Below are 57,516 nucleotides of genomic sequence, written 5' to 3'. Positions count from 1 at the left end.
GCGGCGCTGATCCTGTTCCTCGGCGGCATCGCGATCCGCTCGATGCCGACGGACATCTTTCCGGAGATCCAGATCCCGGTCGTCACGGTCATCTGGAGCTACACCGGTCTCTCGACGCCGGAGATGGAGCAGCGTGTCAGCACCTACAGCCAGTACTCGATCAGCGCCAATGTCAGCGGCATCAAGAATATCGAGGCTCAAACCCTCAACGGCCTCTCGATTCAGAAGATCTACTTCCAGCCGGACGTCAATCTCGATCTTGCGATCTCGCAGATCGTCTCGGCTACGAACGCCATCCGCGCGCTGATGCCGCCGGGCATCCAGCCGCCGATCATCGTGCAGTTCAATGCCTCGAGCGTGCCGGTGCTCCAGCTCAGCCTCGAGTCGAACAGCCTGAACGAGCAGCAGCTCTACGATTTCGGCATCTACCGGGTCCGGCAGCAACTGGCCCCCGTTCCGGGCGTGACCCTGCCCACGCCTGCCGGCGGCAAGTACCGCCAGATCATGGTCGATATCGATCCGAACAAGCTGCTGTCGCGCGGATTGACGCCGCTCGACATCGTCAACGCCGTGAACACCCAGAATCTGACGCTGCCGACCGGAACGACCAAGATCGGCGACACGCAGTACACCGTTCGGACCAACGCGACGCCGGCCACCATCCAGGATCTCAACATGATCCCGGTGAAGTTCGCGAACGGAGCCACGATTTTCCTGAAAGACGTCGCCCAGGTCCGTGACGGCGCCCAGGTCCAGCAAAACATCGTGCGGGAGGACGGCCATCGCGCCGTCCTGCTCAGCGTCATCAAGAACGGCAATGCCTCGACGCTCGCCGTCGTTAATGGCGTGAAGGCGGCCCTGAAGTCGATCCGCGCGTCGGCGCCCGCGGGAATGAAGATCAACGAGCTGTTCGACCAGTCGATCTTCGTCACTCATTCGGTCGACGGCGTGCTGCGCGAGGGGGCGATCGCGGCCGGCCTGACGGCACTCATGATCCTGGTGTTCCTGGGATCGTGGCGATCGACGCTGGTTGTCCTGATCTCGATCCCGCTGGCGATGCTGTCCTCGCTGATCGTCCTGTATTTCCTCGGCGAGACCCTCAACACGATGACGCTCGGCGGCCTGGCTCTTGCGGTCGGCATCCTCGTCGACGATTCGACCGTGACGATCGAGAATACGCACCGGCTCTGGACCGAGGAGGGCATGCCGCTGCCGGACGCGACCCTGCACGGGGCGGCCGAGATCGCGGTGCCGACGCTGGTCTCGACGCTTGCGATCAGTTGCGTGTTCACCTCGGTCGTGTTTCTGGAGGGCCCGGCCAAATATTTGTTCACGCCGCTTGGCCTTGCCGTGGTGTTTGCGATGCTAGCGTCCTACGGCCTGTCGCGGACGCTGACGCCGATCACCATCGGTCTGCTGCTGAAGAGCGAGCGGCGTCATGGTGAAGGGGCGCGCCCCTCGAACATTTTCGCGCGCGTCTCCGCCGCCTTCGAACGCGGGTTCGAGCGCCTGCGCGATGGTTATTCCGATCTGCTGCTGAAATTGCTGCGGCATCGGGTGATCATCCCGGTCGTCGCCGTGCTGGTACTAATGCTCGGAGCCACCATGTTCGTCTATGTCGGCCGGGACTTCTATCCCCTGATCGACGGAGGCCAGATTCAGCTCCACGTTCGCGCGCCCGCCGGCACCCGCATCGAGCGTACGGAAGCGATTTTCCAGGCCGTCGAGGACAAGATCCGCGAAGTCATCCCGGAGCGCGACCGGGCGCTGATCGTCGACAATATCGGTCTCCCGGCGCGCGCCTACAATCTCGCATTCACGGACGGCTCGACGATCGGTGTGAACGACGGCGTCATCCTGGTGTCGCTGAAGGACGGGCATAAACCGACTGCGGACTACGTCAAGAAGCTGCGACAAGTGCTGCCGACGGCATTCCCGGAAGATACCTTCTATTTCCAGGCCGCGGATATCGTCACGCAGATCCTGAACTTCGGTCTCCCCGCGCAGATCGACGTGCGCACGGTCGGTTACGGCAACAACAATCTGGCCGTCGCCAAGCAGCTGCAGAAGAGCCTTGCCGCGATCCCCGGCGTCGTCGACGCGCACCTGCAGCAGGAGGTCGATGCTCCTGCATTCTACGCCGACATCGACCGCACCCGCGCCGCGCAACTCGGTCTCAATGCTTCTACGGTCGCGACCAACATCAATGTCAGCCTCTCATCGTCGGCGCAGGTCTCGCCGAATTTCTGGACGGATCCCGCATCGGGTATCCCGTATTACCTGGCGGTGCAGACGCCCGAATATCGTGCCAACTCGCTGAACGCCCTCGGCAACACGCCAGTCTCGGCGTCGCTCGCCGCGAGCGGCCAGACGGTGCCCGGCCTGCTCAGCAATGTCGCGACCTTCAAGCGGGGCACCGTTCCGACCAATTCGAACCAGGCCAATGTGCAGCCGGTGTACGACGTCTATGCGAGCGTGCAGGGCCGCGATCTCGGCAGTGTTGCGGCCGATATCGAGAAGGTGACGTCCAGCCTGCAGAAGCAGCTCCAGCCGGGCAATTCAATTCAGGTTCTCGGCCAGATCCAGAGCATGCATCAATCCTTCCGCGATCTCGGAGCCGGCCTTCTGTTCGCGGCCATCCTCGTCTACCTGCTGATGGTCGTGAACTACCAGAACTTCGGCGATCCCTTCGTCGTCATCCTGGCGCTGCCGGCGACATTCTGCGGCATCCTGACGATGCTGTTCGTCACCGGCACGACTTTGAATGTGCCCTCGCTGATGGGGGCGATCATGGCGATCGGCGTTGCCTCGGCCAATTCCATCCTGCTCGTGACCTTCGCCCGCGACGAGCAATTGAGGGGCCATTCTGCGTTCCAGGCAGCGCTGAGCGCGGGCCGGACGAGAATTCGGCCGGTGCTGATGACCGCAGCGGCCATGATCGTGGGCATGATCCCGATGGCGATCGGCGGGCCCGGCGAAGAGCAGAACGCAGCGCTCGCGCGGGCGGTCATCGGCGGCCTGCTGTTCGCAACACCGACCACCCTGCTGATCGTGCCATACCTGTTCGCCATGCTGCGCAAGGGCAACGACGGCAAGCCTCACCACGGCGTATTCGAGGAGCAACCGGAATGAGCGATGTTCGCGCAAGAAGCGATGACCAGGAGGCAAGCGACCGCCCCGGGGTGGAGAGCCTCCGGATCGTGGAGCTGCCGGGCAGGGGTGGACCACCCCGACGCCGTTACGGTGGTGCGCTGCTCGGAGGAGGCGTGCTCGTGGTGCTCGTGGGTGCTCTCGGCATTGGTGGGTGGCGGCACTACGAGGCCGCCCGCGACGTTGCGAGGGTGGCAGAGCAGGCGCGGACCAACATTCCCGACGTTCGCGTCGCAACCGTCAAGCCTAGCGGCGAGATCATGAAGGTCAGCCTGCCGGCGACGACGACCGCATTCGAGGCCGCCAACATCTTCGCGCGGACCAGCGGCTATATCGAGAAGCGCTACGTCGATATCGGCGATCGGGTCAAGAAGGGCGATCTCCTCGCGGAAATCACTGCGCCGGAGCTGGATCAGCAGATCGCGCAGGCGCAGGCGACGCTCGTCCAGGATCAGGCCGCGCTTCAGCAGGCGCAGGCGAGCCGGGAGCTGGCCGACGTCACCAATTCGCGCGACAGCAATCTCGTCAAGCAGGGCTGGCTGACGGCGCAACAGGGCGATAATGATCGTCTCACCCTGCGGGCGCAGCAGGGGGCGGTGGGTGTCGCCCAGTCGAACATAGCTGCGCAGGAAGCACAGATCCGCGTCCTTCAGCAGGAGAAGGCCTACCAGCGTGTGGTGGCGCCGTTCGACGGCGTGGTGACGCAGCGTAACGTGGACAACGGCAGTCTGGTGCAGGCCGGCTCGACCTTCATGTTCACGATGATGCACTCCGATGTGATCCGAACCCAGGTGTTCGTGCCGCAGGATGAAGCCTTCGGCGTCGGCCCGGGCGTCGAAGCGGACATTCGCGTCCCGGAGATTCCGGGGCGGACTTTCGCGGGCAAGGTCACGCGGATCGCGTCGGCCCTGCAGCCGGGGAGCCGGACGCTGCTGACCGAGATCGACGTGCCCAATCCCGACGGCCTGCTAAGTCCGGGCATCTATTGCACGGTCGAATTATCGATCCCGCGCAAGACGGCATCGATGACGGTTCCTTCCGACGCGCTCGTGTTCGATCAGAAAGGCCTCCATGTCGTGGTCGTGCGGAATGGCACGGTTCATTTTCAACAGGTCTCGATCGCCAGGGATTTCGGGACCACGGTGGAAGTGCGCGAGGGCGTGCAGCCCGGTGACCAGGTCGTGCTCAATCCTGCAGTCAACCTGGCAGAGGGCAGCAAGGTCACCGTTCGCAAGACCGAGACGAGCTAGGAATACCGAGATGATGCGGATCGCACTGTTGACGATGTTGGCTCTGCTGCTCGGCAGTCCTCCGGGCGAAGCGCAGGTCCTGGCGACCGGCAGCACGGCGATGGGCCTGCCGACGGTCCCGGGCGCGATCGTGATCTCGCCGCTCAACAGCCCCGGGCCGTTTTCCGCATCGACCGTGTCAGGTGCCCCGGATACGACCTTGGCACCCGTTCCGCTCGCATCGGATCCGACGACGCCGGGGACGGTGGTGGTCTGTGCTCCACTGTCGTCATCGCCAACGCCGGTGCCGGCGACGCCGAGCGTAACGTCGACCGGCTTTGCACCACCGGGCATCGCTGCTCCGTTGCTGCCGGTGATGGGACAGAACAGCAGCGGCATCGGAACGGTCGCCGCAGCGGCGCCGGCGGGCACAGGTGCGACGGTGGCGTGCAGCTCGACGCCGGGAGGACAGGTGACGAGCGCCGCGTCCCTGCCGCTTTCAATTCCGCAAGTCGCGGCAAGCCCTGCGCCCGGCACGATCGAGGCCGGCATCAGCGGCGCCGGCGGTACGGGTATCGATCCCAATGCCGCCGTCGTGCCCAGCCCGAACAGCTCGGCTTGCATGGAGGGGGTCTCGATGAATCTGGCGTCACCTGCAACGGTGTTGCCGGCGAACGCGACGGGTGCAGCGCCAACGCCGGGCGTATCGCCGGTCCTGCCGCCGGGATGCTGAGATGGGTCGCGGATCGCCCCCTAGTGGCAGGTGCAAGGCGCAGAACCGTCGCCGTCGTGTGACGAGATGCGCGGCATTTCAGCCAGAGCGCGGGCAAAGGCGAGCGCGGGGAGGTCGATCTCCTGGTCGAACAGGGCGCTGACGGGGCCGACGAGATCGAGTGCCAACTGCTGGCGGTTGGATTTCGCCATGATCGCTGCCCACGCCGCCGCAACATTCAGCTCGTAGAAGCGGCATTGCTGGTCTCGGGCCACGGATAATCCCTCGGCGAGCAGCACTTCGGCCCGCGAGAGATCGGACGGGTCATCGGCCAGGAGAATCTCAGCCTTGATCCTCAGCAGATCGGCAAGGCACCACAATTGCGAGCCTTGCCGCGCCATCGACAGGGCCTCCTCCACCTCGGCCAGGGCCTTCGCGGCCTCGCCGCTTGCGAGCAGGCCTTCGGCGAGCGATCCGAGGAATTCCGGATTACGCATCAGCCATCCGTTCTCGGTGCGGGCTTTCAGCCCGCTGCGCAGCAGCGCAATTCCGTCGCCATGCTTGCCTTGCTGAATCAGCAATTGTCCCTTCAGGCAGGACGTCCAGCTGGTCCAAAATGCAATCCCCTCGCGGGTGACGAGCTCGAGAAGCGAGGATATTGCCTGATCGGCGGCGACGAGATCACGTGTCATCAACGCAATCGGACAGACGGCATTCCGAAGTGCGTAGGCGACCGCAAGCTTGTCCTTCTCGCGCTGGGCCTCCTGCAGACACTCGGCGGCGAGAGACCTGCTCTGGCCGATCTTTCCCTGCAACAGCAGTACGCGGGCCAGCATCGCCTTGGCGAGGACGCTCTGGTTGAGCAGAAACCACATCTGGCTTGCGCCGTCGTCCAGTCCATGAGCCGCATGGTCCAGCGAGAGCGTCAGATCACGCCGTGCATCCTCCTGCGCGCCGAAGAAATGCGTGGCTGCGCCGATCAAGCGACGGCCGACGATTTCGTTAGCCGGATTTTCGGTGCGCAGTGCGATTTCGAGGTAGCGTTCGCCAACCTCCCTGGCCTCGGCGTACTGGCCCGAATTGAGGTTGTAGCTCCACAACGTCCAGATCGCCTTGAGCTGAAGCTCGAGATCGGACAATTCCTCGGCCAGCGCGAGACCGATGCTCAGCGCCCCCTTCATGCGGTCCGCCGACCCGGTGGTGTTCAGGAGTGCAAATCCCATCGCAACATAGAGCTGTGCCTTGAGCTTTGGAACGCAGGTGAACTCGGCGCTGAAATGTGCAAGCGCACGCTCGATCCGCGTCGAGCATTCCACGAAGGACAATAGCTGCATCCAGACCGGAACGAAGCCCGCCGTCAGCTCGATCCCAAGCGCCGTATCGCCATTGGGCGAGAACGCCCAATCGAGCGCTGCATGTACGTTTCCGATCTCCTGCCCGAACCGGGAGATGTCGTCGGGGGCAGGAGAGCTGTCGCCGAGCGGCGCGATGACATGCCTGAGAAAACCGGCCTGCCGCCTGGCGACCTCATTGACGAGACCTGCGTTTTCCAGCTTCTCCAGCGCATACGCGCGGGTGCTCTCCAGGAGACGCCATCGTCCCTCGAAAGAGGGGTCCAGCGACACTAGCGATTTTCCAGCCAGATTGAACAGGGTTTCGATCACGTCCGAGCGAGACAGGGTATCCTCCATCATCGCGATCGCCGCATCGAGTGTGAAGCCGGCCGGAAACATCGCGAGCCGGCAAAGCAGGCTCTGCTCTGCCGGCGCCAAGAGATCGTAACTCCAGTCCAGTGTCGCCCGCAGTGTCTGATGTCGCGGCAACTGATCGCGGCGGCCGCCGTTCAGGAGCTCGAAGCGCTTGTCCAGGCGGAGCAGCACGGTGTCGACCCCGAGATTGGCGGCCCGGGCCGCGGCGAATTCCAGTGCGAGCGGAATTCCGTCGAGACGACGACAGATGGCGGCGATCTTCTGAAGCTCGGCGGCGCCCGCAACGAAGCCCGCGCGCAATGCTCGCGTTCGCGCGACGAATAGCTCCACCGCGCTTTCCCGCAGCAGCAACTCCGCGTCATGCGCATCCGCACGCGGAACCGTCAGCGGCGGGATGGCCGCAATGTATTCGCCCTCGATGCGCAGACCTTCGCGGCTGGTCGCAAGAACGGCGGCATTCGGGCAGTAGCGCAGCACGGCACTGGCGATTTGCGCCGCGGCTTCGATGACATGTTCGCAATTGTCCAGAACAAGAAGCAGGCGGCGCGTCCCTATGGCCTGTGCAATGCTTGCGGGCGTCACTTGCCTTTCATTCGAGGCGAGCTTGAGCGCGCGGGCGGTTGCGGATGCTGCGCCTGCCGCATCCTGCAGGGGCGCGAGCTCGACCAGGGCCACGGAATCGTTGAAGGAGGACGCGACGCGGCGTGCCAGCTCGATTGCCAGCTTGGTCTTTCCGATGCCGCCGGCGCCGACGAGCGTCGTGGCCCGATATGCGGACAGCACATCGGTCAATTCGCTCAGGCAATCCTCGCGACCGATGAGAGAGGCGCGGACGCTCGGCAGGTTGTTGGAAAAAGGCATATCGACGGGCACCGGTGCCGCTACCGGGTGATCCAGGTGACCGCTTCGCCAGTCTCCGCTGAGCGTGTATCCGCGGCCCGAGATCGTCTTGAGCAGATTCCGATCCTCGCCCAGCGCCTTGCGGACGGCCGAGATATGAACCTGCAGCGTATTGTCTTCGACGGTCAGGCCGGCCCAGACGCTTCGGATCAAATCGTGCTTGGTGACCAGAAGGCCCGCTGAGCCCACGAGCGTCTCGAGAATTTCGAACGCGCGGCTGCCGATCGGCACCGTCACGCCATCGTACCTCAGCTCTCTCCGTTGGCAATCGATCTGCCAATGTTCGAACGAGAAGATGCGACCGATCGGTGGTGACATTGAGGGCCGTGCTTCAACTCTGCTACCGCGATCCAGAGAAACAGCAACCAGCCCTTGCGATCACAGACCCTTGGCAAGAATTTTGAAGGCGCAAATGGTCTTGAAGCGTCCTACCGGGGGTGGCCGTCGGCGAGTCAAGAAAGTCCGCTCATTCGCCCGCGCTTTACACATCGTCGATGATGGCATTCGACCAGCTCGTACTCGATACACGAATTCGTGACGCCGGGGGCGCCAGAGCACAATGCTCCGGAAGGGCGAACAGCAATCGCAAGAACGGCGGCTTGACCGTGAGCCGCCGTTCTTGGTTCCGCCGAGAGGATCGAGAATCCGGAACGTTGATACGATCAACTTCCAGTCGTCGTCGGCACCGGACCTGCTCCAGTTTGCGAGCTCAATAGCCCGACACGGGCTCGCAGGGCGGCCGGCGCCACGGAGCGGTTGCATACGCGCCGACGTCGGGAGCGCGGGCGCAGGCGCGCTTGGAGGTGACTGGAACGCGCTGGGCCGACGCGTAGGCATCGACGGTGGTTCGCTTGGCGCTACCTTCGCGAGCCATCGCGGGAGAGGCAATCATGGCTGCGACCACCAATCCGGCCGACAAGAGCTTCACTGTCGTCATTGAACATCTCCTTGAGAAAGCGAAGCCGGGAACGTCCCGGCCTCCATGCGAGAGATGCACATGCGCGTGCGGAATCCGCAGTGCCTATCGAACGAACATTTTCGCCTTTGCACGAAGTCGTCGCGGCCGCGTCGGCTCGCAACATTGAGGGCGATGTAATTGACCTTGCTTCAGAGCTCCGCGGGGGGCGCGCCGCATGATGCGGCGAGCTCCCCGATTGCGGAGGTGGCTTTCATCACCGCTGCTCGTGACGGATGTCGAGGTGGCCAGCGGCGAATACGGGCGCGGCACCACCCGGCCGCTCGAGGCCCATTCGCCCTGCGGGCGTCAGCGCGCCGCCGTTCAGCACGTCGCGATCAGGATACATCGATGCGAAGGTTGCCGGCTCCTGATCGGCGAAGGACCAGGCTGCGGACGCGGACGAAATCGTTGCCGTTGAGATTAGTGCCGCGGCAATCAGGATCTTGAATGTATTCATGACGATTCTCCATTTCTTGCTCTGTGCGGAGAGTCGCCCGGCGATGATCGCTGCTCGGCTGGTGGCGTTTCCGGAAAGTGTTTTTGATAAAGACTATGTAGGTCGGCCCGACGAAAAATCCCGGCGGATCTGCATCACTGTTGCGGGAAGAATCTGTCAGTATTGTCAGAGATCTCGCGCGATCGTGCGTGGTCAAACGGCGTCCGGCTCCCGTTGGTGGGGAGCAGGTTGTTTGAACATGTGGAGTGTGAGCAATGAGATTGTTTTCCGTCGTTTGCGTTGTCGCCTGTGTCGCGCTCTCGGGCGCTGCGTCTGCCCGCGGCGGCATGGGTGGGCATATGTCGATGGAGCGCGGCGGCACGCTCGGTACCAGCGCTGCCGCGCCCGGAACGAACTCACTGGGCACGGCGCTGCCGGGATCCGAAGAGGGTGGTCACGCGATGAAGGGGCCATCGCTCGGTACGGACCCGACCATCGACAAGGATGATGCACGGCTCGAGAAGATGCTCGAAGGATCAATCTGCCGCGGTTGTTGAAAGGCGCGCATTCAAGACAGGGGCGGGGGGCTGCGCTGTTCGGCCACCTGTGTCTTTCGATAGGGATGGTGGTAGGCTGGGTAGGAAATGATGAGACCGCTTGGGGCTGTCCCGATGATGGCTGAGCCGGGCAATCGTCCCGTCTACACCTGCGCGGAATGGGAAATCGATCTTGCCAGGCGCGAATTGCGACTGAGCGGAGAGCTCGTCCCCTTGGGAGGGCGTGCCTTTGAAATCCTTGCGGAGCTGGCCCAGGCGCAAGGCCAGCTCGTCACCAAGAACGATCTGACGGAGCGGGTCTGGCGGGACGTCTTCGTCGAGGAGAGCGCGCTTCGCGTGCACATCGCCGCGATCCGAAAAGCCCTGGCTGGCGATCGCGACATGGTGTCAACGACCGTTGGCCGCGGCTATCGCCTGCTCGGCGCGTGGCGGGTTCGCGATAATACGGAGCTCCCACTCCAATCAGCCGCAGGCACATGGCCGCTGTCAGTCAACATTCCCAACGCGTCATTCGATCTGATCGGCCGGAGCACGGCAATCGCCCAATTATGGCGGCTGCTCGCGGCCTATCGTGTGGTGAGCCTGATCGGGCCTGGCGGCATCGGAAAGACGGCGCTGGCGCTCGAAGCCGCCAGGACGCCGCCGCCCAGCTTTGCGGCGGACAGGCTGCTGGTCGAACTGGCCTCACTGTCCGATCCCCGGCTCGTCTGCTCGGCCATCGCCAGCGTGCTTGGCACCAAGCTCGAGGGCGAGGAGATTTCGCCTGAAGCCATCGCGCGTGCGATCGGCTCTCGATCCTTGCTGCTCATTCTCGACAATTGCGAGCATGTCATCGACGCCGTCGCTCAGCTGGCCGAGCTGTTGGTCAGCCGCTGCGCAGGCACGGTCATCGTTGCGACGAGCCGGGAGGCGCTGCGCATCGAGGGAGAGCAGGTTTACCGCGTGCCTCCTTTGGGGGTGCCGCCCGAGACGGGGCACGAGGCGGCCGGCGCATCCGCATACGGCGCGGTAGAACTGTTCACCAGCAGGGCGAAGGCGCTGGGGTCGAGCTTTGCGCTCGATGAGGAAAACATCGGTGCCGTCGCGGCCATCTGCCGGCGCCTCGACGGCATTCCGCTTGCGATCGAGTTCGCTGCGGCGCGGGCGGTCATGCTCAGCCCGCCGAAGATCGCGGCGCTGCTCGATGACAGGTTCAAGTTCCTGACGACCGGCCGGCGCACGGCGCTGCCAAGACAGCAAACGCTGCGTGCAACGCTCGACTGGAGCTATGATCTGTTGCCGGAGGACGAGGCGTGGCTGCTCCGTCAGCTCGGCATCTTCGCCGGTGAATTCCAGCTCGATGCTGTGATCGCTGTTGCCGGCGACGGCGCCCGCGACGTGACCAGCCAGCTTGCGAGGCTGGTGGCAAAGTCGCTGGTTGTCGTGGATATTCGCGACGATAGGCCCAACTACCGCCTGCTCGATACGACGCGCGCCTATGCCGTGGAGAAGTTGCATGCTGGCGGAGAATATGCCGATGCGGCACGCCGCGAGGCGAAGTACTATTCGGGATTCTTCGCCGCTGCCGAGGCCGACAGCGAAGTGATGCTGCAGGCGGAGTGGCTCGCCATCTATGGCCGCCACATCGACAACGTGCGGACCAGCCTCGATTGGGCCATCTCGTCCGGTGGAGACTCGCAGGTGGGCGTGGCGTTGACGGCGGCGGCGGTCCCGCTCTGGGTGCAATTGTCGCTCCTCGCCGAATGCCGCGAGCGGACCGAGCTTGCGTTGGCGCACCTCGATCAGGCCGCGGCGAATGCGTCGCGGCTTCGGATGGAGTTGTCGGCCGCGCGCGGCTGGTCGCTGATGTACGGCGTCGGAAGGGCGAGGGAGGCCGGTCCTGCCTGGGCAGCAACGCTCGAGCTTGCCGAGCAGCTCGGCGACAGGGACTATCAGTTGCGCGCGCTTTGGGGCCTCTGCATCGATCAGTTCAACAACGGCGAATTCCGCAAGGCGCTCGAATTCGCGAACCGTTTTGCAGAAGTCGTGGCCGATTCCGGCAGTCCCGTCGATCGCATGATGGCCGACCGGCTTCTTGCGACCACCCTGCATTATCGCGGCGAACAGCGGCTGGCATATCATCATATCGAGCGAACCCTGTCGCGCCTTTCGGACCTTGCGGCAAAGCCGCAGGTCATCCGTTTCCGCTTCGACCTGCGGGTCTCGGCGCGCTACTTCCAGGCGCGGATCCTGTGGCTGCTTGGTCTTGCGGACCAGGCCTTGAGCGTCGTCGACCAAAACGCCGAGGAGGGCCGCGCCAGCGGCCACGCACTCACCTATTGCAGCGTTCTCGGCCAGGGTGCCTGCCCGATCAGCTTTCTCGCCGGCGACCTCGACGCGGCCGAACGCTATTGCGCGATGCTGCTCGAACACACCGAGCGTCATCCGATCCGCCTGTGGAACCTATGGGCGCGCGCCTTCAGGGGCCTGCTGATTGTGCGGCGGGGTGACCTCGCGACCGGATTGCCGCTGCTACGCAGGGCGCTTGAACTTGCGGGCGAGGCCCGCTTCCTGCCTCGCTTTCTGCTGCTCCTTGGCGAACTCGCCGCATCTCTCGGAGAAGCCGGTGAGGTGTCGCAAGGACTTGCGGTTGCCGACGAGGCGCTCGCGCGCTGCGAGGCGAGGGAAGAGGGATGGTATGTCGCCGAGCTCTGGCGTATCAGGGGCGAGTTGCTGCTGCATCCAGGCGAGCACCGCTCGCCACACGATGCCGCGCAGGCCTTCGACAGGGCGTTCGAGGTGGCGCGGAGCCAGGGTGCATTGTCCTGGGAGCTGCGAACCGCGATCAGTGTGGCACGATTGCGCAAGGATGGGGGGCATCCCGCCGACGCCCGCAACGTACTCGCTGCTGCGTGCGGCAAGTTCACTGAAGGTTTCGAGACCGTGGATTTCCTCAACGCGCGTGCCATGATGGCCAAGCTGACGCCGTAGCGATGCCCCGGGGGCGGCATCCGATCAGACTGATCGGATGCTGCTGCGGCCTCGGTGAGCACCGCATTCCCGCGCTCTGGAACGTTCCACAATTCACGCACGCAGCTTGCACCGGCGGTCCGCAGGCGTCGTTCGAGAGTGCACGCCTCTTTCGCGATGGCACGGCCGAATGGTCACTTGGCCGCAAGGGAGCATGGGTACGGAGGCCTCAGCTCGGCGAGCAGGCTGCGTGCCGTGGCGAGACTGCGCGTCTGGAACCCCTCGGTAAATTGTCGATAGACGGGAGCAAGCACATCGTGCGCTTCCCGGCTGCGGCCGACTCGTTGCCATAGCCTGGCCAGCGCGATTGCCGCGCGAAGCTCATAGCCGAGCGCCCCCTGATCGCGGGCGACGTCGAGTGCCTGCAAGAGGGTGAGCTCCGCTTGCGGAAGATCCGGATGGGTCTTCCGCATCAGCGCCTCGGCCCTGGCGCGCAACATGTCGGGCATGTCCATCATGAATTTGCAGTGCCGGGCCTCGGCGAGCGCCTGATCGATGGTGTCGAGGGCTTCCTCGCCCTGGCCTGCCGCCGCAAGGGCTTCGGCGAGCGCCATGCGAAGCCCGGCGACGGCACCGAAAGACCGGCTCTGCAGCTTCTCGATCGCGCCTCTCAGCGTGGCGAGGCCGACACCGGTCTCGTTCCTGGCCAGCAACGTGATCCCCTTCATGGCCTCGCCGACGATCTGGAGGATGGCGAGGTCGTGCCTTCGCGCCTCCACGATGAATCTGTCGATATGCTCTTCGCATTCGCCCGTGTCGCCGTTCCAGAAGAAGACGCCGAATGCCCATGGCAGCGCTCTGCAGAACATGACCGGATGGTTTGCTGCGATGACGTCCGAAATGGCTCTCCGCACCATTTGCGCCGCGCGGTCGGGATATCCCTGAAGCCAGAGCACGCGCGCAAGGGTGATTTGAGCGCGTTTGGGATATTCGAGCGTGAGGACGCTCGAGACGTCTGCATCGAGGCCGGGATGCTGGAATGCCGCCTCCACATACGAGCGGGAGCGAGCGAACTTGCCGAGATATTGGCAGGAGATGCTCAGCAGCACGCGCATGCGCGCCACCGCGATGGAATCGCCGCCGGCAAGGGCGATGGCTTCGCCGCGCCTGGCCGTGTCCAAGGCCTCGTCATACTTGCCGACGAATATCTGCAGCAGATGCAACTGGTCGATCAGGCGGATCTGGCCGGGGATGTCGCCGATCGCCTCTGTCAGCTCGAGTGCCCGTTTCAGGTGATTTGCCCCGACGTCATCGAGCTGTCCCGTGAGCATGCGGGCAGCGCCCAGCGCAGCGTGAAGAACGAGGCTTTGGCGGACGCTTCCATCGCCGTCGCCGAGTGCCGCGATGGCGCGGGTGACCCAGAGCTCGCATTCCGCCAGCAGCGACAGCTTGAAGAACAGCGGTATCGACGCCGCAACGAGCGCGACGCCGGTTCCGCGGTCTCCCTGATCCGAGAAGCACCAGATCAGTGCGGCGCGGATGTTGCCGAATTCCTCGATAACCGCGCCAAGATCCGGGCGTCTCGCTTCGCTGCCGAACGTCTCGAGCAGGCCGACGAAATAGCGGGCGTGACGTCGCGAGATCGCGGCGACGTCGCCGCTGGCCGCGAGCTTCTCCTGCGCATAGGCCCGGGTCGAATCGGCAAGGCGATAGCGGTGCGGTTGCGATCCGGTGTTCAGGGCAAGCATCGACTTGGCGACGAGGTTGTCGATGATCGCCAGGATCAGGTCGTCATCCTCCGTATCGGCGGCAATCGATCGCGCGGCGTCCAGGGTCATGCTGCCGACGAACACGGACAGTCGGCCGAGGATCACGCGTTCCGGTTCGGACAGAAGATCGTAGCTCCACTCGATGGTTGCGCGCAGCGTCCGGTGTCGGGGCAGTGCGGTGCGTCGTCCTTCCCAGAGCAGGTTGAGATGCTGGTCGAGGAGCCGGACCATCGCCCGTGCGCCATATGTGCCGGCATGGCCGGCGGTGAGCTCGATGGCCAGCGGAATGCCGTCGAGCCGACGGCAGAGATCGCCGACATCGGAGGCGTTCGCATCCGTCAGCGCGAACGCACCGCCTCCTGCGGTGGCGCGCTCGACGAAGAGCCGCACGGCAGGATAGGCGAGGGCGTCCGCCGCAGTCAGAGCCGTCTTCTCCGGCGGGCAGGGCAGCGGCGGGAGACGGTATGTGAACTCGCCTTCGACACGCAGCAATTCCCGGCTGGTCGCCAGGATGTGCAGCTCCGGCGCTGCCTGGTAGAGCAGCTCGGCCAGCGCAGCCGCTGCGTCGATGACGGGCTCGCAGCAGTCCAGAATGAGCAGCATGCGTCTGTCGCGCTGGAATGTCGCGAGGCTGCCGGTCGGATCATTCGATCGCGCCTGTAGCCCGAGCGAGGACGCGACGAACGCTGGCACCGCAGCGGCGTCGCCGGACTCGCCGAGACCGACGAAGTGGACATGACCGGCGAAGTCGGCGAACAGGGCATGGCCTGCGGAAAGCGCAACCGTGGTCTTGCCGATGCCGCCCGGGCCGACGATCGTGACGAAGCGTTTGGCTGTCAGTCGTTCCGAGATGCCCTGGATGGCTTGCTCGCGCCCCACCATCTGCCGGGGATGCGCAGGCAGATTATGAGGGTAGGCCGGATCCGCCGATACTGCTTGCACTTGATCCGGGCGGAAAACCGCAGCGACGAAGCAGTAGCCCTGGCCGGAGACAGTGCTCAAATATCGGGCGCCGTCGTTACCGTCTCCGAGTGCCTTGCGGAGTGCGGCGATATGGACACGCAGCTTGTTTTCGTCGACCTCGGTGCCCGGCCATGCCTTGGCGATCAAATCCGTCTTGCTGACGACATTGCCCGCCTGCCGGACCAGCGTGAGCAGGAGCTCGAATGCAGGAGCCGATATTTGTAGCGTGACTCCATCTCTCTCGACCCGCTTCTGCGAGGGATCGAGCCGAAACGGTCCGAACACGAAGATCTCACGGGCGGCTCCGTCTCGGGCGGAGCCGCCAGCAGCGATGATCACGTTGTTGCTTTGCGAGCGGGTGGCCATTTGGGGGATATCAACCCGGCGCACGACTCGTCACGCTTTATGACGTTCTACGATTTGGAAGCACACCAAACGAGCCAACGTAGTGCTCCGTGAAAGCTAACATCCGGTCGTTTTGGGGTAAAGGATCGCGGCCTATCACTTTCGTCTGGGCGAGAGCGTCTCATCCGATCAAGGCGGGCCTAAGAATGTCTTCCAGCCCGATCCGGCGCAGCAGTTCCGCGCGGACGCTTTCGACAACCGCGCTGACCATTGCGGCCCCGTCATCATCCGGACCAAAATGGACCCGCAGCGGACGCTGGCCGAACGGCATGTCGACGATACCGGCTATGGCGGTTGCGATGTTCTGGACAGTCCGATCCTGCGCCGGAAGCTGCGCGAGTGCCGAGAGCGCAATCTCACTCACGTCGGCCGTCGGACCATCTGCGTATTCCTCGGCCCTGACGGTGTCGCGCGGCCGGCCCGAGCGAATGTAATGGCCGGGTCCAAGCGCGCTCGGGACGACGATGGTGGTCTCGACACCCCAACGTGCGAGTTCGCCGGCATAGCCGAGTGCCAGCGCATCCAGCGCAGCCTTCGACGAGGCATAGGCTGCTAGAAAGGGAAGCGAAGCTCCTCGCGCGCTGCTCGACGTGATCCAGACCAGCAGGCCCTGACCCTGCTTCCGCAACTGTGGCAATGCGGCCCGGTTGAGCCGCTGCGCGCTCAGCACGTTGGTGTCGTAGAGCTCGGCGAGCTGATCCGGGGTGAAAGCCTCTGCCGGTCCATAGACCACTTGCCGGGCATTGTGCACGATGACGTCGAGGCGGTTGTTCTCCGCGACGATGGCATCGATCGCCGAGCTCACGGAGGCTTCGGATGCGATATCGAACGCGATGGTTCTGACGTCCACGTCATGCCCGCCAGCCTCTTCGCCCAATTCGTCGTGGCCTTCGGTCTCTTGCATCGACACGTAGACGGTGTGGCCGGCTTGAGCCAGTTTCCTGCAGGTGGCGCGCCCGATGCTGTTTGCGGCTCCTGTGACGATGATCACTTTGTTCATTCGATTCCCGATCGCATTCCAGCTTCCGCAAGGCCGCCCGGCGCCGCCACGACACCTTCATCGGCCGGCGGTCGACTGAAATAGGGGCTTGGAACAAGAGGGGTCTTTCGGGCCAGGCGAGCGATTTCCAGATCGCACGAAAATTTCCAGACAGCCCGAAAATCGACGCGACGGGGATCGCTGCGGCCGGACAGGCTTGAGCGTGCTTTCGCGAAATTGACGGGGGAGTTCAGAAGACCGGGCGTGCGCGCGCCGGTTACAAGGATCTCGGGCCGCTTGATGAGATGGGCGGTGGGGTCGGTCGATGAGGGCGGCCCGCGTGCTGCACGGAGAAGAGATGAACAACTCGGGCAACATGTCGCGTTCGGGACTCGGCTCGCTGGTGGTGATTGCGGCCGTCCTCGGAGGCGCCGCTGCAGCGTTCGCATATACTGCAGGCTGGCTGTCGCCCGGTCGCCTGACGCCGGAGCGGATGATCGCGGCGCTGGCGCCACCGGGCGGCGCGCCGCTCGGGCATCGGCGCAATCATGCCAAGGGGATCTGCTTCACCGGGGTCTTCGAAGCAAACGGAAATGGCCGGGCGCTCTCGCGGGCCAAGGTGTTTGAGCGGGGCAATTATCCTGCGCTGGGCCGCTTCAATCTCGGCACGGCGGATCCGAACGCCGTCGATGCAACCGTACGCGTCCGCGGTTTGGGCTTGCAGATCACGGCGGGCGGCGAGGAGTGGCGGATGGCGATGATCAACCCGCCGTTCTTTGCAGTTTCCACGCCGCAGTCGTTTCACGACCTGCTGATTGCGTCCGGTAAAAAGGATCCGGACGCGATGAAGACTTTCATTCAGGCAAATCCGGAATTCGCCGCCTTCGCGACCTGGGCCAAGACGGCGCCCTGGACCGCGAGCTACGCAGAGGAGCCTTACCACGGGCTCAACAGCTTCATCTTCACGGACGCAGAGGGCGGTGAACACGCGGTGCGATGGTCGCTGTTGCCGGCGGCGCCTGTCGTCCCGATATCGCAAACCGAGCTGGAAAAGCGCGGTCCGGATTTTCTCGAGCAGGAGATCGTGGAGCGGGTACGCGCATCCGGCCCGCAACGCTGGACCATGGTCACGACGGTTGCCGATCCCGGCGACCCGACCGCGGATCCGAGCAAGGCCTGGCCGGAGGGCCGCCGCACAGTTCAGGTCGGAACCCTCGTCGTGCAGCAGATCGAACAGGAGCGGGACGGGCCGTGTCGCGACATCAATTTCGATCCGACCGTGCTGCCGCGTGGGATCCGGCTGTCGGACGATCCGTTCCCCGCTGCGCGCTCGTCGGTCTATCGCAAGTCCTACGACCTTCGCGCCGCCGAGGCCAGTGACTATCCGAGAACCGGGACCGCCAAGCCATGAACAACGAGGCCCATCGTTTCGCGCCGATCCAGCGGCTTCTGCATTGGCTGATGGCGGCGTGCATCATTGCCATGCTCTTCATCGGTGTCGGCATGGTATCGACCGTGACGCCCGAATATCCGTCGCTCATCCTGATCCACGAGACGCTCGGCGTCACTCTTCTGCTGCTCGTCGCGATCAGGCTGGCGCTGCGGCTGCACTACGGCGCGCCGCGATTGCCGGCTGACCTTCCGCACGCGATCAGGCTGGCAGCGCGATTGTCGCATCTTGCCCTCTATGGCTTCATGATCATCATGCCGCTATTGGGGCTCGGCATGCTCTGGGCCGCGGCCTATCCGGTCGTCCTGCTTGGCGGGATTCAGATTCCGGCGTTGCTGCCGCAGAGCGACCGCGCGCACACGCTGCTGTGGAACAGCCATGTCTATCTCGGCTTCACGTTCTTTGCCCTCGTGCTGCTGCACGTAGCGGCAGCGCTGTTTCACGCGTTGATCCGCCGTGACGGGGTTTTCAGATCAATCGCACCCCTGCCACTGCGGAACACCACCGCGCCGGCCGAATGAGCGCCTCGCACGCCGGCGAAACGCGCGGCTAGAGTTTTCAACCCCCAAGCAAGGATAACGACAATGACCAAGGCAGATATCCAAACCCCGACGGATCTCGGGACCAATGCGAACCGGGACATTCCCGCTGCCCTGAGGGCGCTGCTGGCAGACGTGTTTGCGCTCTATCTGAAGACCAAGAACTTCCATTGGCACGTGTCGGGCCGGCACTTCCGCGATTATCATCTCCTGCTCGACGAACAGGCCGAGCAGATCTTCGCCATGACCGACGACATTGCCGAGCGGGCGCGCAAGATCGGGGGAACGACGTTGCGGTCGATCGGGCATATCGCGCGCGAGCAGCGCATTCTCGACAACGACGCGGACTATGTCGATCCGCAGGACATGCTGGCCGAACTGCGCAGCGACAATCAACAGCTGACGCGGGAGATGCGCCGCGTCCACGAGCTCTGCGACGAATATGGTGACGTCGCCACCGCAAGCGTGCTGGAAAACTGGATCGACGAGACCGAGCGGCGGATCTGGTTCCTCTACGAGACCGGGCGGAGCGGTCCAAATGCGTAGGCAGCGGATGCGCAATGAAGCCGGCAGGCGCCGCCGGGCCTTACGGCAGTCGGCCCGGTCGGCGAGGGCCTGAGCCGTGATGATGGGCTCTACATTCACGCGGCATCGCGAGATCGCCTGGCGAGGCGGCCGGGCGACATCGACCTCGCGGTTGGTCGCCGAGGAAAGCGCCATCGCGCTCACCTACAACGGCTCGACCCATGCCGTGATGATGGGGACGCCGGCCGATCTCGAGGATTTCGGGGTCGGCTTCAGCATCACCGAGGCCATCATCGGCAGCGCGAGCGAGATCCGGAGCATCGAGCTGATCTCGAACGAGCTCGGCATGGAGGTGCGCATGTGGCTCGATGGCGATCGCGCGGCGGTACTCGCCGCGCGGCGCCGCGCGATCCGCGGACCGGTCGGGTGCGGGCTGTGCGGCATTGAAAGCCTCGAACAGGCGCGCCGCACGCCCTCGCGGGTCGAGGGGAGCGTCGTTGCCTTTCATGCGCGGGACCTGCTGAGCGCCATGCAGGCGTTGTCTCCGCTTCAGACCTTGAACCAGCAGACGAGGTCCGTTCACGCGGCCGCGTTCTGGCGTCCCCGCACCGGCATAACACTGGTCAGGGAGGACGTCGGCCGACACAACGCGCTCGACAAGCTCGCCGGTGCCATCGTCCGCGACGGCAGCTCGGCCCGCGACGGCGCCGTGCTGCTGACCAGCCGCGTTTCGGTGGAAATGGTGCAGAAGGCAGCCATGATCGGCGCGCCGGTCGTCGTCGCGGTTTCCGCGCCGACCGCGCTCGCCATCCAGACCGCGAACGAGGCGGGTATCACGCTGCTCGCCGTCGCCCGCGACGACGGATACGGCGTCTTCACGCATCCGCGTCGCGTGCTGCTGCCCGAACAGGCCGCGCCGCATGCCGGCTGCTGATCTCGGGGCTGCGACAATGGCGATGCAAGCCGTATCACCGGATCAATTGGCCGGCGCGCGCATCGAGGTCCAGGCTCCGGAACGATCGTTGCTGGTTGCTTCCCTGCTGAGCCTGTCAGGCGGCTTCCTCGACGCATATACGTGGCTCTCGCTCGGCGTGTTCGCGAGCTCGCAGACCGGCAACGTCGTCTTTCTCGGGATCGATGCGCAGTCCGGGCAGTGGCAGCGCATGCATCACCATCTGCTTCCGCTTGCAGCCTTCATCCTGGGCTCGCTGGTGGCGGTTCGCAGCCGGGCGATTCTGGGCTGCCTCGTCGGGGAGATCCTGTGTCTGGCTGCGGCGATGCTGCTGCTTCATCATGTTCCCGACGAGATCACGATTCTCGTCCTCTCGTTCGGCGTCGCGCTGCAATCGGCGAGCTTCAGGCAGGTCGGCCATTGGAAATATCTCTCGGTCACCGTCACCGGAAACATGCTTCGCGCGATCGACCAGGTCGTTGCCGGCTCTGATCGCGATGCGGCGCGCGGCGCCGGAACGATGCTCGTGCTGTGCCTGATGTTCCTGCTCGGAGCCGCCCTCGGCGGCTGCGTGACGAGGTGGCTGGGAACGTGGAGCCTCGCTCTGCCGATTGCCTGCTCTGCGTGCGTTCTCTGGCTCTGCCGCCGGCCAGGCCATCCGCGCTGAAGCCAAGGCGTCCATGCCATTCGGCAAAAGAACGTTCGTTCGCGGAAGCGTGCGGGCCATGCGGTCCGTACACTTTCGTTCATTGCCGCAAACATGCGTCCGGCATCGACTGCCATGGGGGGCGAGGGATGAACGACGTCCGCAACGAGACCGATAGCCTGGATAATGCGAAGGCCATTGGCGCGGCAACCGCTGCAGTGCCCGAGATCGACGACGGTCCGCAGCCGGCCGCACGTGTGCTGGCAGAACGCCGCTGAACGGGAGCTTGTCCGATGGATCCGACGGCTCTCCTCCTGTCGCGGCTGCAATTCGCCTTCACCATCTCGTTCCATATCATCTTTCCCGCGTTCACGATCGGGCTGGCCGCCTGGCTCACGGTGCTCGAAGCGATGCACCAGCACACCGGCAAGCCGGTCTACCGCATCCTGTTCGAGTTCTGGCTGAAGATCTTCGGCGTGGCCTTCGGCATGGGCGTGGTCTCGGGCGTGGTGATGGCGTTTCAGTTCGGAACGAACTGGAGCGTGTTGTCGCGGATGTCGGGCCCGATCCAGGGGCCGCTGCTCTCCTACGAGACATTCACCGCCTTCATGCTGGAGGCGGGCTTTTTCGGTATCCTCATCTTCGGTCGTCCCCGGGTGCCGCCGTGGTTCTACCTGTTCTCGACCGCGATGGTCGCGCTGGGAACGACGCTTTCGGCGTTCTGGATCATGGTCAACAACAGCTGGATGCAGGTGCCGACCGGCTACGTCCTGCAAAACGGCCAGTTCGTCCCCAGCGACTGGGTCCAGATCATCTTCAACCGGGTGGTCTGGGTCCGCTTTCCGCACATGCTGCTGGCGTCCTACCTCACCGGCGCGTTCTGCGTGGCCGCAACCGGCGCGTGGTATCTGCTGCGGCGGGCCTATCGCGCGGAAGCTCACGTCATGCTGCGGATGGGCCTCGCGCTTGCGGCGGTGCTGCTGCCGGTCCAGCTCCTGATCGGGCATCTCGTCGGTGACTACGTCCACGATTATCAGCCGGCCAAGTTTGCGGCGATCGAGGCGCGCTGGCACGACGAGCAGCCGGCCTCGGAGGTGCTGATCGCGATCCCCGATCCGAGCACCGAGTCGAACAGATATGCCCTGTCGATTCCGGTGCTCGGCAGCGTCATCGGCAGCATGAGCCTGACGTCGAAGGAGGTCGGGCTGACCAGCTTCGCGCCGCAGGACCGGCCGCCGGTCGTAATCCCGTTCTTTGCGTTCCGCATCATGGTCGGCTGCGGCCTCGTGATGCTCGGGCTCGCCTGGCTCGGGACCTGGCTTGGCCTCAAGCATCGGCTCGATCGGAACCGGTTGCTGCTGTGGGGCATCTTCCTCAGCTTCCCGCTGCCATGGATCGCGATCCTGACCGGCTGGTACACCGCGGAGGTCGGCCGCCAGCCCTGGACGATCTATGGCGTATTGCGAACCGCCGATGCCGTGACGCCATCCCTGACGGCGGCGGCAGCGACGGTTTCGCTGATCCTGTTCGTTGCGGTCTACGCGTTCATCTTCTCGTTCGGGACCTACTACATCTACCGGCTGCTGCGCGCCGGGCCGGCCGGGCTCGGCGGCAAGCCCCTGCACGTTCCCGTCCCCAACCGGCCGATGTCGCTCGCCGACGGGGGGCCGGCTTTGCACGGCAGTCTCGAAGCGGGAGAATAGACATGGTGATGTTCTGGGTTGCGCTGCTGGCCATCAGCATTCTGATCTATCTTCTGCTGGACGGGTTCGATCTCGGCGTCGGGATGCTGTTCGGCCTCGCTGACGGCGAGGCGAGGCGTGCGGAGATGCTGCGCACGATCGCTCCGGTCTGGGACGGCAACGAGACCTGGCTCGTCGTCACCGGCGTGATCATGTGGGGTGCGTTCCCCCTGGTCTATTCCATGCTGATGCCTGCTCTTTACATCCCGGTCGTGGTGATGCTGCTGGGATTGATCCTGCGCGGTGTCGCGTTCGAATTTCGCGGCAAGGCCTCGCGTTCGCGCCGGGTGTGGGACGTCAGCTTCACAATGGGATCATTTGCCGCCAGCTTCATGCAAGGCGCGATGGTCGGAGCGCTCGTCGAGGGACTGCAGTTCTCCAACGGTGAATATACCGGCGGAACATTCGGCTGGCTCACCGGCTTTTCGGTCCTGTGCGGGATCGGCCTGTGCTTCGGCTACGCGCTGCTCGGTGCATGCTGGCTCGTGCGAAAGTGCGAGGGCCCGGTCCGCGAAGCGACGCGGCGTCAGATCCCGTTGCTCGCGGTCGCTGTGCTGGCTTTCCTTGTGGTGGTCTTCGCGCATGCCCTCGTCGAGCATCTGCCAATCCTGCGCCGATGGACCGAGCGACCCTATCTGTTCGCGTTTCCCCTCATCGGCGCCGGCGCCGCCGCAATGCTCGCCACCAGTATCCTGCGCGGGGACGATTACTGGCCGTTCCACATGGTGGCGCTGATCTTTGCGTCGGCCTTCGGCACGCTTGCCTTGTCGTTCTGGCCCTACATGATCCCGTTCGTCGTGACGATAGACGAGGCGGCGGCGCCCCGCGCAAGCCTCGCCTTCATGTTCTGGGGTGCCGGCCTGTTCGTGTTTCCGCTGATGCTGCTTTATGTCGCCGTGGGTTATCGCGTCTTTCGCGGCAAGACGGACATGGCGGCGGATTACGACTGACGGCTGCAGGTGCGAACAGCGGAGCAAAGGAAAGGCGCCGGCTTCGGCGCCTTTCTCGTTCGGGACACTTGACGTCCTTGTTCAGGTCTTGGGCATGACGCCGGGGCCATTGACCGGCCATTGCGCGACCAGCTTCTCGTCGATGTTGAAATGCTGGGCCACCAGCTTGGGCGGCGTGTGCGTCAGCCAGTTGGAGAGCGAGACCTCTTCGTAGCGGGGTGCACGGAACACACCGATGAACTGCAGCTCGGTATCTCCGACGTTCTCGACATAGTGACCGAGGTTGCGTCGGACATAGCCGATGTCGCCGGCCGAGAAATCGGTGGTCAGCGCGTTGGGACCGGTGTCGAACACGGTCATCCGCGCCTTGCCCTTGATGTAATACTGCCACTCGTCGGCATTCGGGTGCCAGTGCATCTCCCGCACCGCGCCCGGCGGCATCGTCACCAGTGCCGCGGCGATGGTGGTGGCGACCTTGAAGTTGCTGCTGTCGGCGACGCGGATACTTCCGGCGGCACTCTCCTTGAGCGGGGCCGAGCTGCCGAGCGAATAAATGAAGGGATAGGGCGGGGCTTCTGCGTTCCTGGTGATCGCGGCGCGATCGGCGGCGAGATCGCCGGGCACCGTCCCCTGGAAGATCCAGAGATTGTGCAGCGGAATCTTCGAGAAGGTGTCGGCCGGGACGCCGAAATTCTTTGCCAGCACCTCGGGCGGAGTGTGGGCAAGCCAGTCCGTCACCAGCAGCGTGTTGAACTCGTTGGCGTGGCCGTCGTCGAAGCAGATCACGAACTCGCAGCCGTCGGGCCCGAGGCCTTGCAGCGAGTGCGGCGCCCCCGCCGGAAAATACCAGAGGTCGCCGGCCTTGAGGTCGCCGACATAGGGGCGCCCCTGCGTGTCGAGCACCGTGATGCGGCAGGAGCCGTAAGTCATGATCGCCCACTCGGCGGCCTGATGCCAGTGCAGCTCGCGGATGCCGCCGGCGGCCAGGCGCATGTTGACGCCGGAGATCTCCTTGGAGATGGCGAAATCCTCGACGGTGACTTGACGAGCCCAGCCGCCATTCTGGATGCGCTTCGGCGCGTTGTTGAACGAGGCCCAATCCATCGGCAGGCCGCCGACGTCGGTTGCGGGCGGGGTTTGTACCGAGGGAAACTGCTTGGCCAATGCCGGATTCTGCGGACCGGGATCGGTCAGGCTTCCGGGGCTCCTGGCGTTGATGGCGCCTTGCGGCGGCTCATCGGGATTGCCGAAGGTTGCAGCCTGCGCACTCGCGCCGACCATGGCGGCGCCTGCCGCAGACACGGCCAGTAGATCACGTCTCGAAAACATCTCTGGTTCCTCCTGAAATCGTTCAAAGCCCTCCGCTTCCTTGGGCTCCGGCCACGAAGCCTAGTTTCCGGTCTCCGGTTCAGCTTCCGGGAACAGCGCTCTTTTTGTCGGAATGCACTGGGACGGACCGGCCAGTTTCAGCGTACGCAATCGGAAAAATTGCCTTCGTTTTGAAAAGACAGCGATGCCCGCGCGATCCTTAACTCACCGGAATTGTCATATTGAGAGACATCGAAATGACCACGAAATCGGTTCGTCCCTATCGTGAACCCGCCGGCGGCTGGGGTGCGCTCAAGGCGCTCGGCGAGGCTCTGCTGCTGCAGGGAGTGCCGCTGAAGGGCGCGGCGACCCTGCGCCGGATGAACCAGCCGGAGGGCTTCGATTGTCCGGGTTGCGCCTGGCCCGATCCGAAGCACACATCGTCGTTCGAGTTCTGCGAGAATGGCGGCAAGGCGGTCGCCTGGGAGGCGACATCGAAGCGCTGCACGCCGGAATTCTTCGCCGAACATACCGTCACCGAGCTTGCGGGCTGGAGCGACTACGAGCTCGAAATGGTCGGCCGGCTCACCCACCCGATGGCCTACGATGCCGCATCCGACCGCTATCTCCCGGTGCAATGGAGCGATGCGTTCGAGACGATCGGGCGCGAGCTCCAGGCGCTGCCTGATCCGAACATGGCGGAGTTCTACACCTCGGGGCGGACCTCGAACGAGGCCGCCTTCCTCTATCAGCTGTTCGTGCGCGAATACGGCACCAACAATTTCCCCGACTGCTCGAACATGTGCCACGAGGCGACCAGCGTCGGTCTGCCGCACTCGCTCGGCGTCGGCAAGGGCACCGTGCTGCTGGAGGATTTCGACAAGGCCGATTGCATCTTCATCTTCGGCCAGAATCCGGGCACCAACAGCCCGCGGATGATGACGAGCCTGCGCAATGCGGCGCGCCGCGGCGCCTCCATCATCTCGTTCAATCCGTTCCGCGAGCGGGCGCTGGAGCGCTTCCAGGCGCCGCAGAGCCCGGTCGAGATGATCACGCTGTCGTCGACGACGATCAGCTCGAAGCTGTTCCAGGTGCGGGTCGGTGGCGACGTCGCCGTCCTCAAGGGGATCATGAAGATACTGGTCGAGGCGGACGAGTCCGCCCGCGCGGCTGAGCAGCCGGAGATTCTGGACTGGGATTTCATCCGCGGCCACACGCTCGGCGTCGAGGCTTTGATCGACGACCTTAAGCGCACGCAATGGCCCGATATCGAACGTCAGTCCGGCCTGACGCGCGAAGACATGGAATATGCGGCCGGCGCCTATATGAAAGCGGAGCGGGCCATCCTCGTCTACGGCATGGGCGTCACCCAGCACTGGCGCGGCGCGAGCAACGTCCAGCAGATCGCGAACCTTGCTCTGTTGCGCGGCAATGTCGGGCGCAAGGGCGCCGGCGTCTGCCCGGTTCGCGGTCATTCCAACGTGCAGGGCGATCGCACCGTGGGTATTACGGAGGTTCCCAAGGCGGACTTCCTCGACCGCCTCGAGCAACGCTTCGGCTTCAAGCCGCCGGCCGCGCCGGGACATAACGTGGTGACGGCGCTGGAAGCGATGATCCGCGGCGAAGTGAAGGCCTTCTTCGCGATGGGCGGCAATTTCGCCGCGGCCATTCCGGACTGGCAGGCGACCCGGGCGGCGCTCGGCAAGCTCGATCTCACCGTCCACGTCTCGACCAAGCTCAACCGCAGCCACCTGATCCACGGCCGCGCCGCCCTGATCCTGCCGTGTCTCGGCCGCACCGAGATCGACGTCCAGGAGACGGGACCGCAGTCGATCACGGTGGAAGATTCGATGTCGATGGTGCATGCGTCCGGCGGACGCAACAAGCCGGCGTCGGAGCACCTGCTCAGCGAGATCGCGATCATCGCCGGCGTCGCCAAGGCGACGCTGGGCGGGCGCACGGTGGTGGATTGGGACGCGTTCGTCGCCGATTACGACCGCATCCGCGATGCGATCGAGGCGGTGTTCCCGATCTTCCAGGGCTACAACTCCCGCATCCGCGTCCCCGGCGGATTCCATCTCACTTCGACGGCGCGCGAACGCATCTGGGCGACGCCGTCGGGCAGGGCGAATTTCCTGGTGTTTCCGGGCTGCGGCGAGGATCCGCCGCTGAGTGACGACGATGTCCTGTGGCTCACCACCATACGCAGCCATGACCAGTACAACACCACGCTCTACTCGATGTCCGATCGATATCGCGGCGTGTTCGGCCAGCGCGACGTGGTGTTCCTCGACGAATGCGAGTTGAAGAAGCGTGGGCTTGCCGACGGCGATCGCGTCGACCTGATCACCGCCTCGACCGACGGCGCCGAGCGGATCGTGCGCAACTTCCGCGTCGTGGCCTATTCCTTTCCGGCCGGCTGCTGTGCGGCGTACTATCCGGAGACCAATCCGCTGGTGCCGCTGTACGCCCGTGACCCCGTCAGCTTCACGCCCTCATACAAGGGCGTGCCGATCCGCCTGGTGCGCTCGGCTGGCACCGAGTAATTGAAGCATCGCCGGAAGACCGGATTGTTGCCAATCCGTCGCCACGGATGTCGGCAGGGTGAACCAGAAGCGGGCGCCCCCATGGGCGGCGCTGCGCTCCGCGCCGATCCGGCCTCCATGGGCTTCGACGATCGAGCGGCAAATGGAAAGTCCCATCTGCCGAAGCTCCTCTTTTGCGTTTTCGCGGCACCTTTGCCGAAAACGCACGAAACTCCGATCGGACGACTAGGCCATCTCAATGGCTGGTCTTGTCACGCCGAAGCGCCGCTCGAACTCGGCCACGTCGACAACACCGCGCCGATGGGTGCCGTCGCCGATCTTGCGGTCGCCGTCCCAGGCCTCGACCTCGAACAGGACGCTCCTGGCTTCGACCGCGACGACGCGGGCGATCGCGCGCACCGAGCGGCCGACGGGTGTCGCCGCCAGGTGGCGGACATTGACCATCATTCCGACGCTGACATGGCCCGCCGGCAGAAGCGGCGCAACCGCCGATCCGGCGGCCATCTCCATGTGCAGGATCATCGTCGGCGTGCCGTAGACTGCCGGCATTCCCGGGACCACATGGCCGACCGTCATCTCGGGTGTGACGGTCACCAGCTTCTCCGCCGTCGCGCCGGCGGTCACCTTCTCAAGCGGATTCATGGCTCAGTCCCGTCTCTGCCTCGGTCGTGGAGGGGTTGGAGGGCGCATCTGCGTGCGGCGCGCGCCCGGTGATCCAGTTGCTGAGCCGGTCGAGATAGAGATAGACCACCGGCGTGGTGTAGAGCGTCAGCACCTGCGACAGCATCAGGCCGCCGACGATCGTGTAGCCGAGCGGCTGGCGCAGCTCCGCGCCGGTCCCGCTGCCGATCATCAGCGGCACACCGCCCAGCAGCGCCGCCATCGTGGTCATCAGGATCGGGCGGAAGCGCAATGTGCAGGCCTGGTAGATCGCCTGTTCCGGACTGAGCCCCTGCTGGCGCTCCACCTCGAGGGCGAAATCGACCAGCATGATGCCGTTCTTCTTGACGATGCCGATCAGGAGAATGATGCCGATAATGGCGATGACGCTGAGATCCGTGTGGACGGCCAGCAGCAGCAGCAGGGCGCCGATGCCCGCCGAGGGCAGCGTCGACAGGATCGTGATGGGATGGATCAGGCTTTCGTAGAGCACGCCGAGGATGATGTAGATCACGATCAGCGCCGCCCCGATCAGCAGCGGTGTGCCTCGCAGTGAGGACTGAAAGGCCTGCGCGTTGCCCTGGAACGAGGTCGACAACGAGGCGGGCTTGTTGGTTTCCGTCTCGATCTTCTGGATCGCCGCCACGGCATCGCCCAGCGCAACGCCGGGCTTCAGGTTGAACGAGATCGTCACCGAAGGAAACAGGCTCTGGTGATTGATCAGGATCGGCGCCGGCTTGATGACGGCGTGGACCAGTGTGCTCAGCGGGACCTGCTGGCCGGTCGACGAGTTCAGGTAGATGTCCTTGAGCGCCTCGGGCCCGTACTGAAAGCGCGGATCGACCTCCATCACGACGTGGTACTGGTTCAGCGAAGTGAACATGGTGGAGACGATGCGCTGGCCGAAGGCATCGTCGAGCGCATTGTCGATCGTGGTGGGCAAGATGCCGAAGCTCGAGGCGACCTCGCGATTGACGGTGACCTCCAGACGCGGGCCGGCATTGGCCTGGTCGCTTGCGACGTCGGTGATGAGGTCGAGCGCGCGGAGCTTATCCAGGAAGATCGCCGACCAATGGGTGAGCTCGCTGGAATCGGCGTCCGTCAACGTGTACTGATATTGCGTTTTCGACAGGCGCGCGCCGATCGTGATGTCCTGTGCCGCCTGCATGTAGAGCGTGATGCCCTGGATGTGGGCCAGCTTTGGCCCCAGCCGCGCGATGATCTGGTCGGCGCTGGCCTTGCGCTCCGGCTTGGGCTTCAGGACGATGAAGATGCGCCCCTGGTTGAGCGTTGCCGTCGGTCCGCCCGGACCGATATAGCTCGCCACCGACTGGATCGCGGGGTCTTTCGAAAGGATGCCGACGATCGCCTGCTGGCGTTCGGACATTGCCGGGAAGGAGATGTCCTGGGCGGCCTCGGTGATGCCGACGATCTGTCCGGTGTCCTGCTGCGGGAAGAATCCCTTCGGGATGATCACATAGAGGTAGCCCGTCAGCGCGATGGTCGAGAGCATGACCAGCAGCGTCGCGAAACGATGGCGAAGCACGACGCGAAGGCCCCGCGCGTAGAGCGCGAGCAGGGCATCGAAGCCTCGCTCGAACAGCAGATAGACCCGGCCGTGCTTCCTTCGTGAATGGTCCTTCAAGAGGCGCGCGCACATCATCGGCGTCAGGGTGAGCGAGATGATCAGTGAGAGCAGCAGCGAGGCGGTGATCGTAACGGCGAATTCCTGGAACAGCTTGCCGACATAGCCGCCCATCAGGAACAGCGGAATGAACACCGCGATCAGCGACAGCGTGATCGAGACGATCGTGAAGCCGATCTCACTGGAGCCTTTGAGCGCGGCCTCCAGCGGTGTCATGCCCTGCTCGAGGTGGCGCACGATGTTCTCGATGACGACGACGGCATCGTCGACCACGAAGCCGACGGCGATCGACAGCGCCATCAGCGAGAGGTTGTCGAGGCTGTAGCCGAGCACGTAGAGGACCGCGAACGTTCCGATCAGCGCCAGCGGAACCGTGATTGCCGGGATGAGGGTAGCCCAGAAATTCCGCAGGAACAGGAATATGACCATCACCACGAGCGCGACCGTCAGCAGCAGCGTGAACTGGACGTCGGAGACCGCGGCGCGGATGGTGGCGGTGCGATCGGCAGCGACCGTCACCTTGATCGCGGGCGGAACGGAGGCCTGCAGTTGCGGCAGCAATTTCTTGATGCGGTCGACCGTCTCGATGACGTTGGCGCCGGGCACCCGCTGGACTGCGAGGATGATGGCCCGCTCCTTGCCGTACCAGCCGGCCAGGAGATCGTTTTCGGGCGCCTCGATCGCCGTCCCGACGTCGCGTATCCGCACCGGCGAGCCGTTGCGATAGGCGATGATGAGATCGTCATAGGCCGCGGGCTTCAACAGCTGGTCGTTGGTGTTCAGGGTGTAGGTGACACGCGGACTGTTCAGCGTGCCCTTGGGCAGGTCGACATTGGCGCCAGCGATGACGTTGCGGACGTCTTCGAGGCCGATGCCGCGGGCGGCAAGCGCCTGCGGATTGACGCGGATGCGGATCGCGGGCTTCTGCTGTCCGCCGATGCCGACGAGACCGACGCCGGGAACCTGCGATATCTTCGGCAGCAGGATATTCTCTGCATAGGCGTCGACCGTGGTGAGCGGCAGCGAGTCCGACGTCAGCGCGAGCAGCATGATCGGCGTCTCCGCCGGATTCACCTTCCTGATCGTCGGCGGGTAGGGGATGTTCGGCGGCAGGAAGGGGCTAGCGGCATTGATCGCGGCGAGCACGTCTACCGCCGCGCTGTCCACTGTGCGCGTTAGCTCGAACTGCACCGTGAGCTGTGCCACGCCGAGCGCACTTGACGAGGTGAGCTGCGTGATGCCGGGGATCTGGCTGAGTTGCTGCTCGAGCGGCGTGGCGAGCGAGGAGGCGATGGTGCCGGGATCGGCGCCGGGCAGTTGCGCCGAGATCTGGATGGTCGGATAGTTGACGTTCGGCAGCGCACCGACAGGCAGCAGCGGATAGGCCGCAAGGCCGCACAGCAGCACGCCGGCCATCAACAGTGCGGTTGCGATCGGCCGCAGGATGAAGGGCGCGGAAAGGTTCATGGGATCGCATCCTGCACGGCGCTCTGCAGGTCGGCTTCACGCGCGGCCTTGCCGTGCAGCTCATGAACGCGGCTGCCTTCCGCCAGGCGATACTGGCCGTCGACCACGACGACGTCGCCCGGTTTCAGCCCCTGGTCGATCAGGGCCTGTCCGTCGCTGATCTGCGCGACGTGGACGGGCCGCAGGGCGACCGTCTGGTCCTTGGCGACGACATAGACATAGCTGCCATTCGGGCCTTGTTGCACGGCCGAGCCGGCGACGGTGAGCGCATCCTTCTGAATCTCGAGCAGCAGGCGTGCGTTCACCAGCTGGCCCGGCCAGAGCCGATGTTCTTGGTTCGCAAACACCGCCTTGAGCTGGACGGTGCCGGTGGTCCCTGCGATCTCGTTGTTGACCAGCAGCAGCGTGCCCTCACCGAGCTTCATCTTGTTGTCCTGGCTGTAGGCGATGACCTTCAGCTCGCCCTTTGCGGCGTGCTGCTGGATCACGGGGAGGTCCGTTTGCGGCAGGGTGAACAGCAGCGAGATCGGCTCGATCTGAGTGACGACGACGAGGCCGTTGGGATCGGTCGGGTGAATGACGTTGCCGACGTCGATCTGGCGAACGCCGGTGATGCCGGGAATCGCCGACGTCAGGCGCGTGTAGCTGAGCTGGACATTGGCCTCGTCGATCTGGGCCTGGTCCGCCTTCACGGCGGCCTTGAGCTGCGCCACCTGCGCGGTCTGCGTCTCGATCAGCTGCGGGGTCGCATAGCCCTTGTCGCCGAGCTGATTGTAGCGGGAGAGATTGGCCTCGGCATTGGCGAGCTGCGCCTGGTCCCTGTCGCGATTGGCGGTCAGCTGCTCGATCTGTGCTTCGTAGGGCCGTGGATCGATCTGGGCGAGCAGGTCGCCGGCCTTCACCGTCTGTCCTTCGGTGAAGGCGATCTTGACGATCTGTCCTTGAATCTGGCTTCGCACCACGTCGGTGTTGTAGGCGATCACCGTGCCGATGCCGCGTAGATAGATCGGAACGTCCTTGCCCGTGACGGTCGCGGCGACCACGGGGACTGCGGCGGGCAACGGCGTGGCCGTCACGGCCGCCTTCCGGTCGATGCCGAGAAACCAGAAGCCTGCGCCGCCGAGGATCACGACGAGCGTTACGAGCGCAATGGTGAGGTTCCGCTTCACGGTGTGATCGTCCTTCTTGATCTCAGGGATTGCCGGAGCCGACGATTGGGGGCATGTCGACTGTGGAAGTGGGGCCGGGTACCGGCACGGTCGGACTGATTCCGGCGCTGCCGATCTCGGTCGAGCCCAGCGGGATTCCGACGCGCCCAACCGTCGAGGTCGAGGGCAGGGGCGAGGCAGCGATGCTGCTGCCCGTGCAATCGGTCGATGAGGGGCCGGAGAGCCCGCCGCCGTCGAACAACGCGCCTGATGACGCGCTGTCGCTCGATGGAGGACAGCCCATCATGCTCTGCATTGGATTGATCGGAGAGATGCCGGGCGTTGCGATCTCGGTCGATCCCAGCGGAATCCCCACGGGCCGCGTGGATTGCGGGTTGAGCGGCGACGTCGCGAGCATGCCGGCAGGCGGCTGCAGTCCCGGTACTGTTGTCTGAGCGATGGCTGCGCCCGGGACCAGCCACAGCATGCCGGTCGCAAGCACCAGATTGGTCCGGAATAGTCGGCGTGGCGGCGACCTGCGTGCGGCGGTCTTGCTTGATGAGTGCTGTTTGCGCATGGAGGATACTCCATCTGACTTGCATCGACGCTAGAAAGTTGCGATCGAGCCGGTATTTCCAGAACGCACGCCTTGCTCTCCGGCGGCACGACCACGTTGCCGCGTCACCAGTCGCTCCCGAAACGGCCTGCTATCTCAGGACAGCCCGCACGCGTGCGATCTCCCGGCTGCACGTGGCGGCGTCGCCGTTGCGATCGGCCGCTCGTGCGCGGTCGAGCGAATCGAGCGCCTCTATGAAGCCGGTGTCCTTGCCGCCCTCGGCTCGCGCGAGCGAGCGGGGCGTCGGCTGATGGCTGCGCAGCGCGTTGAGACTCTCCGGCTTCCAGCCATGGGAGCCTGCGTCCTTCTCGATGGCAAGATCCAGCTGGGCCTGCGCTTGCGCGATGTCGTCCGCGCAGGCTCGCGCATGCGCGGGGACTGTTGCGCACGAGAGCATGAAGCAGGCGATCCGGCACTTCGCGATGAATGACATTGTTCGATCCTATGCTCAGATTTCGACTGACGTCGGAAACGTTGTCGTGAATGACAGAGCACGCATCGAACGTCTTTCGCGTATGAACGCCGGCCGTTCACGCTTGCGAGAGATCATGTCAGGGATTTCAGCATGCATTGACGTGGTCGTCGGTTAGGATGGACCGGCGTGCGAAGTGGCAATGACAGTTATTTGCCGAAATACCCAGGCGAGCGGCGACGACTAGTGTCGCGTCATTCCAACCCGGAGTGATCCCGACATGAAAACCCTCAACGCTGGCCTCGCCTTCGCTGCCGCTCTTTCCCTGTTCGCGACCGTCACCCCGGTGCGCGCGGAGCCCCTGAAGAACATCGTCCTCGTGCACGGCGCCTGGGTGGACGCGTCCGGCTGGAAGCCGGTTTACGAAATCCTGACGAAGGAGGGCTTCCGCGTCACGATGGTGCAGGAGCCCGAAACGTCGTTCGCCGACGATGTCACGGCGGCAAAGCGGATTCTCGATCTCCAGGACGGCCCGACGCTCCTCGTCGGCCACAGTTATGGCGGCTCGATCATCACCGAAGCCGGCGTTCATCCGAACGTCGCCGGTCTGGTCTACGTCGCGGCGCACGCTCCCGACGTCGGCGAGGACGAATCCGCTCTGGGCAAGAAGACGCCGAGTGTGCTCGGCAAGACCGAAGGCGTCATCAAGATCACGCCCGACAAGTTCACCTATCTCGATCCCGTGCAATTCCCGAAGCTGTTTGCGCCGGATCTGCCGCGCGAGCGCGCCGAGTTCGTTGCGCGCTCCCAGGTTCCTGCCGCGGCGCAGGTGTTCAGCACGCCGCTGACGGCGGCTGCGTGGAAGACTAAGCCGAGCTGGGGAATCGTCGCCGGCGGCGACCAGATCATCAGTCCGGATCTCGAGCGCTGGTATTACGAGCGCGCCAAGAGCCAGACCACCGTGATCCCCGGCGCCAGCCACTCGGTCTACGAGTCCCATCCGAAGGAAGTGGCGGCCGTCATCGCACGCGCCGCGCGGAGCATCCAGCAGCAGCCCGCGACGCGCTGAAACCCTTTTGCCGGTTCTGACGCACGATCGGCAAAACGAAGGTCGGCGGAAGCGACAGCACTTCCGCCGACCTGATTGCACGATCCGGAGGACAATCATGAGCGCGATCCAGACGGGCAGCACTGTTCTGAACTGGAGCGTCACCACGATGAAGCGAGCCGGCCCGCGCGCTGGATGATTTCAGGGGGCCTAAGGGTGTCCACGCCCTTGTTAGTCTCGACGCCTGGCTCGAGCCGTCTTCTCGAAAAAAAGGGGCCGTCCCTTGGGGGAGGACGGCCCCAAGATGCTCGTTAGCCCAGGGAGGAGGAAGGCTCGAGCGGTGACTTGGGGGGGCTCAGTCACCTAGCACGCACATCATCGCCGATCCGGTCGCACAAGTATTTCAAGAACCCCCGACTGTTTGTCATTTCGCATGCGTCACGGGAAATCAGTGGGCATCACGTGAGCCACGAACTTGGATGTCGAAACCGGCTCGGGCCGCCTCAGCGAAGCCGAAGCATTCCGGCAGGCGCAGCGCCAGCGTGCGGGCGTGTCATCCGTGATCCGCTTGAAGACGGTGGAGAAATGCGCCTGGGTGGAGAATCCGACGGTCAGCGCCACCTCGACGAGAGGCATCTTTGAATTCGCCAGCAGCGATTTCGCACGCTCGATGCGCTGATGCAGCAGATACTCGCGCGGCCGATATCCAGTCGCAGCGCGAAACTGGGCTGCGAAATGCATCCGGGACAGACCTGCGACCTCGGCGAGTTCGGACAGGCTGATATGGTGCTCGAAGTGCATCCCGACATATTCCTCGACGCGCCGCAGCCGCCATTTCGGCAGGGCATTTACGCGCGCGGGCGGCAGCTCGCGCCGGGCAAGGTGCATGGCCAGCGTCTGGCCGATACACCGTGCGAAGTCCGGGTCGGCCGAGTGGCCGCGTTCGGTCAGCGCTTTTGCGAGCTGTTCGGCAAAGGGGTCGCGAAGCAGGATGAGGTCGTTGAGGTCTTCGGAAAGGGCATATCCAGCTCCAGGCCGCCGGGGCGGAAAATAGTTGCTGGCGGAAACGTGGAAGTGGAGGAAATCGCAGGGCGTGCTGAATTGCGCACTGAGCTGCTGCGACGGCGCGCCGATATACAGCGTGCCAACCGGCATGACGCCGTCGAAGATGGTGCGACGGCCTCTGGTCAGCCTGGCGCGGGTCGTCTTCAAGGCGATGCCGAAGAAGTATTGGTCCGCGGGTGTCGTCGCATCTTCGTGGCTCATGCCCGTTTGTGGGCTGGTCCAGCGCGAGATCATGATGTCGTCGGACGCGCTGCGGGCCGCCTCGGACAGCTGACGCCAGCTCCGTTCAAGCGGGAAGGCGCGGGTCTCGCGCGGCCAGGCGGGTTCGCGGCGGGTGGGTCGATACGTCGTCCTGGCGCCGGCCGCTTGCATGTCTGTGAGCATCGTTCGTCCCCTTGTCTTGAATTCCGGTGCCGTCTTGACGGCTGCCGAGGGCGTTTGGTCGATGCTTGAACGATAGGTGCGATATCACCGCAGGGCCCGTTAAGGATGCTGAAGCGGTATTAGATTTTGCAAATGCGAGCGGGCCACAATCGCCGGACAGCCTGATTAAGCTGAGCGGAATCATACGGATGCGCTGTGAGACCCGATGTCGGTGCTACCGGCCCAGACGGTCGGGCGCAGGCCCTGATTCAGGTCAGGCGCGCCGTGGCGTCAATGCCGGGGGCGAGGCCCGGCGCGATCGTCTGTGCCGGGGGAACTGCGGATTCGTGCGAATAGGAAATCGCTTGCGTCTCGGGGCGCTGCTGGTTCACGGCCTGCAGGCAGTTTGCGCGCGGCGGATCGCCCGCGCCGAACAGCTATTTCGAGGAAACCAAGATGGCCCGCTGAGCCGTAGCGCGAAACGGACGCTGGACTACGGCGTCTGGCCGGCCAGCGCCTCTTCGAGGCAACGGATGATCTCGTCGCCGCTGGAAGGCTTGCCGAGATAGCAATGCGCGCCCGCCGCCATCACGCGCTGGCGCACCGAGTCGCTCGGAAATGCCGTCATGAAGATGATCGGAAAGCGCCGGCCGGAGGCGATCAAGCGGGCCTGAAGTTCGTCGCCGGTGATGACGGGCATCTGGACGTCGGCGATCATGCAGGCCGGGTCGTCTTCAGGCGGCTTTCGCAGGAAATCCACGCCAGACTCGTAGGCACGGGCATCGTAGCCCAGCGATCGCACGAGGCTCGCAAGCGAGGTGCGAACGCCTTCGTCGTCGTCTACGATCGCGATCACCGGGGTCTTGGCCATTGGCACACAATCCTGACCGCGGTGTTCCGCAAGGAGGGCATCTCCCTTTGCACGGCCGATGGCGCCTTATGCCTCGGAGGCGGGACCGCCGAAACTATACTCAGGTTTGGTCCGTAGTCCTGCGGGTTTGGGATGTCCCGAGCGCCTCGGCCTTGCGGACGAGGTCGGCCAGCGACCTGACCCCCATCTTTCGCATGACGTTCCCGCGGTGGATCTTGACCGTGATCTCGCTCAGTCCGATCAGGGCGGCGACCTGCTTGTTCATCAGGCCGGCGGTGACATGGCCCATCACCTCGCGTTCGCGCGCGGTCAGCGTTTCGTACTGGGCGCGGATATCCTCCTTGGCTGCGGCTTCGGTGCGATGTTGCGCGTCGCGCTCGAGCGCGGCCGTCACGGCGTCGAGCATATCCTGGTCGCGAAACGGCTTGGAAAGGAAATCGACGGCGCCGGCTTTCATGGCGCGCACCGACATCGGGATGTCTCCATGGCCCGTCATGAAGATGATCGGGTGGCTGATGCCCTGCCGGACGAGCTGGCTCTGCAGATCGAGCCCGCTCACGCCTGGCAGGCGGACGTCCAGCACGATGCAGCCGGGCCCGTCGGGCAGCGAGCCCCCAAGGAGCTCCGCCGGCGAGCCGAACAGGCGCGTCTCGAGGCCGACCGAGCGGAACAGACTGTCGAGCGAGGTGCGGATGCCCGTATCGTCATCGACGATGATGACAGTCGCACTGGAGGGGGGCGCCGGCGGCGGGGCCTGATTTGGTCGTATCATGGCAAGGTGTGTTGTTTGCTGTGTGGCAGTGTCAAGTGGAAGATCGCTCCCGAGCCCGGGGTGCTCGTCACCGACAATTGGCCGCCGTGAGCTTCCACCGTGGTTCGGCAGATCGCAAGCCCCATGCCCATTCCGCCCTCCTTCCTCGTGAAGAATGGGTCGAACAGGCGTGGCAGGTCATCCGGGTTGATGCCCGGGCCGCTGTCCTGCACCGTGATCGCGAGGGTTTCGCTGTCCAGGATGCCGGCGCGCAGCGTGACGGTGCGGGAACCTGGTCGGCCCGACATGGCTTGGCCGGCATTGACCAGAAGGTTGACCAGGACCTGCTGCAGCTGAATCCGGTCGCCGCGAACCGGCGGCAGGCCCTGCTGCGCTTCGACCGTCAGGGCGACGTCGTCCTTGGCGAGCTCGCGCGCGACAAGGGCCGTCGCCTCCTCGATCACTTCGCCGATCTCCAGCATATCCTGCTGAGGCGGAGCCTTCTTCAGGAAGGTCCGGATGCGGGTCACGATTTCGCTGGCACGGCGACCCTGGGCAACGACATGGCCGATGGTCGTCGCAACCTCCTTGAGGTCGGGGACGTCGCGCCGCAGCCACCGCAAGCCGGCCTCGCCGCTGGTGACGATCGCCGCCAGCGGCTGATTCACCTCGTGCGCAATGGAGGCGCTGAGCTCGCCGAGGGTGGCGACGCGCGCAGCGTGGGCGAGCTCGGCCTGCGCCGCGAGCAGCGCATCCTGCGCGTGCCTGCGCTCGGTGATGTCGACGACGAACACGAGCACGTTGTGGTCTCCGTCGGGGTCGGGCGGAAAGGTGATCGTGAACAGCACGGGCACCTTGCGCCCGTCCAGCCGCACGAGCTCGGTCTCCCCTTCGTGGAACTGCTGCCCTTTCGCGAATGCGACCAGCGCGTCGACAAAACTGCGATCATGATCGCCCAGCAGCCTGTGCACGTTCTCGATAAAGGCCGCAGAGCCGCTTGCGCCCGCCATCTTCTGCATGGCCGGATTGACGTCCGTGATCCTGGCGAGCCGGCGGGCATGAGCGACGAAATCGGGGTTCTTTGTCAGATGGTCGCGCAAATCCAGTCCTTCGATCCGCAGCGAATCAAGTGCCGCCCGCAGTTCGCTCCAGTCCTCCTCGACCACGCCGATCCGGCTCGCGTCGAACATCCGACGGTATCGGTGCTCGCTCTGCACCAGCGCGTTGTGCGCCGCTACCCGATCGGTGACATCGGTATGCGTTTCGAGCACCGCGCCGGGTTTGCCGAGATGGTCGTATTGGAGGGCCCATCTGGCGTCGACGGTGAGCACGGCGCCGGCCTTCGTCCGCTGCTGCACCCTGCCTTCCCATCGCCCGGTATCGAGCAGGCTGGCCTCGATGGCCTCCCGCCGGTCGGGATAGCTGGTCCGCAGCAGCCTGTCGGCGAGTTGCCCGAGCGCCTCGTCCACCGACCAACCATAGGTCTGTTCCGCGGTGTTGTTCCAGAACGTGATTATGCCGCCGCGATCCCTGACGAAGATCATGTCGTGCGAGAGATTGAGCAGGCGCGCCTGTGCCGCAAGCCGCGTCGTCGATGCGTGATTTTGCAGCACCAGAAGGGTCGTGATCCCGATCGCAGCGAGACTCATCAGGGCGCGAAGGGTAGGCGAGGTGAACGCCTCCAGATCATGCGATAGCAGGAAGGCGACGATGGTCAGCGTGCTGCAGCCGCCGGCGGCGACGATGATGTCGTTGCGCCGGTTCGTCCTCGCCGCAAGCAGAATCGCGACGACATAGAGAACTGCGACCGCGCCTTCGAGCGGTGTCAGCACGTCAATCATGAAGACCACGAAGGCAAGGACGGCGGACCACAACCGCCAGCCGACGCGGCTCATGGATGAACCCGTAGGCCGATCAAGGTTCGTCATCGTCGCAGGCGCTGATTGCTCTCATTCCAGGCGCGTTGATGCCGCGATTTGATCGCGATCACAACATAAGGCCAGGTGATTTTCGTGCTCTCTTGGAAGACCTCCTGAAATTTTGAGGCCGCCCGCGGGCGCAGGCGCGCGGATTTGCCTTGAGAACAAGGCTTTCCGTGATCGCGCCGGTCGAGGCCGTGACAACTTACCGCAGATGTCTCGAGCCGCCAGGAGGTCCGGGCTCGGACGCAGACGATGAGGTTCCGGTCAAGCTCCCCTGAGCCGTGATCATACCAACGTATGGTACGGCTAACCCGAGACCTTATCCATGCACCCGCGCGTAGAATGGAGCGTGCGGATCGCCGAACTACTCTGGTCCCATCGCATTCGGGCAAGCCGGCATGGCCTTGCCGCTGCGAACTGGGACAAGGAGATTCGGCGATGTCGCTGCAGATGTCATACTCGCAAAATGTCAAGGATCGTGTTGCCGCCGCTCTCGGCATCTCGTCGATCGACGGCTCGCAGTTGCGCCTCTCGAGACGATCGCCGCGATCCGGCGCGGAGCCGATGACGCTCTCCCTCGTGCATCTGGATGTCGCCCTGGCCATCGAGCCGCCAGCGTCGGACGTGGGGGGATCTGTCGGCCGCGAGCCGAGCTTCAAGGTGTCCGCGAAACGTCTTGCGGCCGTGTCCGTCGAAACCGACCGTGAGACGGGTGGCGAGGAGAGCACGGATCCGGTGATGCGGCGCCTTTCGGATGCGCTCGCGGCCACGAAGGCCATGCACAATCCCCATTGCGCCATCCTTGTCGACGCGCTGCGTCTGGCCATGCTGACCCGCAAGGCGAGCAGGCGGACGGAGGCCGGACGGGCCGAGTCCCAGCCGTCCGGGGACGATCACCAAGGTCAGGCCTGCCGGACGGTGCGGTCGTTGCAGAAATGGCGTCTCAAGCGCGTCATGCAATACATCGACGACAATCTGGACGCGAAGGTCACGCTGCAGCAGCTGGCCGCCGTCGCCGGCCTCAGCCGGATGCACTTCGCCGCGCAATTCCGGGCGGCCGTCGGCATGCGGCCCCACGACTATCTGCTAAGGCGACGGATCGAGCGGGCCCAGGAATTGCTGCGGCGGACCGACACTTCGCTCGTCGACATTGCCTTGACCGTCGGGTTCCAGACCCAGGCGCACTTCACGACGGTGTTCAAGCGCTTCACCGGCGATACGCCCTATCAATGGAGGAGCGCTCAGCTCGCCCAATTCCTGCCGGTGCCGCGCCCGGAAGCGAGGCTGTCATGAGCAGTGTCGGCATTCAGGCCCTGTTGCTGCCGCTGCTCGGCATTCACTCCGCGGTGACGCACCACGAACTGATGGGCGTGTTCGAGATCGCTCGCGGTCTCGGGACATCCTATCGATTTGCATCCTCCGAACCTGGTTCAGGGTGCCCTCCTGGGCCGCTTCACGCTGAATGTCTGCAGGGTCATCGCCGGAGGCGGCAGGCCTTCGATGCCCTCGATGGCTTCCCTGTTGAACGGCCTGCGCGCCGGGTGAGGTGTGCCGGCCAGTGCGCATCGGCCGCCGGCTGAAGCCGAGCCGGACCGCGTCGGCATCTCGCCGTCCTTGCGCCGGCGGAAGGTCTCTGACACGTAGCGGTTCTTGCGGCGGACCTGGACACGCCAGTTCCCGGAAGGCAATTGAATGAAGGTGGCCACGGTCGCGTGCACTCCCCAATTCGTGTGGGCTACGTGTGCACTGAGAGGCCAAAACAGGTACAAACGTGTGCAAATTCGGCTAGTTTGGAGTGCACATGTTCCGGGTTCATCCCATTGAGAACATAAGGTAAATCATTGAAATCGCCAGCCTATCGCTTCTCCGTGGCGCCCATGATGGATTGGACTGACCGGCACTGCCGGGTGTTCCACCGTCATCTGACGCGGCGGGCGCTGCTTTATACCGAGATGCTGACCACTGGCGCCATCATTCATGGCGACCGGGAGCGGCTGCTTGGGTTCGACACAATCGAGCACCCGGTCGCGCTTCAGCTTGGCGGCTCGGATCCGCACGAGCTCGCGCAGGCGGCGGCGATCGGCGAGGCGTTCGGCTATGACGAGATCAATCTCAATGTCGGCTGCCCGTCGGACCGCGTGAAGGACGGCCGCTTCGGCGCCTGCCTCATGGCGGAGCCGGAGCTCGTCGCGCGGTGCGTCGAAGCCATGAAGCGTGCTGTCGCCGTTCCCGTCACGGTGAAGTGCCGCATCGGCATTGATGATCAGGATCCGGAAGTCGCGCTCGATACGCTCGCGCGCGCCGTGGTCGCCTCCGGCTGCGACGCGCTGATCGTGCATGCGCGGAAAGCCTGGCTCAACGGTCTGTCGCCGAAGGAGAACCGTGACATCCCGCCGCTCGACTATGATCGCGTCTATCGTCTCAAGCGCGCAATGCCCGGCGTGCCCGTGATCATCAATGGTGGCATCCCTGGAATCGACGAAGCGAAAGCGCATCTTGCCCACGTCGACGGCGTCATGCTCGGTCGTGCCGCTTATCAGGATCCGTGGCGGCTGCTCACCGTCGATCCCGATATCTTCGGAGAGGCGGCGCCGCATGCGACCATGCAGGACGCGTTCGAAGCCATGATGCCCTATATCGAGCAGCAGCTTGCGCGCGGCACGCGGCTGCATGCGATCACGCGGCATTTCGTCGGCGCATTCCACGCGGTGCCCGGTGCACGGGCGTTCCGTCGTCATCTCGCCGAGCAGGGCGTGAAGCCGGGCGCAGGTCCCGAGGTGCTGCGCGATGCGATCGCGCGTGTCGGAGTGCGCGCCCCGGCGGAGGAGGCGGCGTAAACCGCCTAGTCGATCGCCGTGCGGGCGCGGCGGTGGCTGCTCTGCAGTTCAGGATAGCCGGTCAGCATCAGCTTGTCGGCGCGGACGCCCCAGCTCTCCAGACGGTCGAGGAAGCTCATGCCGAGCAGGTTGGTCTTCATCTGCCCGCGCTGGACGACGAGCGCCGGCACCGATTTTTCGACGAGATGGCCGACGGAGAGACGGTCGAGCGTGAGGCGGGCCGCCTTGGTGTGGCCCCCCGCGGTCTCGAGATCGACATCGTATTCGAGCATCTCGAGCGGCAGTCCGATGGCTTTCGCGGTTTCCCAGGTCAGCACCACCGAGGTCGCACCGGTATCGATCACCATCGGCGCTGCGACACCGTTGATCTTGGCCTTGAGCGCAAATTCGCCGCCCTGGCCGCGTGGGATCTGCACGGCGGGGGCAGGGGCAGCTACCGTCGGCGCGCGAAAGATGTGCGAGACCTTTTGGCTGGCGCGCGCGATCTGATCGGGATCGCCATAGGCGACGACGGCGCCGGCCGTGCCGGCGAGCATGACGAGAACGAGCAGGAAGCGGATCATCGCGCGCCTCCGCAGGCGCGCGGGCCGTTCAGGTGCGCTTTGCAGATCCCGCGATCGGTGCCAGTCCGGCTTCCGTCATGCGGGCCGGCAACAGGGCCATGACCGCGAGCCGTTCCGCGCTGTCCATGGCGTGCCAGCGCGCGATCTCGGGCAAGGTCCGGCCGCAGCCGAAGCACATCCTGGTTTTGGGATCGATCATGCAGACGGCGACGCACGGCGTATCTTGGCTCATTCGGACATAGTGGGGGATTGTCGGGCATGTCTGCAAGCATCTGGTTTAGGAGCCCGTGCCGGCGCTCATGATCGGTTTGTGGCGCGGCCGGCGCTTTTCGTCGGGCAGCACGGAACTCTCCGGCTGGAGCGGTGGCGAATCGTCCGACAGCGGCGCGAGCGCGCTCATCACGCGCTCCGGCGGGAAGGTGACGATCACCTCGGTGCCGATGCGCAGCTTCGATTTCAGCGTGAACGTGCCGCCATGCAGGTCGATCAGATTCTTGGCGATCGGCAGGCCGAGACCAGCGCCCTGTTCGGCCGACTTGATCGAGTTGGAGCCTTGCCCGAACGAGGCGAGCACGACCGGGATCTCGTCCTCGGGGATTCCGGAGCCGGTATCCTTCACCGACAGATATTGTCCGCCCGAAGCGGTCCAGCCGGCCTTGAGCCAGATCTCGCCGCCCTGCGGGGTGAACTTGATCGAGTTGGAAATCAGGTTGAGCACGACCTGGCGGATCGCGCGCTCGTCGGCCCACAGCCGCGGCATGGCCTGCTCGAACACTTCGTGGATGGTGATGCCGCGGCTCGAGGCACGCAGCTTCATCAGATGATGGCAGTCGGCGACGATGCCGACCAGCGACACCGCCTCCTCGTTGAGCTCGTAACGGCCGGCCTCGATCCGCGACAGGTCGAGGATCTCGTTGATGAGGTTGAGCAGATGCACGCCGGAATTATGGATGTCGGCGGAATATTCCTTGTAGACCGGCACCGCATGCGCGCCAAAAATCTCGCTCTTCATCACCTCGGAGAAGCCGAGGATGGCATTCAGCGGCGTACGCAGCTCGTGGCTCATCTGCGCGAGGAAGCGCGACTTGGCGACGTTGGCGGCTTCGGCGCGATGGCGCGCTTCGTCCGAGATCGCCTTGGCCTGTTCGAGCTCGCCGATCAGCGCGTCCTTCTCGGCGCGCGCTTCCAGCGTGGCGAACGTCGAGGAGTGCAGGCGATGCGCCAGCAGCACGAAATAGCCTTCGGCGGCGAGCGCGAGCGCAGCCAGGACGTAATTGTCCAGCGAGCCTGTCATCGCAAAACTCAGCGCCATCGCAACCGCAACCGGCGCGGTGGCGGCAAGGGCTGCGATCGGCAGATTGGCGGCGAGCATGCTCGATACTGCGATCACCAGCAGCATCAGGAACATCATCAGCGTTTCCGTGACCAAGTCGAGCACGGGATGGATCAGGATCGCCATCCAGCACAGGCCATAGAGCAGGTCGAGCACGACGAAGCGCGTCCGCCATGCCCGCGTCGCGGCTGGAGAGCTGGGCTCGGTCAGGAACCGCCGGCAACTGCGGATCATGGCGCTGTGGATGCAGAGCATGCCCGCGGTCCAGGCCGCGGCCGGGATCGGCTGCATCCACAACCCGAACAGCACGCCGGTCGCGACCACCAGCAGCATCACGACATAAGAGGCCGACAGCCGGGTCTGGGCGTATTGGCGCAGCATCTCGGCGTCGAAGGCCGGCCGGGTTCCGCTGGTCGACGTTAACTTGTCGCGGGCCTCGCGCACCCGCTGCGCCGCAGCCCTTCGGCTGCTCGCCGATGGAGCGCTCACCGGCTCGGCCGGAAGCTGCACTACCTCAGGCTTTTCAGCGGGGTTACTCATCAAGCAACAACGATTCCTGCCCACGGCGGACGCGGGCTTTCTGCATTGTCTATCTCTGGCAACAAATCCTTAAGAGGTGACTTAAGGAGCTAAAGAATTACGTTAACCCGGCGTTAATATCGGCTGCGCCGTTCAATGCAGCAGCGCGTGCTGGACGATGTAGACCATCGCCCCCGCCAGATAGCCCACCAGCGCCGGGCCAGCGATGCGGCGGGCGTACCAGAAGAACTCGATCTTCTCGAGTCCCATGGCGGCAACGCCCGCGGCGGAGCCGATGATCAGGATCGAGCCGCCGGTGCCGGCGCAATAGGCGATGAACTCCCAGATGAAGCTGTCCGGGGGGTATTGCACCAGATTGTACATGCCCATCGTCGCCGCAACGAGCGGCACGTTGTCGATGATGGCGCTCAGGAGGCCGAGCAGGATGACGATGATGTCGAGCCGGCCGACCGTGGCGTCGAGCCATTTTGCGAGCAGCTCGAGGACGCGGGCGTGCTCCAGGCACGCGACCGCCATGAGGATGCCGACGAAGAACACGATCGAGCTCATGTCGATACGCGCCAGCGCATGGACGAGGGTGAGGGGGCGGCGCTCATCCTCGTCCTTGTGGCGGTGAACGATCTCGCCGACCAGCCAGAGCACGCCCAGTCCGAACAGGATGCCCATGAACGGTGCAAGGTGCGTCACGGCCTTGAAGACCGGAACGGCAACGAGGGTGCCGAGGCCGAGATAGAACATCAGATTGCGCTCGAACACCTCGACCCTGAGCGCATTCGCCTGTCCCTGCAGCGGGGGAGCGATGTCCTTGCCCCTCAGCGAATATCCGATGATGAGCAGCGGTATCAGCAGGTTGAGCAGGGACGGCAGGAACACCGCCTTCATGATGTTGACGGGAGAGATCTGGCCGCCGATCCAGAGCATCGTCGTCGTGACGTCGCCGATCACGGTCCAGGCGCCGCCGGCATTGGCCGCGATGACGATGATGGACGCGAACAGCAGGCGGTCGCTCTTGTTGCCGATCAGCTTCTGGATCAGCGAGATCATCACGATGGTGGTTGTCAGATTGTCGAGGATCGCGCTCAGGAAGAACGTCACGAAGCCGATGATCCACATCAGCGTGGTCTGCTTCGTGGTGCGGATGATTGAGGTGATGACTTCGAAGCCGTTGTGGGCGTCGATGACCTCGACGATCGTCATGGCGCCGATCAGGAAGAAGACGATCTGCGCGGTCGAGGCAACGGATTCGTCGAGCTGGTGGTTGACGAGCGAGGCGTCGCCAACGGACATCGCGTAGATGGTCCAGAGCAGGCCCGCTCCCAGCAGGGCCGAAGCGCTCTTGTTGACGCCGAGCGGGTGTTCGAGCGCGATGGCTGCGTACGCAAGGATGAAAACGGAGGCTATCACGCTCAGCAAGTCGGTCCCCCCGGGAAATTCGTTGTTCGGCTCAATCGCGCTTGTCAGGCCTCGACGCGGCGCCGCGCGACGTCAAGGCCGGTGACGGTCGCAGCTGCCCGGCAGCGACCGTCACGCGCGTCTCAGCGTTGCAGGCGCGCGAGCAGGCTCGACGTATCCCAGCGCTTGCCGCCCATCTTCTCGACCTCGGAATAGAACTGATCGACCAGCGCGGTGACCGGAAGATTGGCGCCATTGCGGCGGGCCTCGGCGATCGCGATCGAGAGGTCCTTGCGCATCCATTCGACCGCGAAACCGAAATCGTATTTGTCGTCGTTCATGGTCTTGTAGCGGTTTTCCATCTGCCAGGACTGCGCCGCGCCCTTGGAGATGGTCTCGATCACCGCCGCGACGTCGAGGCCGCTCTTCTTGGCGAAGTGGATCCCCTCGGAGAGACCTTGCACCAGACCGGCGATGCAGATCTGGTTGACCATCTTGGTCAGCTGGCCGCTTCCGGCCGGCCCGAGCAGCTTGCACATCCGCGCATAGGCACCCGTGATGACAGGCTCGGCGCCGGAATAGGCATCCTGCGCGCCGCCGCACATCACCGTCAGCACGCCGTTCTCGGCGCCGGCCTGGCCGCCGGAGACCGGTGCATCGACGAACTTGAAGCCGGCCTTGGTGGCGGCTGCGTCCAGCTCACGCGCGACTTCGGCGGAGGCTGTGGTGTGATCGACGAAGGTCGCACCCTTCTTCATGCCGGCGAAGGCGCCGTCGGCGCCGATCGTGACCGCGCGCAGATCGTTGTCGTTGCCGACGCAGCACATCACGAAATCCTGGCCTTCGACGGCCGCCTTCGGGGTCGCCGCGGTCTTGCCGCCGAACTTGTCCGCCCATTCCTTCGCCTTGGCCGCGGTGCGGTTGTAGACGGTGACCTCATGGCCCCCTTTTTTGACGAGGTGTCCGGCCATGGGGAAGCCCATGACGCCGAGACCGAGGAAAGCGACTTTAGCCATGTGTGGTACCTTGTCCGTAGTTTTGAGTTTTTACGGTTGTAGCCGGGTGAGGGCGCCGGGCGGCATCCTCGAAGTTCCGCTGCGAAGGCGGACCGGAGGCGCACCATAAACCGTTAAGGGCGGAGGGCAACGGCTTCGTTTGGCGGCCCCCTGTGCTAGGATGGCCGGACCTAAGGACTTCGAAAAAGGGAGCGAAACATGGCATTGGGCTTGGGCGGTATGAGCGTTGGCGTCCTCGATCATTTCAACATCCGGACCCGGAATCTGGCCGAGACCGTCGGTTTCTACGAGGGCGTGCTGGGCCTGGAAAAAGGCCCGCGGCCGAATTTCGCCTTCCCCGGCGCCTGGATGTACAGCGAGGGCAAGCCGGTGGTGCACCTCGTCGATATCTCGGCGACGGCTGAGCCGCAAAAGCCGGATTCCGGCGTCGTCCATCATGTCGCCTTCGCCAGCCGCGGCTTCGACGGCATGAAGCAGCGCCTGGCATCCAAGGGGATGAAATTCGACTCCCGCCAGGTGCCCGGCGGCGAGCTCTGGCAGATCTTCGTCAACGACCCCAACGGGGTCATGATCGAGCTGAATTACGAGGCTGCCAGGGAGCAGGGGGCGGCGCCCGCCGAGATGGCTGACGATATCGGCAGGCAGTAGCCTTTTGGACGTTTCCGCTCTAATGGGGCATCCCAAAGTCTCGAGCATGACCTTGCCGGAAGGCCGCTCCGCGCGTTGCGCTGGCGCGACCCTCCGGGTCCGGATCAGGCTCCGTTCAGGAGATGCGCTTTGAGCGTGACGCAGCAACAGGTTCTCGACAGCCTCGCCAGGATCAAATCGCCCCGCGGGGTCGCGCTCACCAATGCCAACGTGCTGAGCGCGATCAGCGCCTCCGACGGCAAGGTGTTCTTCTCGATCAATGTCGATGCCGCCGAGGCCAGGGCCTGGGAATCGATCCGGGCCGAGGCCGAGGCCGCCGTGCGCACCATTCCCGGCGTCACCACCGTCATGGTGGCGCTGACCGCCGAGCGCAAGCCGGGTTCAGCGCCGCCGCCACCTCCGCAGCCGAGCCGTGGCGCGCCCGGCGTGCAGCCGGTGCATGCCCATAAGCCGCCGCCGCAGGGCGGCGCCCAATCGCCCATGGCGCGGCAGTCGGAGATCCCCGGCGTGGCCGCCGTGATCGCGGTCGCCTCCGGCAAGGGCGGCGTCGGTAAGTCGACCACCGCGCTCAATCTGGCGCTGGGCCTGCGCGACCTCGGTCTCAAGGTCGGGCTGCTCGATGCCGACATCTACGGCCCCTCGGTGCCGCGCCTGACCGGCCTGCACGACAAGCCGGAGCTGAACGACGAGCGAAAAATGATTCCGCTCCGGCGCTTCGGCCTTGCCATCATGTCGATCGGCTTTCTGGTCGAGGAAGAGACCGCGATGATCTGGCGCGGTCCGATGGTGATGTCGGCGGTGACGCAGATGCTGCGCGACGTCGAATGGGGCAAGCTCGACGTGCTGGTCGTCGATATGCCGCCGGGCACCGGCGATGCCCAGCTCACGCTGGCGCAGAACGTGCCGCTCAAGGGCGCGGTGATCGTCTCGACCCCGCAGGACCTGTCCCTGATCGATGCGCGGCGGGGGCTCGCGATGTTCAAGAAGGTGAACGTGCCCGTGCTCGGCATCGTCGAGAACATGAGCTACTTCCAGTGCCCGCATTGCGGCACGCGGTCCGACATTTTCGGCCATGGCGGGGCCCGGCACGAGGCCGAGAAGCTCGAGGTCCCCTTCCTCGGCGAGATCCCGCTGCACATGGCGATTCGCGCCACCTCGGATGCCGGCAATCCCGTCGTCGACAGCGAGCCGGACGGTCCCCATGCGGCGATCTACCGCGCCATTGCAGGGCAGGTCCGGGACCAGCTCAAGGGCGTCATCGCGGCGGCCTGATGAGGCCGCCCGCGGCGCGGGCCTTCATTCACCCGGGGGACATGCGACTTTCGTAGAGCCCCGTCATGCCATTGTCGCGTTCCGCAAACGGGGCTTCCGTGTTAAAGGCCACGGCAGTCAAGCCCCTTCGGTTCGACGCGTGCCAAAACGCGTCGCCGGAATGAGCGGCGGCAAGAAGAGAAGTCAAGGGGAAACGCCCCAGCAAGGAGAGACCTGAAGATGAAGCGTCGTGATTTTCTGAAAGTGTCGGCAGCAGGCGCGGCGGCGACCGCAGTGGCCTCGCCGGCGATCGCGCAGTCCTCGCCCGAGGTGAAGTGGCGCCTGACTTCGAGCTTCCCGAAGTCGCTCGATACCATCTATGGCGGCGCCGAGCAGGTGGCGAAATACGTCGCCGAGATGACCGATAATAAATTCCAGATCCAGGTGTTCGCCGGCGGCGAGATCGTCCCGGCCCTCCAGGCGCTCGATGCGACCTCCAACGGCACCGTCGAGATGTGCCACACCGTCTCGTATTACTATGTCGGCAAGGATCCGACCTTCGCGATCTACGCCTCGGTGCCGTTCGGCCTCAACGCGCGCCAGCAGAATTCCTGGTGGTATCAGGGCGGCGGCATGGAGCTCGGCAACGAGTTCTTCAAGAAGTCGAACGTGATCGGCTTCCCCTGCGGCAACACCGGCACCCAGATGGGCGGCTGGTTCCGCAAGGAGATCAAGACCGTCGCCGATCTCTCCGGCCTCAAGATGCGCATCGGCGGCATTGCCGGCCAGGTGCTTCAGAAGGTCGGCGTGGTGCCGCAGCAGCTCGCCGGCGGCGACATCTATCCGGCGCTGGAGAAGGGCACCATCGACGCCGCCGAGTGGGTCGGCCCCTACGATGACGAGAAGCTCGGCTTCGCCAAGGTCGCCAAGTACTACTATTATCCGGGCTTCTGGGAAGGCGGTCCGACCGTCCACGCCTTCGCCAATTTGGAGAAGTGGAATTCGCTGCCGAAGAACTATCAGGCGATCCTCAGCAACGCGATGACCAGCGCCAACACCTGGATGGCCGCGCGCTACGACATGCAGAACCCGGCGGCGCTGAAGCGTCTGGTTGCCGGCGGCACTCAGCTTCGTCCGTTCACCAACGAGGTGCTGGAAGCCTGCCTCAAGGCGACCAACGAGCTCTGGGCCGAGACCTCGGCCAAGAACGCCGACTTCAAGAAGTCGATCGACGCCATGCAGGCCTACCGCTCCGACGAATATCTGTGGTGGCAGGTCGCCGAATATACCTACGACAGCTTCATGATCCGCTCGCGCACGCGCGGCTGATCGCGTAAGCCTAAAGTCGCAAGTGGCGAAAGCCCGGCCTCCTGTGGAGGCCGGGCTTTTTCTTTTGCCGCAGTGCGATGACGATGGCATTCGGTTCCACCTTGCGTCATGCTGGTGCCAAGCCTCGGAAAAAGAAGGCTCACAATCACTGAAACATCAGGGCAGGAAACCATGAAGAGAAGAGACTTCATCAAGGTCACAGGACTTGGCGCGGCCGGCGCCGCTACGCTCGCGGCTCCCGCGATCGCGCAATCGATGCCGGAAATCAAATGGCGTATGCCGACGAGCTGGCCGAAGTCGCTCGACACGCTGTTTGGCGGCGCCGAGATGATGTGCAAGATGGTCGCCGAGGCGACCGACAACAAATTCCAGATCCAGATCTTCGCGGCCGGCGAGATCGTGCCGGGTCTTCAGGTGCTCGATGCCGTGCAGAACGGCACCTGCGAAATCGGGCACACCGCGTCCTACTATTATTTCGGCAAGGATCCGACCTTCACCTTCGGCTCGGCCGTACCGTTCGGTCCCAACATGCGCATCAACCAGGCCTGGTACATGCAGGGCGGCGGGCGCGAGGTGCTCAACGAGTTCTACAAGAGCTACAACGTCGTCTCGCTGCTCGCAGGCAACACCGGCTGCCAGATGGGCGGCTGGTTCAGGAAAGAGGTCAACACGCCCGACGATCTCAAGGGCATGAAATTCCGCATCGGCGGTTTCGCCGGCCGCGTGCTCCAGAAGCTTGGTGTGGTGCCGCAGCAGCTCGCCGGCGGCGACATCTATCCGGCGCTGGAGAAGGGCACCATCGACGCCGCCGAGTGGGTCGGCCCCTATGACGACGAGAAGCTCGGCTTCTACAAGATCGCCCCGCACTATTACTATCCCGGCTGGTGGGAAGGCGGGCCGATGCTGCTGGCCTTCGTCAACCTCGACAAGTGGAACGCGCTGCCGAAATATTACCAGAGCGTGCTGGAGCAGGCCGGCCACTACGCCAACAACTACATGATGGCGCGCTACGACACCGCCAATCCCTTGGCGCTGAAGAAGCTGCTCGCGGGCGGCACCAAGCTGCACCCGTTCTCGCCGCCGATCATGGATGCCTGCCACAAGGCCGCCAAGGAGCTGCACGCCGAGGTCGCCGCGACCAACCCCAACTTCAAGAAGGTGCACGACTCCCTCGCCAAGTTCACCAGCGACGGCTACGCCTGGTTCCAGGTCGCCGAGGTAGGCTACGACATCTTCATGGCGCGGCGCTCGCAGAGCTGATCACGCCGTCTCTCGCAGGACCACGCCCCGGAGTGAAAGCTCCGGGGCACTGTCGTGTCTGGAAGGGCCCGGACCCCAAAATGCGAAAAACAACCCCATGCACAGTAGCTATGAGCTTGATAAGTCATGGGAATAAAATTGGCGACACAAGCGGCATTCGGGGCGGTACCGGCGTCGCGGTTGACGTGTCGCGCAAAACAGGCGTAGAAGGCGATTATCGTATAATCCGAAATTGAGTCCGCCGATGCCGGACTGAAGATGACGATGAGCTTCGATCTCGACGGCGTTCAAGGAGCGTTGCGCAAGGCATGGTCGCTTGCGACGGCGAGCCAATGGACCGCGAGCAATCCCGCGGCGGGACAGTGCAACGTCACCTCGCTGCTCATTCACGACCTGTTCGGCGGCGAGCTGCTGAAGACGCCGTTGCCGGCCGGCGATCATTTCTACAATCGGATCGATGGCAAGAGGTACGACTTCACGGCGAGCCAGTTCGACGTGCCGATCGCTTACATGGACTTGCCCGCAAGTCGCGCCGACGCGGAGCGAGGCGCAACACGCGACCAGCTGGCCGAACTCAGAGCGGCATTTGAGAAGCGCAGTCCCGGGTCGGAAAGGTGAGCAGCCGACTTTGTCGCGTCGCGAGCTATTTGAACCGGACTTCGGTCGAGGACGTCAAACTCCGGAAGCCCCAGGTGCCGCCTTGTCCCCCAGTCTGACCGATCTCTTTCACGTGCCGACGCTGATCCTTGGATGGGTCTTTGCGCTTGCAGTCACGTGCGGGCCGTTGCTCCTGAAATTCCTCAACTATCAGCCGGTGAGGCGGTGCGCTGTTCTGCAGGCCGTATCGAGCTTTGTCGCGACCGGGTGCTGGCTGACATTTGGCACCGCCGCGATCAGCGCTCACGAGCACGGTCTGATCTCACTTCTGTCCAGCGTTCTCGTCGTGGCGTGCCTGCTCGCCAGCGCCGCGGCCAGCTCGTTCCTGATCGTGCGGTGGTGTCCCGACGAACAGGCCTAAAGCGCAATGCGATTGGGATGAATCGCCATCGCGCTTTAGGTTGTTGTTTGAGCATGATCTTTCCGGAAAACCGCTGCACATTTTTCCGGATCATGCTTTAGCGGCCGCTGGGCTCACCGAACCATCGTGCCGCGGCCTGAGACGTGTCCACGTCGTCGGCAGCCTGTTCGCCGGCCCAGGCTACGACGCCGTCGGGGCGCACGAGCAACGCGATCAAGCCCAATCGATCCCTGACCTCGCTTGCAACATAGTTGATCCGGCCGCGCCAGCGGTTCGTGAGCGCTTGAAGCGATGGCTGCGCGCCGCAATCCAGCAACAGTCCTTTCCCTGTTCTGAGCAGCTCGCTTATTCTTGTCCCATCGCCGAGCTCGAAGTCGGGCGCACTTCGCCCCACCAGCGGATGGCCCCCGCCGAGGTCATAGCGGAGGGACACGCCCCAGACGCGCGCGGCGAAGTAGGTCGCGCCGTCGCGCGTGTTGATGAGATCGCGGATAATGGCTTCGAGTGCGCGCGAACTCCTGCTGGGGCGCATCAGGGCGACCTGGGCGCGCGACCAGTCGAGGATCTGTGCTCCCACCGGATGTCGCTCGGTCGAATAGCTATCGAGCAGCCCGGCGGGCGCATCGCCACGAATGGTTGCCGCGAGCTTCCATCCGAGGTTCATGGCATCGCCAAGGCCGAGGTTCAGGCCTTGGCCCCCCAGCGGCGAATGGATGTGCGCGGCGTCACCCGCCAGCAAGACGCGGCCCGCGCGATAGTCCGTTGCCTGATAGGCGCGGTCGGTCCAGGTGGTGGCGAGCCGCAGGGCAGTGACCGTCACGTCGGTGCCTGAAACCCTGCGCAACACCGCCTCGACATGGTCGCGCTCCAACGCGCTGCGGTGCGCGGCGCCGCCGTCGAAATCGACCATCGCGATCGTCCCCGGCGCTGCATAGGTGTACATCCCCGAAGGCGTGTAATGGCGACCCGGCGCGAGCAGAGCCGGATCGGCCAGTTCGACCTGCGCGGAATAGCCGGTGAATTCCGGATCGGTCCCGGTGAAGCCGATCCCGGCTGCCTTTCGCACACTGCTGCGCCCGCCGTCGCAACCGACGAGCCAGCGGCCATGGACGGTTTCGCCGGCCGTGTCGACAGTCACGCGATCCGTGGATTGCCTGAAGGCCTCGACGCCGCAGCCGCGCCGGATCTCCGCGCCCAGCGTCTCGGCGCGGATCGCAAGCACGGCCTCGATGCCTGCCATGTCGGCCGCGATGCTTCCGACCGGGCCGGGCAGGCGGTATGGCCATTGCGTTGCGTCGATCTGATCGTAGAAGAACTGGATGCCGGCGAAATGACCGCCAGGGCGACGCTGCTGCTGCATCCAGTGCGAGGGCGCCGGCGTGTCTCGGCTCGCCGCACGAGCTTTCAGATCCTCCAGCAAATCACGACGGTCGAAGCTCTCGATCGTCGGCACCGAAAGACCACGCAACCCGAAAGGCAGGCTCTTGAGCGGCGAGTGCGGGTCTCTCGCCTTCTCTAGGACCAGCACCGAGCAGCCGGCCATCCGCAATTCATAAGCCAGAAACAGGCCGACGGGACCGGCGCCTGCGATGATGACGTCATAGAGGGGAGTGTCGGGAATCTGCATAAAATGCTCCGTTGTCGATGTTCGACCGGAGCGTTTCCCAGACCTGAGGACCTCACGGACGAACGCCTGACCGCTTGAACAGCGGGCGTGTTCGTCGTGGGGATCTCAGGCACGAGGCCAAAGACCAGAGCTTTCGTTACCGAAAGGACTTGGGCTTACCAAACCAAGTCTGCCTTTTCCGACGTGGCCAATTTAGTCGTTTGGTCGCAGCTTCGTCAATGGAACGAGTGTGCGCTCTCCACGCAGCACAGGTTCGCGTGACATGAAGACATGCGGCCGAGAGCCGCCGCGATGGGGTGCTCGTAACTTTGACGTGAGCGCGGTGCGTAGTCTTGCGGTGTTCCCCTCGCGGAATGATCGGGCTATCCGCAATCCTTCAATCGGGCTGGAGTCGCGGCCGCAGGCGTGTCTCCGCGCCGTCCGGACTTCACGGTACGATATACCGGACTCAACCAGTCCCGAGCCAAAATTCAGCTTTCACCGAATGCGGCGTCATCTCGATCCCTGATCGAGATGACGAACCGCCGTTTTCCCGTCGGCGTTGATCAATGAGCATGGCAACTGAAATCGTCCAACTCCTCGTGCAATCGGCCGGCTCGTGGCTCTTTGAAGGCACCCGTTCGGGCCTGAGCGATCGCGAATGGATGGCGCTGCGTTTTCTTGCTCTCGCAAACAGGCTGTCGAGGACCCCGACGGCACTCGCGGGCTTTCTGGGGACGACCCGCAGCGGCGTGTCCCAGATTACCGCTACGCTCCTGGACAAGGGATTGGTGGTCCGCAAACCTTCGGCGGAGGACAAGCGTTCGATCACGCTATGTGTCACGGGCGAAGGCAAGAAGCTGCTGGAGCGCGATCCGATCAACGCCCTGCGAGACCAGATCGTAGCACTCGAGGGCTCCGATCGATCCCGGCTGCGCGACACGCTTCGCCACGTGCTCGTCGGTCTCGATGTCGCCGAGCGCCGTCATCACACCGACGTGTGCGGTCAATGCGTCTTCCTGGTCGAGAGTGGAGAGGGCAAAGACCTTCATTTCAAGTGCCGGCTGTTTCGGAAATCCATTGCCCCGAAGGAGACGAGCCAGCTGTGCACCTATTTCGAAGGGCGGAGCTAGAAGTTCTCGGCTCCAACCGGAACCAACCAGCAGGGCCGCGCCCGCCAGCTTACAGCGGGCTGACAACGAGCCGCCCTGGCTTCGCAGCATCTTTTCGCTGGCCGAGGCGGCTGGAATGATGGAAGAGAGCGAAGATGCCGCGCCAGCTGTGCGGCGACCTGAATAGCCGGCGGATATGCGATGCGCCTTCTGATCGTCGAGGACAATGCCGAGCTGTCGCGGCTCGTCGCGGGCGGGCTGGCGGCGGCCGGCTACCAGAGCGACATCGTGGGCAGCGCGGCCGAGGCGCGCGAGGCGGTGAGCAGCGTCAGCTATGCCGCGATGATCCTCGACCTCGGACTGCCCGACGGCGACGGCCTGTCGGTGCTGCGCGAACTGCGCCTCAAGATGGAGCCGCTGCCCGTGCTGGTGCTGACCGCACGCGGCGGCCTTCAGGACCGCGTCAGCGGCCTGCGCAGCGGCGCCGATGACTATCTCGCAAAACCGTTCGCGATGGAGGAGCTGGTGGCGCGGCTGGAGGCGATCCTGCGCCGGCCCGGCCAGCTGCTCGGCCGCTCGCTCAGTCTCGCCAACCTCGTCTACGACACCGAAAGCCGGCAGATCTTCGTCGACGACCAGCCGCGGATCATCTCCGCGCGCGAGACCTCGGTGCTGGAGATCCTGCTGCGCCGGCAGGGGCGGGTGGTGCCGAAGAAGAACGTCGAGGACCACATCTTCGGGCTGGACGGCGAGGTCGCCTCCAACGCGGTCGAGGTCTATGTCTCGCGGCTGCGCAAGCAGCTCGCCGAGCACGGCGCCAAGGTCGTGATCCACACCATCCGCGGCGTCGGCTATCTCATGGACGTGGAGAAATAGCGTGGCCCCGATCGGGTCCTATAGCAGGTCGCCGACGTTCAAATCGCTGATCTGGCGCATCGTGTTCCTGCACATCCTGGCGGTGGCGGTGGTCGCGATCTTCCTGCCGCTGGTGTTGTTCTGGCTGCTCAATTCCGAGATCGGCCAGCTGCATCGCGATGCCATGCGCGCTCAGGCGGATGTGCTGGCGGAGCGCATCGTTGTGCAGCCGGACGGACAATTGACGTTCAATCTGCCCGAAAGCCTCAAAGGCCTCTATTCGGATGCGTATGGCCGCTATCAGTACGACATTCGCGATGCCGACGGCCGCTTGCTGTTCTCCTCGCACCGGCGCGCCGCCGCCGTTGCACCCCGCGCGTCGGAGAGCATTTCCGGCGCCGCGGTCACCCGCGATATCGACGGCAGGACGGTGCGCATCCAGGTCGCCGAGGACCTCGCGCACCGCGACGTCATCATCGACGACATCGTCTCGAATTTCTTCCGGCGGGTGGGGTGGATCACCATCCCGATCCTCCTGGTCCTGCTCGCCACCGACATCATCATCTTTCGCCGTGCCATCGCACCGCTGTGGAAGGCCTCCGAGGAGGCCAGCAATATCGGTCCGGCCCGCACCGATATCCGCCTGCCGACGGAGCAGATCCCGCGCGAGATCTTGCCGCTCGTCACCGCCGTCAACCAGGCGCTCGACCGCCTCGAAGACGGTTTTCGGCTGCAACGGCAGTTCACGGCGGATGCCGCGCATCAATTGCGCACGCCGCTCGCGATCCTGCGCACGCGGATCGAGACGCTCGACGATCGCGCCGCACGGCAGGTGCTGCATGCCGACATTGAAGCCATGAGCCGGCTCGTCGCCCAGCTGCTGGAGATCGCCGAGCTCGACACCCTCGTGCTCGGCCCCGGCGAGACCGCGGATTTGCGCGCCGTCTGCGCCGATGTGGTCGCCTCGATCGCGCCGTTCGCGATCGCGCAGCACAAGGACGTCGCGCTGAAGGGCACCGACGCGCCGGTCGAGATCCACGGCAATGCGGAGATGCTGCAGCGTGCGATCTTCAATCTCGCCGAGAACGCCATCAAGTTCACGGCGAAGGACACCACCGTCGACATCGAGGTCGGCGAAGACGGTTCGGTGCGGGTGCGGGATTGCGGCCCGGGCATTGTGGAGGCCGAGCGCGAACTGATCTTCCAGCGCTTCTGGCGCGCCGACCGCCAGCGCAGCGACGGCGCCGGCCTCGGGCTTTCCATCGTGCGCGCGGTGGCGGACGACCATGCAGCGACGATCGCGGTGGAGAATCTTCCGGGGGGCGGCGCGGAGTTTACGCTGCGGTTCAGGCTGGCGGAGAAGACGATCTCCTTACCCTCTCCTCTTGTGGGAGAGGGTGGCTCGCCGCGATAG

General features: G+C 64.5%; 48 protein-coding genes and 1 pseudogene (1 of these 49 only partly in view). 27 read left to right on the top strand and 22 right to left on the bottom strand.

The window, feature by feature from the left end; all coding sequences use genetic code 11:
- The 3 genes in view from SE92_RS10080 to SE92_RS35760 are tightly spaced (at most 10 nt apart) and all read left to right on the top strand, a layout consistent with a single transcriptional unit that may run on beyond the window.
- Positions 1–3,132 carry the 3' portion of an efflux RND transporter permease subunit gene (locus SE92_RS10080; protein WP_063195565.1) on the top strand. 51 nt of this gene lie to the left of the window's left edge, so the window shows 3,132 of its 3,183 coding nt (coding positions 52–3,183); the start codon falls outside the window, past its left edge; its stop codon occupies positions 3,130–3,132.
- On the top strand, positions 3,129–4,400 hold the full coding sequence (locus tag SE92_RS10075; RefSeq protein ID WP_063195564.1) for an efflux RND transporter periplasmic adaptor subunit: 1,272 nt from the start codon (positions 3,129–3,131) through the stop codon (positions 4,398–4,400). The genes SE92_RS10080 and SE92_RS10075 overlap by 4 nt, the downstream gene beginning before the upstream one ends.
- Before the next feature lie 10 nt (positions 4,401–4,410).
- The gene (locus SE92_RS35760; RefSeq protein ID WP_157095287.1) at positions 4,411–5,112 is read left to right on the top strand and encodes a hypothetical protein; all 702 of its coding nucleotides are present in this window, start codon (positions 4,411–4,413) and stop codon (positions 5,110–5,112) included.
- A 20-nt stretch (positions 5,113–5,132) separates the two neighbouring features.
- Here the strand turns inward: SE92_RS35760 and SE92_RS10065 are convergent, their stop codons facing one another.
- From SE92_RS10065 to SE92_RS10055, 3 genes are all read right to left on the bottom strand, one after another.
- Positions 5,133–7,937: an ATP-binding protein gene (locus SE92_RS10065; RefSeq protein ID WP_245324524.1), complete on the bottom strand. Its 2,805-nt coding sequence runs from the start codon at positions 7,935–7,937 to the stop codon at positions 5,133–5,135.
- A gap of 472 nt (positions 7,938–8,409) precedes the next feature.
- Positions 8,410–8,637: a hypothetical protein gene (locus SE92_RS10060; protein WP_063195561.1), complete on the bottom strand. Its 228-nt coding sequence runs from the start codon at positions 8,635–8,637 to the stop codon at positions 8,410–8,412.
- A gap of 235 nt (positions 8,638–8,872) precedes the next feature.
- Positions 8,873–9,115, bottom strand: coding sequence for a hypothetical protein (locus SE92_RS10055; protein ID WP_063195560.1), 243 nt, complete (start codon positions 9,113–9,115; stop codon positions 8,873–8,875).
- Between the two features lie 254 nt (positions 9,116–9,369).
- Between SE92_RS10055 and SE92_RS10050 the strand changes: the two genes are divergently transcribed.
- Together SE92_RS10050 and SE92_RS10045 are read left to right on the top strand one after the other, a co-directional pair.
- A complete protein-coding gene (locus SE92_RS10050) occupies positions 9,370–9,651 on the top strand; it encodes a hypothetical protein (protein WP_063195559.1) in 282 nt (93 codons plus the stop codon).
- A gap of 114 nt (positions 9,652–9,765) precedes the next feature.
- On the top strand, positions 9,766–12,621 hold the full coding sequence (locus SE92_RS10045) for an ATP-binding protein (protein WP_245324522.1): 2,856 nt from the start codon (positions 9,766–9,768) through the stop codon (positions 12,619–12,621).
- Between the two features lie 173 nt (positions 12,622–12,794).
- Here the strand turns inward: SE92_RS10045 and SE92_RS10040 are convergent, their stop codons facing one another.
- Entirely contained in the window at positions 12,795–15,617 is a 2,823-nt protein-coding gene (locus SE92_RS10040; protein ID WP_245324519.1) for an ATP-binding protein, read from the bottom strand.
- A gap of 241 nt (positions 15,618–15,858) precedes the next feature.
- Positions 15,859–16,737, bottom strand: a complete 879-nt coding sequence (locus tag SE92_RS10035; protein ID WP_063195556.1) for an SDR family NAD(P)-dependent oxidoreductase — start codon at positions 16,735–16,737, stop codon at positions 15,859–15,861.
- Positions 16,738–17,041: 304 nt separating this feature from the next.
- Here SE92_RS10035 and SE92_RS10030 point away from each other — a divergent pair, with 304 nt between their 5' ends.
- The 8 genes from SE92_RS10030 to cydB all read left to right on the top strand — a co-directional run bounded on the left by SE92_RS10030 (position 17,042) and on the right by cydB (position 23,520).
- Entirely contained in the window at positions 17,042–18,127 is a 1,086-nt protein-coding gene (locus tag SE92_RS10030; RefSeq protein WP_245324517.1) for a catalase family peroxidase, read from the top strand.
- A complete protein-coding gene (locus tag SE92_RS10025) occupies positions 18,124–18,687 on the top strand; it encodes a cytochrome b (RefSeq protein ID WP_063195555.1) in 564 nt (187 codons plus the stop codon). The genes SE92_RS10030 and SE92_RS10025 overlap by 4 nt, the downstream gene beginning before the upstream one ends.
- 63 nt (positions 18,688–18,750) lie before the next feature.
- Positions 18,751–19,251, top strand: a complete 501-nt coding sequence (locus tag SE92_RS10020) for a Dps family protein (protein WP_063195554.1) — start codon at positions 18,751–18,753, stop codon at positions 19,249–19,251.
- A gap of 79 nt (positions 19,252–19,330) precedes the next feature.
- Complete coding sequence (fdhD, locus tag SE92_RS10015; RefSeq protein ID WP_084251783.1) at positions 19,331–20,164, top strand: formate dehydrogenase accessory sulfurtransferase FdhD; 834 nt, start codon at positions 19,331–19,333, stop codon at positions 20,162–20,164.
- 22 nt (positions 20,165–20,186) lie between these two features.
- Positions 20,187–20,849 (top strand): YoaK family protein, encoded by a 663-nt coding sequence (locus SE92_RS10010; protein WP_245324516.1) that lies wholly within the window; start codon positions 20,187–20,189, stop codon positions 20,847–20,849.
- 128 nt (positions 20,850–20,977) lie between these two features.
- Entirely contained in the window at positions 20,978–21,106 is a 129-nt protein-coding gene (locus tag SE92_RS37355) for a hypothetical protein (RefSeq protein WP_283806762.1), read from the top strand.
- Positions 21,107–21,121: 15 nt separating this feature from the next.
- A complete protein-coding gene (locus tag SE92_RS10005) occupies positions 21,122–22,531 on the top strand; it encodes a cytochrome ubiquinol oxidase subunit I (RefSeq protein ID WP_063195551.1) in 1,410 nt (469 codons plus the stop codon).
- A 2-nt stretch (positions 22,532–22,533) separates the two neighbouring features.
- Complete coding sequence (gene cydB / locus SE92_RS10000) at positions 22,534–23,520, top strand: cytochrome d ubiquinol oxidase subunit II (protein ID WP_063195550.1); 987 nt, start codon at positions 22,534–22,536, stop codon at positions 23,518–23,520.
- Between the two features lie 81 nt (positions 23,521–23,601).
- Here the strand turns inward: cydB and SE92_RS09995 are convergent, their stop codons facing one another.
- Positions 23,602–24,849 (bottom strand): oxalate decarboxylase family bicupin, encoded by a 1,248-nt coding sequence (locus tag SE92_RS09995; protein ID WP_063195549.1) that lies wholly within the window; start codon positions 24,847–24,849, stop codon positions 23,602–23,604.
- Between the two features lie 236 nt (positions 24,850–25,085).
- Here SE92_RS09995 and SE92_RS09990 point away from each other — a divergent pair, with 236 nt between their 5' ends.
- On the top strand, positions 25,086–27,374 hold the full coding sequence (locus SE92_RS09990; RefSeq protein WP_063195548.1) for an FdhF/YdeP family oxidoreductase: 2,289 nt from the start codon (positions 25,086–25,088) through the stop codon (positions 27,372–27,374).
- Here SE92_RS09990 and SE92_RS34905 read toward each other — a convergent pair.
- The 4 genes and pseudogenes from SE92_RS34905 to SE92_RS09975 form a co-directional block, all read right to left on the bottom strand.
- Positions 27,324–27,578: pseudogene (locus SE92_RS34905) on the bottom strand (ATP-binding protein); the annotation flags it as partial. The gene SE92_RS09990 and the pseudogene SE92_RS34905 sit on opposite strands and share 51 nt — an antisense overlap.
- A 21-nt stretch (positions 27,579–27,599) precedes the next feature.
- Positions 27,600–28,016, bottom strand: a complete 417-nt coding sequence (locus SE92_RS09985; RefSeq protein WP_063195547.1) for a thioesterase family protein — start codon at positions 28,014–28,016, stop codon at positions 27,600–27,602.
- Positions 28,003–31,146: an efflux RND transporter permease subunit gene (locus SE92_RS09980; protein WP_063195546.1), complete on the bottom strand. Its 3,144-nt coding sequence runs from the start codon at positions 31,144–31,146 to the stop codon at positions 28,003–28,005. Before SE92_RS09980 ends, SE92_RS09985 begins: the two co-directional genes overlap by 14 nt.
- Positions 31,143–32,315 carry an efflux RND transporter periplasmic adaptor subunit gene (locus SE92_RS09975; RefSeq protein WP_063195545.1) on the bottom strand — a complete coding sequence of 391 codons (1,173 nt, stop codon included), beginning with the start codon at positions 32,313–32,315 and terminating at the stop codon, positions 31,143–31,145. The genes SE92_RS09980 and SE92_RS09975 overlap by 4 nt, the downstream gene beginning before the upstream one ends.
- 53 nt (positions 32,316–32,368) lie before the next feature.
- On the opposite strand from SE92_RS09975, the gene SE92_RS09970 reads away from it, so the two are divergent.
- Entirely contained in the window at positions 32,369–32,749 is a 381-nt protein-coding gene (locus SE92_RS09970) for a hypothetical protein (protein ID WP_157095281.1), read from the top strand.
- A gap of 252 nt (positions 32,750–33,001) precedes the next feature.
- Here the strand turns inward: SE92_RS09970 and SE92_RS09965 are convergent, their stop codons facing one another.
- A complete protein-coding gene (locus SE92_RS09965) occupies positions 33,002–33,343 on the bottom strand; it encodes a hypothetical protein (RefSeq protein WP_063195544.1) in 342 nt (113 codons plus the stop codon).
- Positions 33,344–33,602: 259 nt separating this feature from the next.
- Here SE92_RS09965 and SE92_RS09960 point away from each other — a divergent pair, with 259 nt between their 5' ends.
- The gene (locus tag SE92_RS09960) at positions 33,603–34,391 is read left to right on the top strand and encodes an alpha/beta hydrolase (protein ID WP_063195543.1); all 789 of its coding nucleotides are present in this window, start codon (positions 33,603–33,605) and stop codon (positions 34,389–34,391) included.
- Between the two features lie 417 nt (positions 34,392–34,808).
- Here the strand turns inward: SE92_RS09960 and SE92_RS09955 are convergent, their stop codons facing one another.
- The 4 genes from SE92_RS09955 to SE92_RS09940 all read right to left on the bottom strand — a co-directional run bounded on the left by SE92_RS09955 (position 34,809) and on the right by SE92_RS09940 (position 39,315).
- A complete protein-coding gene (locus SE92_RS09955) occupies positions 34,809–35,819 on the bottom strand; it encodes a helix-turn-helix domain-containing protein (RefSeq protein WP_063195542.1) in 1,011 nt (336 codons plus the stop codon).
- A gap of 472 nt (positions 35,820–36,291) precedes the next feature.
- Positions 36,292–36,669, bottom strand: a complete 378-nt coding sequence (locus SE92_RS09950) for a response regulator transcription factor (RefSeq protein ID WP_063195541.1) — start codon at positions 36,667–36,669, stop codon at positions 36,292–36,294.
- Between the two features lie 100 nt (positions 36,670–36,769).
- Positions 36,770–37,441, bottom strand: coding sequence for a response regulator transcription factor (locus SE92_RS09945; RefSeq protein ID WP_063195540.1), 672 nt, complete (start codon positions 37,439–37,441; stop codon positions 36,770–36,772).
- Complete coding sequence (locus tag SE92_RS09940; protein WP_245324513.1) at positions 37,438–39,315, bottom strand: PAS domain-containing sensor histidine kinase; 1,878 nt, start codon at positions 39,313–39,315, stop codon at positions 37,438–37,440. Before SE92_RS09940 ends, SE92_RS09945 begins: the two co-directional genes overlap by 4 nt.
- Positions 39,316–39,780: 465 nt before the next feature.
- Here SE92_RS09940 and SE92_RS09935 point away from each other — a divergent pair, with 465 nt between their 5' ends.
- Positions 39,781–40,635 (top strand): helix-turn-helix domain-containing protein, encoded by an 855-nt coding sequence (locus SE92_RS09935; protein ID WP_063195538.1) that lies wholly within the window; start codon positions 39,781–39,783, stop codon positions 40,633–40,635.
- Between the two features lie 137 nt (positions 40,636–40,772).
- Here the strand turns inward: SE92_RS09935 and SE92_RS35755 are convergent, their stop codons facing one another.
- Complete coding sequence (locus tag SE92_RS35755; RefSeq protein WP_157095274.1) at positions 40,773–41,048, bottom strand: hypothetical protein; 276 nt, start codon at positions 41,046–41,048, stop codon at positions 40,773–40,775.
- A 135-nt stretch (positions 41,049–41,183) separates the two neighbouring features.
- Between SE92_RS35755 and dusA the strand changes: the two genes are divergently transcribed.
- A complete protein-coding gene (gene dusA, locus SE92_RS09925) occupies positions 41,184–42,179 on the top strand; it encodes a tRNA dihydrouridine(20/20a) synthase DusA (protein ID WP_084251781.1) in 996 nt (331 codons plus the stop codon).
- Positions 42,180–42,184: 5 nt separating this feature from the next.
- On the opposite strand, the gene SE92_RS09920 is transcribed toward dusA, so the two are convergent.
- The 5 genes from SE92_RS09920 to SE92_RS09900 form a co-directional block, all read right to left on the bottom strand.
- The gene (locus SE92_RS09920) at positions 42,185–42,742 is read right to left on the bottom strand and encodes a TIGR02281 family clan AA aspartic protease (protein ID WP_063195535.1); all 558 of its coding nucleotides are present in this window, start codon (positions 42,740–42,742) and stop codon (positions 42,185–42,187) included.
- A gap of 28 nt (positions 42,743–42,770) precedes the next feature.
- A complete protein-coding gene (locus tag SE92_RS09915) occupies positions 42,771–42,974 on the bottom strand; it encodes a DUF1289 domain-containing protein (RefSeq protein ID WP_063195534.1) in 204 nt (67 codons plus the stop codon).
- A gap of 45 nt (positions 42,975–43,019) precedes the next feature.
- Positions 43,020–44,615, bottom strand: a complete 1,596-nt coding sequence (locus SE92_RS09910) for a sensor histidine kinase (protein ID WP_063195533.1) — start codon at positions 44,613–44,615, stop codon at positions 43,020–43,022.
- 132 nt (positions 44,616–44,747) lie between these two features.
- Positions 44,748–46,028, bottom strand: a complete 1,281-nt coding sequence (nhaD, locus tag SE92_RS09905; RefSeq protein WP_063195532.1) for a sodium:proton antiporter NhaD — start codon at positions 46,026–46,028, stop codon at positions 44,748–44,750.
- Between the two features lie 122 nt (positions 46,029–46,150).
- Entirely contained in the window at positions 46,151–47,023 is an 873-nt protein-coding gene (locus SE92_RS09900) for an NAD(P)-dependent oxidoreductase (RefSeq protein WP_063195531.1), read from the bottom strand.
- A 198-nt stretch (positions 47,024–47,221) separates the two neighbouring features.
- On the opposite strand from SE92_RS09900, the gene SE92_RS09895 reads away from it, so the two are divergent.
- From SE92_RS09895 to SE92_RS09870, 6 genes are all read left to right on the top strand, one after another.
- Complete coding sequence (locus SE92_RS09895; protein ID WP_245324512.1) at positions 47,222–47,671, top strand: VOC family protein; 450 nt, start codon at positions 47,222–47,224, stop codon at positions 47,669–47,671.
- A gap of 129 nt (positions 47,672–47,800) precedes the next feature.
- Positions 47,801–48,943 carry an Mrp/NBP35 family ATP-binding protein gene (locus SE92_RS09890; RefSeq protein ID WP_063195529.1) on the top strand — a complete coding sequence of 381 codons (1,143 nt, stop codon included), beginning with the start codon at positions 47,801–47,803 and terminating at the stop codon, positions 48,941–48,943.
- Between the two features lie 219 nt (positions 48,944–49,162).
- The gene (locus SE92_RS09885; RefSeq protein ID WP_063195528.1) at positions 49,163–50,251 is read left to right on the top strand and encodes a TRAP transporter substrate-binding protein; all 1,089 of its coding nucleotides are present in this window, start codon (positions 49,163–49,165) and stop codon (positions 50,249–50,251) included.
- Between the two features lie 171 nt (positions 50,252–50,422).
- Positions 50,423–51,511, top strand: coding sequence for a TRAP transporter substrate-binding protein (locus SE92_RS09880; protein ID WP_063195527.1), 1,089 nt, complete (start codon positions 50,423–50,425; stop codon positions 51,509–51,511).
- Positions 51,512–51,775: 264 nt separating this feature from the next.
- A complete protein-coding gene (locus SE92_RS09875; RefSeq protein WP_063203432.1) occupies positions 51,776–52,129 on the top strand; it encodes a YunG family protein in 354 nt (117 codons plus the stop codon).
- 112 nt (positions 52,130–52,241) lie between these two features.
- Positions 52,242–52,529 (top strand): hypothetical protein, encoded by a 288-nt coding sequence (locus SE92_RS09870; protein WP_245324511.1) that lies wholly within the window; start codon positions 52,242–52,244, stop codon positions 52,527–52,529.
- 97 nt (positions 52,530–52,626) lie between these two features.
- On the opposite strand, the gene SE92_RS09865 is transcribed toward SE92_RS09870, so the two are convergent.
- Positions 52,627–54,156, bottom strand: coding sequence for an FAD-dependent monooxygenase (locus SE92_RS09865; protein ID WP_502686756.1), 1,530 nt, complete (start codon positions 54,154–54,156; stop codon positions 52,627–52,629).
- A gap of 554 nt (positions 54,157–54,710) precedes the next feature.
- Between SE92_RS09865 and SE92_RS09860 the strand changes: the two genes are divergently transcribed.
- From SE92_RS09860 to SE92_RS09850, 3 genes are all read left to right on the top strand, one after another.
- Positions 54,711–55,268 (top strand): MarR family winged helix-turn-helix transcriptional regulator, encoded by a 558-nt coding sequence (locus SE92_RS09860; RefSeq protein ID WP_349510033.1) that lies wholly within the window; start codon positions 54,711–54,713, stop codon positions 55,266–55,268.
- A 180-nt stretch (positions 55,269–55,448) separates the two neighbouring features.
- Positions 55,449–56,123: a response regulator gene (locus SE92_RS09855; protein ID WP_038946264.1), complete on the top strand. Its 675-nt coding sequence runs from the start codon at positions 55,449–55,451 to the stop codon at positions 56,121–56,123.
- Between the two features lies 1 nt (position 56,124).
- Entirely contained in the window at positions 56,125–57,516 is a 1,392-nt protein-coding gene (locus tag SE92_RS09850) for a sensor histidine kinase (RefSeq protein ID WP_063195524.1), read from the top strand.

Source organism: Bradyrhizobium sp. AT1 (assembly GCF_001590795.1).
In the GTDB taxonomy this organism is placed as follows: Bacteria; Pseudomonadota; Alphaproteobacteria; order Rhizobiales; family Xanthobacteraceae; genus Bradyrhizobium.
The sequence above is the reverse complement of the archived record's forward strand: the minus strand, read 5'-3'. Positions and strand labels throughout refer to the sequence as shown.

Coding starts and splice junctions, on each gene's coding strand:
- SE92_RS09885 (WP_063195528.1), top strand. CDS start 49,163: ATGAAGCGTCGTGATTTTCTGAAAGTGTCGGCAGCAGGCGCGGCGGCG.
- SE92_RS09880 (WP_063195527.1), top strand. CDS start 50,423: ATGAAGAGAAGAGACTTCATCAAGGTCACAGGACTTGGCGCGGCCGGC.
- SE92_RS10020 (WP_063195554.1), top strand. CDS start 18,751: ATGACCAAGGCAGATATCCAAACCCCGACGGATCTCGGGACCAATGCG.
- SE92_RS09895 (WP_245324512.1), top strand. CDS start 47,222: ATGGCATTGGGCTTGGGCGGTATGAGCGTTGGCGTCCTCGATCATTTC.
- SE92_RS09945 (WP_063195540.1), bottom strand. CDS start 37,441: ATGATACGACCAAATCAGGCCCCGCCGCCGGCGCCCCCCTCCAGTGCG.
- SE92_RS10055 (WP_063195560.1), bottom strand. CDS start 9,115: ATGAATACATTCAAGATCCTGATTGCCGCGGCACTAATCTCAACGGCA.
- cydB (WP_063195550.1), top strand. CDS start 22,534: ATGGTGATGTTCTGGGTTGCGCTGCTGGCCATCAGCATTCTGATCTAT.
- SE92_RS09970 (WP_157095281.1), top strand. CDS start 32,369: ATGTCGACTGTGGAAGTGGGGCCGGGTACCGGCACGGTCGGACTGATT.
- fdhD (WP_084251783.1), top strand. CDS start 19,331: ATGATGGGCTCTACATTCACGCGGCATCGCGAGATCGCCTGGCGAGGC.
- SE92_RS10050 (WP_063195559.1), top strand. CDS start 9,370: ATGAGATTGTTTTCCGTCGTTTGCGTTGTCGCCTGTGTCGCGCTCTCG.
- SE92_RS10025 (WP_063195555.1), top strand. CDS start 18,124: ATGAACAACGAGGCCCATCGTTTCGCGCCGATCCAGCGGCTTCTGCAT.
- SE92_RS09915 (WP_063195534.1), bottom strand. CDS start 42,974: ATGAGCCAAGATACGCCGTGCGTCGCCGTCTGCATGATCGATCCCAAA.
- SE92_RS09865 (WP_502686756.1), bottom strand. CDS start 54,156: ATGCAGATTCCCGACACTCCCCTCTATGACGTCATCATCGCAGGCGCC.
- SE92_RS09990 (WP_063195548.1), top strand. CDS start 25,086: ATGACCACGAAATCGGTTCGTCCCTATCGTGAACCCGCCGGCGGCTGG.
- SE92_RS10045 (WP_245324522.1), top strand. CDS start 9,766: ATGATGGCTGAGCCGGGCAATCGTCCCGTCTACACCTGCGCGGAATGG.
- SE92_RS09985 (WP_063195547.1), bottom strand. CDS start 28,016: ATGAATCCGCTTGAGAAGGTGACCGCCGGCGCGACGGCGGAGAAGCTG.
- SE92_RS10010 (WP_245324516.1), top strand. CDS start 20,187: ATGCAAGCCGTATCACCGGATCAATTGGCCGGCGCGCGCATCGAGGTC.
- SE92_RS09875 (WP_063203432.1), top strand. CDS start 51,776: ATGAGCTTCGATCTCGACGGCGTTCAAGGAGCGTTGCGCAAGGCATGG.
- SE92_RS09900 (WP_063195531.1), bottom strand. CDS start 47,023: ATGGCTAAAGTCGCTTTCCTCGGTCTCGGCGTCATGGGCTTCCCCATG.
- SE92_RS10060 (WP_063195561.1), bottom strand. CDS start 8,637: ATGACGACAGTGAAGCTCTTGTCGGCCGGATTGGTGGTCGCAGCCATG.
- SE92_RS09855 (WP_038946264.1), top strand. CDS start 55,449: ATGCGCCTTCTGATCGTCGAGGACAATGCCGAGCTGTCGCGGCTCGTC.
- SE92_RS09960 (WP_063195543.1), top strand. CDS start 33,603: ATGAAAACCCTCAACGCTGGCCTCGCCTTCGCTGCCGCTCTTTCCCTG.
- SE92_RS10075 (WP_063195564.1), top strand. CDS start 3,129: ATGAGCGATGTTCGCGCAAGAAGCGATGACCAGGAGGCAAGCGACCGC.
- SE92_RS10005 (WP_063195551.1), top strand. CDS start 21,122: ATGGATCCGACGGCTCTCCTCCTGTCGCGGCTGCAATTCGCCTTCACC.
- SE92_RS10030 (WP_245324517.1), top strand. CDS start 17,042: ATGAGGGCGGCCCGCGTGCTGCACGGAGAAGAGATGAACAACTCGGGC.
- SE92_RS09980 (WP_063195546.1), bottom strand. CDS start 31,146: ATGAACCTTTCCGCGCCCTTCATCCTGCGGCCGATCGCAACCGCACTG.
- SE92_RS09950 (WP_063195541.1), bottom strand. CDS start 36,669: ATGGCCAAGACCCCGGTGATCGCGATCGTAGACGACGACGAAGGCGTT.
- SE92_RS09965 (WP_063195544.1), bottom strand. CDS start 33,343: ATGTCATTCATCGCGAAGTGCCGGATCGCCTGCTTCATGCTCTCGTGC.
- SE92_RS09995 (WP_063195549.1), bottom strand. CDS start 24,849: ATGTTTTCGAGACGTGATCTACTGGCCGTGTCTGCGGCAGGCGCCGCC.
- SE92_RS35760 (WP_157095287.1), top strand. CDS start 4,411: ATGATGCGGATCGCACTGTTGACGATGTTGGCTCTGCTGCTCGGCAGT.
- SE92_RS09920 (WP_063195535.1), bottom strand. CDS start 42,742: ATGATCCGCTTCCTGCTCGTTCTCGTCATGCTCGCCGGCACGGCCGGC.
- SE92_RS09860 (WP_349510033.1), top strand. CDS start 54,711: ATGGCAACTGAAATCGTCCAACTCCTCGTGCAATCGGCCGGCTCGTGG.
- SE92_RS09955 (WP_063195542.1), bottom strand. CDS start 35,819: ATGCTCACAGACATGCAAGCGGCCGGCGCCAGGACGACGTATCGACCC.
- SE92_RS09935 (WP_063195538.1), top strand. CDS start 39,781: ATGTCGCTGCAGATGTCATACTCGCAAAATGTCAAGGATCGTGTTGCC.
- SE92_RS37355 (WP_283806762.1), top strand. CDS start 20,978: ATGAACGACGTCCGCAACGAGACCGATAGCCTGGATAATGCGAAGGCC.
- SE92_RS09910 (WP_063195533.1), bottom strand. CDS start 44,615: ATGAGTAACCCCGCTGAAAAGCCTGAGGTAGTGCAGCTTCCGGCCGAG.
- SE92_RS10035 (WP_063195556.1), bottom strand. CDS start 16,737: ATGAACAAAGTGATCATCGTCACAGGAGCCGCAAACAGCATCGGGCGC.
- SE92_RS09940 (WP_245324513.1), bottom strand. CDS start 39,315: ATGAGCCGCGTCGGCTGGCGGTTGTGGTCCGCCGTCCTTGCCTTCGTG.